47 protein-coding genes (2 of these 47 cut by a window edge) are annotated in these 57,671 nt (G+C 72.7%); 21 read left to right on the forward strand and 26 right to left on the reverse strand.

All coding sequences use genetic code 11. The annotated features are described in order from the left end of the window. Positions 1 to 1,082: the 3' portion of a glycerate kinase gene (locus tag WQO_RS29475; protein WP_010058378.1), read on the forward strand. The gene continues 37 nt to the left of window position 1, outside the view; 1,082 of the gene's 1,119 nt are visible here — the last part of the coding sequence; its start codon lies beyond the left edge, outside the window; it ends in the stop codon at positions 1,080 to 1,082. Positions 1,083 to 1,167: 85 nt separating this feature from the next. On the opposite strand, the gene WQO_RS29480 is transcribed toward WQO_RS29475, so the two are convergent. Next, positions 1,168 to 1,938: a PucR family transcriptional regulator gene (locus WQO_RS29480; RefSeq protein ID WP_010058377.1), complete on the reverse strand. Its 771-nt coding sequence runs from the start codon at positions 1,936 to 1,938 to the stop codon at positions 1,168 to 1,170. 235 nt (positions 1,939 to 2,173) lie between these two features. On the opposite strand from WQO_RS29480, the gene WQO_RS29485 reads away from it, so the two are divergent. From WQO_RS29485 to WQO_RS29505, 5 genes are read left to right on the forward strand one after another with little or no spacing between them, the layout of a single operon-like run. Continuing rightward, positions 2,174 to 2,971 (forward strand): ABC transporter ATP-binding protein, encoded by a 798-nt coding sequence (locus WQO_RS29485; RefSeq protein ID WP_010058376.1) that lies wholly within the window; start codon positions 2,174 to 2,176, stop codon positions 2,969 to 2,971. Then, positions 2,959 to 3,756 (forward strand): ABC transporter ATP-binding protein, encoded by a 798-nt coding sequence (locus WQO_RS29490; protein ID WP_029182083.1) that lies wholly within the window; start codon positions 2,959 to 2,961, stop codon positions 3,754 to 3,756. Before WQO_RS29485 ends, WQO_RS29490 begins: the two co-directional genes overlap by 13 nt. Then, on the forward strand, positions 3,753 to 4,643 hold the full coding sequence (locus WQO_RS29495; RefSeq protein ID WP_010058374.1) for a branched-chain amino acid ABC transporter permease: 891 nt from the start codon (positions 3,753 to 3,755) through the stop codon (positions 4,641 to 4,643). The genes WQO_RS29490 and WQO_RS29495 overlap by 4 nt, the downstream gene beginning before the upstream one ends. Next, positions 4,636 to 5,835 carry a branched-chain amino acid ABC transporter permease gene (locus tag WQO_RS29500; RefSeq protein WP_010058372.1) on the forward strand — a complete coding sequence of 400 codons (1,200 nt, stop codon included), beginning with the start codon at positions 4,636 to 4,638 and terminating at the stop codon, positions 5,833 to 5,835. Before WQO_RS29495 ends, WQO_RS29500 begins: the two co-directional genes overlap by 8 nt. Beyond that, on the forward strand, positions 5,832 to 7,085 hold the full coding sequence (locus WQO_RS29505) for an ABC transporter substrate-binding protein (protein ID WP_029182082.1): 1,254 nt from the start codon (positions 5,832 to 5,834) through the stop codon (positions 7,083 to 7,085). Before WQO_RS29500 ends, WQO_RS29505 begins: the two co-directional genes overlap by 4 nt. Before the next feature lie 56 nt (positions 7,086 to 7,141). On the opposite strand, the gene WQO_RS29510 is transcribed toward WQO_RS29505, so the two are convergent. From WQO_RS29510 to WQO_RS29565, 12 genes are all read right to left on the reverse strand, one after another. Then, on the reverse strand, positions 7,142 to 9,355 hold the full coding sequence (locus tag WQO_RS29510) for a bifunctional serine/threonine-protein kinase/ABC transporter substrate-binding protein (protein ID WP_010058369.1): 2,214 nt from the start codon (positions 9,353 to 9,355) through the stop codon (positions 7,142 to 7,144). A gap of 55 nt (positions 9,356 to 9,410) precedes the next feature. Then, a complete protein-coding gene (locus WQO_RS29515) occupies positions 9,411 to 10,259 on the reverse strand; it encodes a hypothetical protein (protein ID WP_010058366.1) in 849 nt (282 codons plus the stop codon). A gap of 331 nt (positions 10,260 to 10,590) precedes the next feature. Continuing rightward, the gene (gene pssA / locus WQO_RS29520) at positions 10,591 to 11,451 is read right to left on the reverse strand and encodes a CDP-diacylglycerol--serine O-phosphatidyltransferase (protein WP_179890248.1); all 861 of its coding nucleotides are present in this window, start codon (positions 11,449 to 11,451) and stop codon (positions 10,591 to 10,593) included. Continuing rightward, complete coding sequence (locus WQO_RS29525; protein WP_010058364.1) at positions 11,438 to 12,085, reverse strand: phosphatidylserine decarboxylase; 648 nt, start codon at positions 12,083 to 12,085, stop codon at positions 11,438 to 11,440. The genes pssA and WQO_RS29525 overlap by 14 nt, the downstream gene beginning before the upstream one ends. A 180-nt stretch (positions 12,086 to 12,265) precedes the next feature. Beyond that, complete coding sequence (locus WQO_RS29530; RefSeq protein WP_010058363.1) at positions 12,266 to 13,471, reverse strand: acyl-CoA dehydrogenase family protein; 1,206 nt, start codon at positions 13,469 to 13,471, stop codon at positions 12,266 to 12,268. Between the two features lie 49 nt (positions 13,472 to 13,520). Further along, a complete protein-coding gene (locus WQO_RS29535; protein ID WP_010058362.1) occupies positions 13,521 to 14,024 on the reverse strand; it encodes a MaoC family dehydratase in 504 nt (167 codons plus the stop codon). Between the two features lie 2 nt (positions 14,025 to 14,026). Next, positions 14,027 to 15,001, reverse strand: a complete 975-nt coding sequence (locus WQO_RS29540; RefSeq protein ID WP_010058361.1) for an HpcH/HpaI aldolase/citrate lyase family protein — start codon at positions 14,999 to 15,001, stop codon at positions 14,027 to 14,029. Next, positions 14,998 to 17,010 (reverse strand): protein meaA, encoded by a 2,013-nt coding sequence (locus WQO_RS29545; RefSeq protein WP_010058359.1) that lies wholly within the window; start codon positions 17,008 to 17,010, stop codon positions 14,998 to 15,000. The genes WQO_RS29540 and WQO_RS29545 overlap by 4 nt, the downstream gene beginning before the upstream one ends. Before the next feature lie 9 nt (positions 17,011 to 17,019). Then, positions 17,020 to 18,357, reverse strand: a complete 1,338-nt coding sequence (gene ccrA / locus WQO_RS29550; protein ID WP_010058358.1) for a crotonyl-CoA carboxylase/reductase — start codon at positions 18,355 to 18,357, stop codon at positions 17,020 to 17,022. 354 nt (positions 18,358 to 18,711) lie between these two features. Further along, on the reverse strand, positions 18,712 to 19,503 hold the full coding sequence (locus tag WQO_RS29555) for a GNAT family N-acetyltransferase (RefSeq protein ID WP_010058357.1): 792 nt from the start codon (positions 19,501 to 19,503) through the stop codon (positions 18,712 to 18,714). Between the two features lie 76 nt (positions 19,504 to 19,579). Continuing rightward, entirely contained in the window at positions 19,580 to 20,395 is an 816-nt protein-coding gene (locus tag WQO_RS29560) for a TetR family transcriptional regulator (RefSeq protein ID WP_010058356.1), read from the reverse strand. Between the two features lie 91 nt (positions 20,396 to 20,486). Next, complete coding sequence (locus tag WQO_RS29565) at positions 20,487 to 22,268, reverse strand: 3-hydroxyacyl-CoA dehydrogenase family protein (RefSeq protein ID WP_010058355.1); 1,782 nt, start codon at positions 22,266 to 22,268, stop codon at positions 20,487 to 20,489. 360 nt (positions 22,269 to 22,628) lie between these two features. On the opposite strand from WQO_RS29565, the gene WQO_RS29570 reads away from it, so the two are divergent. Further along, positions 22,629 to 23,213: an adenylosuccinate lyase gene (locus WQO_RS29570; RefSeq protein WP_010058354.1), complete on the forward strand. Its 585-nt coding sequence runs from the start codon at positions 22,629 to 22,631 to the stop codon at positions 23,211 to 23,213. On the opposite strand, the gene WQO_RS29575 is transcribed toward WQO_RS29570, so the two are convergent. The 3 genes from WQO_RS29575 to WQO_RS29585 form a co-directional block, all read right to left on the reverse strand. Continuing rightward, on the reverse strand, positions 23,191 to 23,790 hold the full coding sequence (locus WQO_RS29575; RefSeq protein ID WP_010058353.1) for a GNAT family N-acetyltransferase: 600 nt from the start codon (positions 23,788 to 23,790) through the stop codon (positions 23,191 to 23,193). The genes WQO_RS29570 and WQO_RS29575 overlap by 23 nt on opposite strands. A 100-nt stretch (positions 23,791 to 23,890) precedes the next feature. After that, the gene (locus tag WQO_RS29580; RefSeq protein WP_010058351.1) at positions 23,891 to 25,477 is read right to left on the reverse strand and encodes an alpha/beta hydrolase; all 1,587 of its coding nucleotides are present in this window, start codon (positions 25,475 to 25,477) and stop codon (positions 23,891 to 23,893) included. Positions 25,478 to 25,650: 173 nt separating this feature from the next. Beyond that, positions 25,651 to 26,694, reverse strand: a complete 1,044-nt coding sequence (locus WQO_RS29585) for an Rv2578c family radical SAM protein (protein ID WP_010058350.1) — start codon at positions 26,692 to 26,694, stop codon at positions 25,651 to 25,653. Positions 26,695 to 26,816: 122 nt separating this feature from the next. Between WQO_RS29585 and WQO_RS29590 the strand changes: the two genes are divergently transcribed. The 3 genes from WQO_RS29590 to WQO_RS29600 all read left to right on the forward strand — a co-directional run bounded on the left by WQO_RS29590 (position 26,817) and on the right by WQO_RS29600 (position 30,406). Further along, positions 26,817 to 27,209 (forward strand): VOC family protein, encoded by a 393-nt coding sequence (locus tag WQO_RS29590; RefSeq protein WP_010058349.1) that lies wholly within the window; start codon positions 26,817 to 26,819, stop codon positions 27,207 to 27,209. A gap of 87 nt (positions 27,210 to 27,296) precedes the next feature. After that, positions 27,297 to 27,740: an SRPBCC family protein gene (locus tag WQO_RS29595; protein WP_006128721.1), complete on the forward strand. Its 444-nt coding sequence runs from the start codon at positions 27,297 to 27,299 to the stop codon at positions 27,738 to 27,740. A gap of 218 nt (positions 27,741 to 27,958) precedes the next feature. Next, positions 27,959 to 30,406, forward strand: coding sequence for an MFS transporter (locus WQO_RS29600; RefSeq protein ID WP_010058348.1), 2,448 nt, complete (start codon positions 27,959 to 27,961; stop codon positions 30,404 to 30,406). Positions 30,407 to 30,453: 47 nt separating this feature from the next. Here the strand turns inward: WQO_RS29600 and WQO_RS29605 are convergent, their stop codons facing one another. Further along, on the reverse strand, positions 30,454 to 31,374 hold the full coding sequence (locus tag WQO_RS29605; RefSeq protein ID WP_029182080.1) for a LysR family transcriptional regulator: 921 nt from the start codon (positions 31,372 to 31,374) through the stop codon (positions 30,454 to 30,456). 117 nt (positions 31,375 to 31,491) lie between these two features. On the opposite strand from WQO_RS29605, the gene WQO_RS29610 reads away from it, so the two are divergent. Next, complete coding sequence (locus WQO_RS29610) at positions 31,492 to 32,496, forward strand: aldo/keto reductase (RefSeq protein ID WP_010058346.1); 1,005 nt, start codon at positions 31,492 to 31,494, stop codon at positions 32,494 to 32,496. Between the two features lie 37 nt (positions 32,497 to 32,533). Here WQO_RS29610 and WQO_RS29615 read toward each other — a convergent pair whose 3' ends face one another. The 3 genes from WQO_RS29615 to WQO_RS29625 form a co-directional block, all read right to left on the reverse strand. Further along, a complete protein-coding gene (locus tag WQO_RS29615) occupies positions 32,534 to 34,219 on the reverse strand; it encodes a purine-cytosine permease family protein (protein ID WP_058954143.1) in 1,686 nt (561 codons plus the stop codon). 118 nt (positions 34,220 to 34,337) lie between these two features. Continuing rightward, positions 34,338 to 35,813, reverse strand: coding sequence for an alpha/beta hydrolase (locus WQO_RS29620; protein ID WP_010058342.1), 1,476 nt, complete (start codon positions 35,811 to 35,813; stop codon positions 34,338 to 34,340). A 243-nt stretch (positions 35,814 to 36,056) separates the two neighbouring features. After that, positions 36,057 to 37,325, reverse strand: a complete 1,269-nt coding sequence (locus tag WQO_RS29625) for a pyroglutamyl-peptidase I (protein ID WP_029182078.1) — start codon at positions 37,323 to 37,325, stop codon at positions 36,057 to 36,059. A 168-nt stretch (positions 37,326 to 37,493) separates the two neighbouring features. Between WQO_RS29625 and WQO_RS29630 the strand changes: the two genes are divergently transcribed. The 8 genes from WQO_RS29630 (at position 37,494) to WQO_RS29665 (ending at position 48,145) form a co-directional block, all read left to right on the forward strand. After that, positions 37,494 to 38,327 (forward strand): M55 family metallopeptidase, encoded by an 834-nt coding sequence (locus tag WQO_RS29630; RefSeq protein WP_010058338.1) that lies wholly within the window; start codon positions 37,494 to 37,496, stop codon positions 38,325 to 38,327. Further along, on the forward strand, positions 38,320 to 39,663 hold the full coding sequence (locus WQO_RS29635) for a M20/M25/M40 family metallo-hydrolase (RefSeq protein WP_010058337.1): 1,344 nt from the start codon (positions 38,320 to 38,322) through the stop codon (positions 39,661 to 39,663). Before WQO_RS29630 ends, WQO_RS29635 begins: the two co-directional genes overlap by 8 nt. A 29-nt stretch (positions 39,664 to 39,692) precedes the next feature. Continuing rightward, entirely contained in the window at positions 39,693 to 41,714 is a 2,022-nt protein-coding gene (locus WQO_RS29640) for a S9 family peptidase (RefSeq protein WP_010058336.1), read from the forward strand. Continuing rightward, entirely contained in the window at positions 41,711 to 42,673 is a 963-nt protein-coding gene (locus tag WQO_RS29645; protein ID WP_010058335.1) for a S66 peptidase family protein, read from the forward strand. Before WQO_RS29640 ends, WQO_RS29645 begins: the two co-directional genes overlap by 4 nt. Positions 42,674 to 42,893: 220 nt before the next feature. Further along, positions 42,894 to 44,651, forward strand: a complete 1,758-nt coding sequence (locus tag WQO_RS29650) for a CocE/NonD family hydrolase (RefSeq protein ID WP_058954144.1) — start codon at positions 42,894 to 42,896, stop codon at positions 44,649 to 44,651. A gap of 141 nt (positions 44,652 to 44,792) precedes the next feature. Beyond that, entirely contained in the window at positions 44,793 to 45,032 is a 240-nt protein-coding gene (locus WQO_RS29655) for a LapA family protein (protein WP_010058330.1), read from the forward strand. 86 nt (positions 45,033 to 45,118) lie between these two features. Continuing rightward, a complete protein-coding gene (locus WQO_RS29660; RefSeq protein WP_010058328.1) occupies positions 45,119 to 46,015 on the forward strand; it encodes an arginase family protein in 897 nt (298 codons plus the stop codon). Positions 46,016 to 46,159: 144 nt separating this feature from the next. Beyond that, positions 46,160 to 48,145 carry a DUF5107 domain-containing protein gene (locus tag WQO_RS29665; RefSeq protein WP_058954145.1) on the forward strand — a complete coding sequence of 662 codons (1,986 nt, stop codon included), beginning with the start codon at positions 46,160 to 46,162 and terminating at the stop codon, positions 48,143 to 48,145. A 39-nt stretch (positions 48,146 to 48,184) separates the two neighbouring features. Here WQO_RS29665 and WQO_RS29670 read toward each other — a convergent pair whose 3' ends face one another. The 3 genes from WQO_RS29670 to WQO_RS29680 all read right to left on the reverse strand — a co-directional run bounded on the left by WQO_RS29670 (position 48,185) and on the right by WQO_RS29680 (position 51,056). Continuing rightward, entirely contained in the window at positions 48,185 to 48,538 is a 354-nt protein-coding gene (locus tag WQO_RS29670; protein ID WP_003965046.1) for a VOC family protein, read from the reverse strand. 69 nt (positions 48,539 to 48,607) lie between these two features. After that, positions 48,608 to 49,417, reverse strand: a complete 810-nt coding sequence (locus WQO_RS29675) for a methyltransferase domain-containing protein (RefSeq protein ID WP_010058323.1) — start codon at positions 49,415 to 49,417, stop codon at positions 48,608 to 48,610. A gap of 124 nt (positions 49,418 to 49,541) precedes the next feature. Further along, positions 49,542 to 51,056, reverse strand: coding sequence for a bifunctional phosphatase PAP2/diacylglycerol kinase family protein (locus WQO_RS29680; RefSeq protein WP_029182077.1), 1,515 nt, complete (start codon positions 51,054 to 51,056; stop codon positions 49,542 to 49,544). A 293-nt stretch (positions 51,057 to 51,349) separates the two neighbouring features. Here WQO_RS29680 and WQO_RS29685 point away from each other — a divergent pair, with 293 nt between their 5' ends. Next, positions 51,350 to 52,723 carry an aminotransferase class I/II-fold pyridoxal phosphate-dependent enzyme gene (locus WQO_RS29685; RefSeq protein WP_029182076.1) on the forward strand — a complete coding sequence of 458 codons (1,374 nt, stop codon included), beginning with the start codon at positions 51,350 to 51,352 and terminating at the stop codon, positions 52,721 to 52,723. A 77-nt stretch (positions 52,724 to 52,800) separates the two neighbouring features. Here the strand turns inward: WQO_RS29685 and WQO_RS29690 are convergent, their stop codons facing one another. Further along, the gene (locus WQO_RS29690; protein WP_010058318.1) at positions 52,801 to 53,439 is read right to left on the reverse strand and encodes a DedA family protein; all 639 of its coding nucleotides are present in this window, start codon (positions 53,437 to 53,439) and stop codon (positions 52,801 to 52,803) included. Continuing rightward, the gene (locus WQO_RS29695; RefSeq protein ID WP_010058316.1) at positions 53,436 to 54,212 is read right to left on the reverse strand and encodes an MBL fold metallo-hydrolase; all 777 of its coding nucleotides are present in this window, start codon (positions 54,210 to 54,212) and stop codon (positions 53,436 to 53,438) included. The genes WQO_RS29690 and WQO_RS29695 overlap by 4 nt, the downstream gene beginning before the upstream one ends. A gap of 288 nt (positions 54,213 to 54,500) precedes the next feature. Between WQO_RS29695 and WQO_RS29700 the strand changes: the two genes are divergently transcribed. Further along, positions 54,501 to 56,747, forward strand: coding sequence for a phage holin family protein (locus WQO_RS29700; RefSeq protein WP_010058314.1), 2,247 nt, complete (start codon positions 54,501 to 54,503; stop codon positions 56,745 to 56,747). Between the two features lie 57 nt (positions 56,748 to 56,804). Here the strand turns inward: WQO_RS29700 and WQO_RS29705 are convergent, their stop codons facing one another. After that, positions 56,805 to 57,671: the 3' portion of a LacI family DNA-binding transcriptional regulator gene (locus WQO_RS29705; protein ID WP_029182075.1), read on the reverse strand. 186 nt of this gene lie beyond the right edge of the window; the window shows 867 of its 1,053 coding nt (coding positions 187-1,053); the start codon falls outside the window, past its right edge; it ends in the stop codon at positions 56,805 to 56,807.

A 57,671-nucleotide genomic window follows, 5' to 3' on the forward strand; every position in this document is an offset into this window, starting at 1 on the left:
TCAAGGGCTCGCTCACGGCCGTACAGGTCGCGGAGCGGGTGACGGCCGGGCTGCGGCGCGTCGTCCCCGGCCTGGCGGTGGAGACCCTGCCGGTCGCGGACGGCGGCGACGGTACGGTCGCGGCGGCGGTGGCCGCCGGATTCGAGCGCCGCGAGGCGCGGGTGACCGGCCCCATCGGCGACCCGGTGACGGCGGCGTACGCGCTGCGCGGGGACACCGCCGTGGTGGAGATGGCCGAGGCCTCGGGCCTCCAGCACCTGCCCGACGGGGTGTTCGCCCCGCTCACGGCCACCACGTACGGCTCGGGTGAGCTGCTGAAGGCCGCCCTGGAGGCGGGGGCGACGACGATCGTCTTCGGGGTCGGCGGCAGCGCCACCACCGACGGCGGCGCGGGCATGCTCGCCGCCCTGGGCGCCCGGTTCCTGGACGCGGACGGCAAGCCCGTCGGCCCCGGCGGCGGACCGCTCGCGACGCTGGCCGAGGCGGACCTCTCGGGGCTCGACCCGCGCCTGAAGGACGTCGACCTGATCCTGGCCAGCGACGTGGACAACCCGCTGACCGGGCCCAAGGGGGCGCCCGAGGTCTACGGGCGGCAGAAGGGCGCGAGCGAGGAGGACATCGCGGTCCTCGACGCGGCCCTCACGCACTACGCCTCGATCCTGGGGCCGGAGACGGCGGCCCTGCCCGGCGCGGGCGCGGCCGGAGGCATCGGCTACGGGGCGCTCGTCGCCCTCGGCGCCCGCTTCCGCCCCGGCATCGAGGTCATGCTCGACGTGCTCGGCTTCGCGCCCGCGCTCGCCCGCGCCACGCTGGTGATCACGGGCGAGGGCTCGCTCGACGAGCAGACCCTCCACGGCAAGGCCCCGGCCGGTGTCGCCGCGGCAGCCCGCGCGGCCGGAATCGAGGTCGTCGCGGTCTGCGGCCGCCTCGCCCTGCCCCCGGAGGCCCTGGAGAAGGCCGGCATCCGCCGCGCCTACGCCCTGGCCGAACTGGAACCGGACCCGGCGGTGTCCATGGCCCAGGCCGGTCCGCTGCTGGAGCGGGCGGCGGAGTCGATCGCGCGGGACTTCCTGGCGGGCTGACGACTGTACGACCGGGTGGGGGCGGGGCCGCCCGTGGCGGCCTCCCCCTCACGGCGGGGCCGGGGCAACGACCGGCCCCGCCCCCTCAGCCCACGCCCCCGGGCCCCGGCGGGGCCGACGACAGCCGCAGCACGTCCAGCGCCAGCACCAGGTCCACCAGTTCACGCGGCCGGGACAGCGAGCGTGCGGTCAGGCGTTCCAGGCGGCGCAGCCGGTTGAAGACCGTGTTGCGATGACAGCCCAGCCGGGCCGCCGCCCGGCCCACCGAACCCCCGCATTCCAGCCAGGTCTCCAGCGTCTCCACGAGCAGTGACCGCTCCGCCGGTACCAGCGTCAGCAGCGGGCCGAACACCTCCGCCAGCAGCCGGGTGGACAGCTCCGGGCGGCTCACCAGCAGGGCCGCCGGAAGCCGCTCGTCCAGCCGGACGATCTCCCGGCTGCCCGGCTCGCACGTCAGCAGCGCCGTACCCGCCAGCCGGCGTGCGGCGCCCACCTCCGCCAGGGAGCCCACCACCGGGCTCACCCCTCCCGGCCCGGCACCCTGCTCCCTGAGCCGCGCCGCCGCCCGGGCCGGGCCCGCCGGGCCCAGCAGCACCACCGCCACCTCCCGGCCGCCCTCCCGGGCCTCCACCTCGCCCGGCGAACCCTCCGCCGCGCCCCACCACCAGCGCGACCCGTCCGGGTCCGGGCCCTCGACCACCGCCGCTTCCGGCACCGGTGTGCCCAGCACCACCACGGCGTAACGGCCCCGCTCCGGCAGCCCGAGGCCGCGCGCCGCACGGGTCACCAGGGCCGGCGTGGCCCCGCCCGCCAGCAGTGGGCCGAGCAGCGCCCCGTACCGCGTTCCACGCCGCATCCGCCGCTCCGTCCCCGGGTCCGGGCGCTCCTGATGACCGATGAGGATGCCACCGGCCCCGGCACCGGGCGCCCGCCCGTCACGGCGTCTGTGCGCGTGCACAACGAGGCCCTTCGTTCGCTGGTCACCCGCATCGAGTCGGCCCCGCCCCGTGGACGCGCGTCCCGCCCGGTGCTGGTCTGTGGCACCACCCCCACAGACCAGCACGACACACATGGCGGAAGGAGGAGGACGCATGGCAACGCTGGAGATCCGCTCGCTGTCCGTCGGCTACGGCCCGGTCCGGGCCCTGCGCGACATCTCGGTCGACGTACCGGACGGTGGGATCACCGCCGTGCTCGGCGGCAACGGCGCGGGCAAGACCACGCTGCTGCGGGCCGTGTCGCGGACCCTCGGCTTCCACCGCGGAACGGGCACCGGGACCGTCCGGTTCGACGGCCGCCCCCTGGAAGGGCTGCGGCCCGCCCAGGTGGTGGCCGCGGGAGTGGTCCAGGTACCGGAGGGCCGGCAGGTCTTCGCCCGGATGACGGTGGCCGACAACCTGCGGGCGGGCGCCCTCGGGGCACGCGGCGGGCGCAAGGAGACCGGCGCGGCGCTCGCCCGGGTGCACGAACTGTTCCCGGTGCTCGCCGACCGCGCGCACCAGCGAGCCGGGCTGCTGTCCGGCGGCGAGCAGCAGATGCTGGCCATGGGCCGCGCCCTGATGGCGGGACCCCGGCTGCTCCTGCTGGACGAACCCTCGCTCGGCCTCGCCCCGCTGATGGCGGCCAGGATCGCCGAGACCGTGCAGGAGATCAACGCGGGCGGCACCTCCGTCATGCTCGTCGAGCAGAACGCCGCGATCGCCCTGCGCCTCGCCTCCACGGCGTACGTCCTCGACGTCGGCGAGGTCGCCCTGTCCGGGCCCGCCGGTGAACTCGCCGCCTCCGACGAGGTGCGCCGCCGCTATCTCGGCGTCGTCGACGAGGACGCGGCGGCGGACGCCGACCCGGCGGCCCGCACCCGGCGCACCCTGAGCAGGTGGTCCGCGTGACGACCACCGCGCCCAGCACCACGGCCGCCCTCGGCGTCCAGGACGTCACCGTCCGCTTCGCCGGACTCACCGCCCTCGACGCCGTCTCCTTCACCGTCGAACCCGGCAGCGTGCACGCCGTCATCGGGCCCAACGGCGCCGGCAAGTCCACCTGCTTCAACGTCCTGTCCGGCGTCTACCGCGCCTCCTCCGGGCACGTCCGGCTCGGCGACACCGAGCTCACCGGACTCCCGCCGCACGCCATCGCGGACCTCGGGGTCGCCCGCACCTTCCAGAACCTGGCGCTGCCCCCGCACGCCACCGTCGCCGACAGCCTCCTCCTCGGCCGCCACCGGCTGACCCGCTCCGGGTTCCTCGCCACCGGCCTGCGGCTGCCCTCCGCCGTCCGCGAGGAACGACGCCACCGCGAGCGGGTCCACGAGATCGCCGCATTCATCGGGCTGGAGCAGGAGTTGGAGCGGCCCGCCGGATCGCTCCCGTACGGGCAGCAGAAGCTCGTCGAGCTCGGCCGCGCCCTGTGCATGGAGCCGAAGGTCCTGCTGCTCGACGAGCCGATCGCCGGGATGACGGCCGACGAGCGCCGTCGCACCGCCGCCGTCGTGGCCGACGTACGCGACAGCCTCGGCATCTCCATCGTGCTGGTCGAGCACGACATGGGGGTGGTGATGCGGCTCGCGGACGCGGTTACCGTACTCGACTTCGGACGGCGGATCGCCGGGGGCACCCCCGCCGAGGTCCAGAACGATCCGGCCGTCGTCCAGGCCTACTTGGGAGCACCTCAATGACCACGTTCGTCGAACTCCTCCTCGGCGGCCTCTCGATCGGCTCGGTCTACGCACTCATCGCGCTCGGGTTCGTCGTCATCTTCAAGGCCACCGAGGTCGTCAACTTCGCCCACGCGTCGCTGCTGCTGGCGGGCGGCTACGTCACCGCCGTGCTCCACGACGACATCGGGTTCTGGCCCGCCCTGCTCGTCGGGACCGCCGGCGCCGCGGCCGTCGGCGCGGCCATCGAGTTCTTCGTGATGCGCCGCTACCGGGGCAGCGACCACAGTGTCCTCGCCATCGTCACCATCGGCGTCGACATCCTCCTCATCACCGAACTCACCCGCCGCATGGGCACGGACGTCCTCGCCCTCGGCGACCCCTGGGGCAACGAGGTCGTCCAGATCGGCGGCATCACCCTCGCCCAGACCCGTATCGCCGCGTTCCTCGCCGCCGGGCTGCTGATCACGGTGTTCCTGCTCGCCTTCCGCTACACCTCGTGGGGTGTGTCGATGCGGGCCGCCGCCGAGAACCCGCAGACGGCGGCGCTCATGGGCATCAGGCTGGGGCGGGTCTCGCTCGCCGCCTGGGCGGTCGCCGGGGCGCTGGCCGCCGTCGCCGCGCTCTTCCTCACCGTGTTCCCGACCCCGGGCCTGGAACGCGCCACCTCGCTCGCCGCACTCAAGGCGTTCCCCGCCGCCATCCTCGGCGGGCTCGACTCCACCACCGGGGCGCTGGCCGGCGGACTCATCGTCGGCGTCACCGAATCGCTCGCCACCGGCTACCAGAGCGATCTCTCCTTCCTCGGCCGGGGCATCGGCGATCTGGCGCCCTACCTGGTGATGGTGGCCGTCCTGCTGATCCGCCCCGCGGGACTCCTCGGCACGAAGGAGCTGGCCCGTGTCTGACACCACCGCCGAAGCCCCCGCCGCCCCCGCCGTGACCGCTCCCGTACGCGGCGGCGGACCGGAGAGCATCACGGACCGACTGCGCAGCCCCCGTACCTACGCCGTCCTCATCGGCTCCCTCCTGCTCCTCGCCCTCCCCTTCTACCTGGACCGCTTCTGGCTCCAGGCCGGACTGTTCGCGATGGCGGCGGCGATCGGCGCCATCGGGCTCAACATGCTCACCGGCGCCACCGGCCAACTCTCCATGGGACACGCGTTCTTCCTCGCCGTCGGCGCTTACGGCTACTGCGTCCTCGCGGGGGAGAGCAGCACCGAGAACGGACACTCACTGACCGGCCTCGGGCTTCCCACCTGGCTGGCCGCGATCCTCGCGGTGCTGCTCGCCGGGGCGGCGGGCGGCATCTTCAGCCCCATCGCCGGGCGGCTGCGCGGCGCCTACCTCGGTATCGCGACCCTCGCGCTGATCTTCATCGGGCAGCACGTCCTGTTCAACGCGGGCTCGCTGACCGGTGGTTACAACGGCCGATCCGTACCGCCGCTGTCCGTCTTCGGGTTCACCTTCGACGACTCCGAACTCGTCGTCGCCGCCGTCCCGTTCGGCTCCTCGGAGAAGCTCTGGTACGCGGGTCTGCTCGCGCTCCTGCTGAGCGCCCTGTTCGCCCGGGGTGTGCTGCGCGGCCGGCCCGGACGCGCCATGAACGCCATCCGCGACCATCGGATCGCCGCCGGGGTGATGGGCGTGCCGGTGGCCCGCTACCGGGCCGGGGTCTTCGTCCTGTCCTCGATGTACGCGGGTCTCGCGGGCGTCCTGCTCGCCCTGGTCTTCCAGCGGACCGTGCCCGAGTACTTCGGCATGATCCTGTCCCTCGAGTACCTCGCCATGATCGTCATCGGCGGTCTCGGCAGTGTCGCGGGAGCCGTGATCGGCGCCGCCTTCGTCTCCCTGCTCCCGCAGGTGTTCACGCACTACAGCGACTCCCTGCCGCTGGTCTCCGCCCCCGGCACGGGCGGTCTGGCACCCGGTGAGGCGTCCCGCTACCTGTACGGCGCCGCGGTGGTCGCGGTGGTCCTGTTCCTGCCCGGCGGCCTCGCCCGCCTCGGCCTCGCCCGCACGAAGAAGCCGCAGGCTCCGAAGAATCCGGCTGTTCCGAAGCAACCAGCGGCTCCGAAGAATCCAGGGGAGAAGTCATGAAACTGAGAGTGCTCACGGCCGTCGTCGCGGCCCTCGCCGTCACCCTCGTCGGGTGCAGTGGCAAGGCGACCGAAGGAAAGGCGGACGAGGAGGGCAAGGGCGGGGTCAAGACGGGTCCCGGGGTCTCCTCCTCGACGATCTCCCTCGGGGTGCTGACCGACATGACCGGCGTCTACGCCTCGCTGGGCAAGAGCGTCACCCAGGCCCAGCAGCTGTGGGTGAAGCAGACCAACGACGCGGGCGGCATCTGCGACCGGAAGATCGAACTGACGGTCCGCGACCACGGATACGATCCGCAGAAGGCGATCGCCGCGTACACCGAACTGGTGCCGGACGTGGCGGGCTTCGCCCAGTTCATCGGCTCCCCGTTCGTCGCCGCCGTCGAACAGCGCATCGACGGCCAGGACAAGGGCCTGGTGCTGCCGCAGGCCTGGTCGGCGAACCTGCTGGGCTCCCCGTACATCCGGGTCATCGGCGCCACCTACGACGTCGAGACGATCAACCTCATCGACTACCTCCTCGCCGAGAAGCGCATCGCGAAGGGCGACAAGATCGGTCACGTCTACTTCGAGGGCGACTACGGCGAGAACGCGCTCGTCGGCTCGAAGCACGCGGCGAAGGAGGCCGGGCTCACCGTCGTCGAGCAGAAGATCAAGCCGACCGACAACGACATGACGGCCCAGGTCGCCGCCCTCAAGCAGGCCGGGGTCAAGGCCGTGGTCGTCAGCGCAGGACCCCGCCAGGCCGCCTCGCTCGTCGGCGTCGCCGCGGCCACCGGCTTCGACGTCCCGGTCGTCGGCAACAACTCGGCCTTCGCCCCTCAGCTGTTGAAGACCCAGGCGGGCCCGGCCCTGCTGAAGGACTACTACGTCGCCTCCTCCACGCTGCCCATCGGCGATCCGGGCGACGGACCCGCCAAGCTCGCCAAGGAGTACGCCGCCCAGTACCCGAAGGACGTCCTCGACAACGGCGTCGTCGCCGGCTACACGGCGGCCTCCCTCTTCGGCGAGGCCCTGTCCAAGGCCTGCGACGACAAGGACCTCACCCGTGAGGGCATCGACAAGGCGCTCCTCACGATCAAGGGGTACGGGACCGAGTTCGGGGTGACGCACGACTTCTCGGACCCGAAGGCGCCGTCCACCCGGGAGAGCGTCATCATGAAGCCCGACGCCGGTGCCGCCGGCGGGCTGAAGGTGGTCCGGCCGGCCGAGGTCGCCCCGGCGGCCGAGTCCTTCACCATCGGCGACTGAGCCTCGCGACCGGAGGGCTGACCGGAGGCTGACGGAGGTCTGACCGGGCTGCCCGGTCAGACCTCCCGGCCGTCCATCCCGATGTACCGGAAGCGGCCCCGCTCCACCCGGTAGATGAAGACCCCGGTCCCGGTGTACATCCCGTTGGCGGACTCGAAGGCGTAGCTCTTGGACACGCCCTTGTACGAGGTCGTCCGCAGCGCGGGCAGCAGGTCCTGGCGGGTCAGCTTCTCCCGGCCCAGCCCCTGGGCGCAGGAGGCGATCAGCCCCACCGCGTCGTACGCCTCGGCCGCGAACAGCGGCGGCGCGCCGTCGAAGCGCTTGCGGTAGGCGGCGGCGAACGGATGCACCGAGGGTACGGAGGCGGGGTCGGCGGCCGTCGAGACGACCAGCCAGCCCGCCGCGTCCTCGCCCGCCTCCGCCAGGAACCGCGGATCGTGCACGGCCTGGGTGCCGATCTTCGGCCCCAGGAATCCGGCCCTGTTCAGCGCCTTCGCGAACCGTCCGGCGTCCCGCCACCCGCCCCCGTACACCACCGCCCCCGGCCGCTTCGCGGCGATCCGCTCGGCCTCCGCGTCCAGGTCGCGCGTACCTTCGCGGACGGTCTCCGCCAGCACCGTGCGGCCGTTGCCCCGCAGCCCCGCGTCGAGGAAGCGGGTGGTCTGCCGACCGTACTCGGTACCGTCGTCGACCAGCGCGACCTTGTCGATCTCGTACGCCCCGAGGAACTCCGCCACCGGCAGCATCTGCATGTCGTTGCGCGGCCGGGCGCACAGGAAGATCCGGTTCAGATGGCGGATGTCCCCGTCGACCACGCTGAGCAGCGGGAGCGCCGCCTCGTCGTACGCGACCAGCGCCTCCCGGGCCGCGTCCGTGCCGGTCGCCCCGATCGCCGCCACCAGGAGCGGGTCCTCGGCGAACCGGCGGACCGCCGCCTTCGCCCGCTCCTCGTCGCCCCCGTCGTCGACCGTGGTCAGCCGCAGCGTGAACGGCGCGTCGCCCCGCGCGTTGTGCTCGGCCACCGCGAGCCGGGCCGCCCGGTCCTGCCCCTTGCCGACGGCCGCGGAGGGGCCGCTGAGGTCGGCCTGGAGCCCGATGTGCAGCTCGGGGCGGGCCGTCATACCGTCGCCGTCCCCCTCGCCGCCCGGGTCCTTGTCGTCGCCGGAGGAGACCAGCCACGCGGCGGTGCCGCCCGTCGCGGCGAGGGCCGCGCCCCCGGTGACGTACGCGAGGAAGCGACGGCGGCCGGGGGAGGGGGCCACGGCCGTCGTGTCCCGGCCGCCAACCCCGGTCCCGGCCCCGGTGCCCGTGTCAGGGCCGCCGAACGGGCCACCGTCCGCGCCCCTGCCCGGACCGCCGTCCCCGCCCGCGTCCAGGCTCGTCGCGTCGATGTCGGGCAGGGCGAGCATCCGCGCCGAGCGCTCGGCGATCAGATGGGTGACCGGGCCGGGCAGCCAGCTGCCGCCCGACAGGTCCTCGGCGAACGCCTGCCGGATGTCCGCCGCCGTCGGACGGTCCTCGGGCTCCTTCGCGAGGCACGCCTCGACGACCGGGAGCAGCCCGGGCGGCAGCGCGCTCAGGTCCGCCGTGTCGTGCACGGTGCGGAACAGCATCGCCTCCACCGGGCCGGTGCCGAACGGCCGCCCGCCGGTCGCCGCGTACACCAGGACGCAGCCCAGCGAGAACACATCGCTCGCCGGACCGATCCGCCGCCCCTGCGCCTGCTCGGGCGAGAGGAAGCCGGGGGAGCCGACGATCACGTCTGTCGCCGTGAGGACGGTGTCGTCCAGGGCCCGCGCGATTCCGAAGTCGATCAGCCGGGGGCCGTCCAGACCCAGCAGGACGTTCCCGGGCTTGACGTCCCGGTGCACCAGGCCCGCCGCGTGGACGGCCTCCAGCGCCTCCGCGAGCATCGAGCCCAGCGCCCGCACCCCGCGCTCCGGCAGCGGCCCCCCGGTGCCGACCGCCTCGCTCAGGGCGGGCCCCGGCACGAACTCGGTGGCCAGCCACGGGGCCGGCGCCTCGGTGTCGGCGTCGACCACCGGCACCGCCCACCGGTTGCGGACCTGCCGGGCGATCGCCACCTCCCGCCGGAAGCGGGCCCGGAAGCCGGAGTCGTCGGCGTACTCCGCGCGGATCAGCTTGATCGCCACCAGCGCGCCGCCGGGCGACCGGCCCAGCAGCACCACGCCCATGCCCCCGGCGCCGAGGCGGCCGAGGACGCGGTACCCGGCGATCCGTGCCGGGTCGGTGGAACGGAGCGGTTCCATCAGGAGTCAGTGCCTTTCGTCCGGGCGCGCGGTCACTTCGGTTCCAGGCCCGCGGTCACTTCAGTTCCAGCTCGACGCGGTAGAGCACCTTGGCGCCGCCCTCGGCGGCGATCCGCAGCAGGTCGGTGTTGGTGTAGCCCTTGGCGCCCTTGACCGACACGGCCGTCGTCACCGGGCCGATCCGGGACTTGGACCATACGTAGTCCTGGACCCCGCCCGACTCCGGCCCGGTGTACTTCCCCGCCTCGAACAGCGAGGCGTCGGCGTTGCGCACGTCCTTCTGGTCGAACTGGAGGGACATCAGTCCGCTGAGGCGCTGCCCGCCGCCCAGCTCCTGGTTCGGGCACCGGAAGCTCTCCTGGACGGTGTCCTTGATCTCCCGGTCGGCCCCCGCCTCCGTCCGGTGCACGGTCACGGTCACCGCCCCCTGCACCCGGCCCTTACCGCCCTGCGCCGGGATGTCGAGCCGCCGCGTGAAGCTGTCCAGGATGCCCGAGGGCAGCGCGGCCCGGGTCCAGACGCAGGAGTCCGGAAGCACGGGCCAGCTGCCGCCGCTCTCGTACGGGGTGTGCCGGACCATCCCCGCCGTCCAGTCGTTCTCCCCGAGCGCGGCGTCACGGGTCAGCTTCCGCGCCTGGGCCGCGTTCTTCGGGACCCGGTCCGGGTTCGGCGTGAAGTCGTAGGCGCTGGGCAGCGCGCCCGGGAGCGTGGACTGCTTCGGGTCGGGCTTCTTCGACGCTCCGGTCTTCTCCCCGCCGGTCGCCGGGCCGCCCTGCTTCGCCGATCCGCTCGGCTTCGGGTCGGGCCCGTCCTTGTCCTTCGAGGCCGACCCGCCGCATCCGGCCAACAGCACCCCCGCCGCCGCGACCGCCGCCACGCGTGTCCCCACCAGCATCAGCTTCATCTCGGACCCCCCGGTCCCCCGGACCGCCCCCTGGCCGAAATGGCCCGGGTGTCGGTTGCGAGGAGATTCTAGAAGCCCGCTCCGGCGGGGGGACGGGAACCTGGTACTCACCCCGATGCCGAAAATTCTCAGCCACGGCGAGGGCATCGCCTCTGGCGGCCGGACGCGCGCGGTGCTAGGGCCTGTCGCCAAGCTGCCGTCGTCGCCCGGAGCGCGGCAGGCGGCAGTTTGACGACAGGCCCTAGGGGCACCCTGCGCGGCGGAAACGCACGAGGGCCCGGATGCCGGGGAGCATCCGGGCCCTGAGGACCTGCCGTCACATCGCGTACCGCTACGGCAGCTGCGCCGCCCGCGCCTCGCGCCGGTTGTCACGGAACGTGTTCACCCGTCGCGCCGTGGCGAACAGCGGGATCACCGCGCCGAGCACCACCTGGAGCGCGCAGCCCGTCTGGAGCAGCAGCTGACCGCCGGGGGCGTCGAACGCCCAGGCGGCGAGCAGCCCCATCGCGGCCACGATCCAGCCGAGCATCGCCACCGCGAGGACGCCCCGCGGCTTGGGGTACTCCACCCGGCTCACCATGAGCCAGGCCACGCCGACGATCGCGAGGAGCGTCGGCACGAAGGGCAGCTCCAGGAGCACGATCGAGACGACCGTCAGCGCTCCGAAGGGGCTCGGCATGCCCTGGAACATGCCGTCCTTCAGTGTCACGCAGGAGAATCTGGCCAGCCTGAGCACCACCGCCAGCAGCACGACGATCGCCGCCAGTGCCGACACCCGCTGGTGGGCGTCGTCGGCGACCATGCCGTACACGAGCACGAAGTAGGCCGGTGCGAGCCCGAAGCTGATGAGGTCCGAGAGGTTGTCCAGCTCGGCGCCCATCGGCGAGGACCGCAGCTTGCGCGCCACGAGTCCGTCGAACAGGTCGAAGATCGCGGCCATCAGCATGAGGATCACGGCGGTGGCGGCCGAGTGCCGGGCCATGCCCGTCTCGTCGCTGCCCGTGAGGTGCGGGATCAGAATGCCCGTGGTGGTGAAGTACACCGCCATGAACCCGCACGTCGCGTTACCGAGCGTGAGCGTGTCCGCTATCGACAGGCGCATCGACAGCGGCATGTCGTCGCCGTCGACGTCGTTCTCGCTGTCGGCCTCCGGAACCCAGTCGGCCTTACTGTCAGGATCAATCACGGTCAATTCGAGTCACCCCCGCGGTAGTGGCCTGACCGACCTCGACCGCGACATCGATCCCTTCCGGGAGGTAGATGTCCACGCGCGAGCCGAAGCGGATCAGGCCGATGCGCTCGCCCTGCTCCACCTTCGTGCCCTCGGGGAGGTACGGCACGATCCGACGGGCGACCGCTCCCGCGATCTGCACCATCTCGATGTCGCCGAGCTCGGTGTCGAAGTGCCACACAACGCGCTCGTTGTTCTCGCTCTCCTTGTTGAACGCCGGAACGAACCCGCCCGGGATGTGCTCGACCGACGTCACGGTGCCCGCCAGCGGCGCGCGGTTGACGTGGACGTTGAGCGGGCTCATGAAGATCGCGACGCGGGTGCGCCCGTCCTTCCACGGCATGATGCTCTGCACCACGCCGTCGGCCGGGGAGATGACCCGGCCTTCGGTGATCTCGCGCTCGGGGTCACGGAAGAACCACAGCATGCCCGCCGCGAGCGCGGTGGTGGGCACGGCCGCTGCTGCCCAGCGCCCCGACTTGCGGGCGCGGGCCAGGCTGAGGGCTGCGGTGGCGACGGTCGGCAGGAGCCACGGCGATGCTCCGCGGGCGATGCGGACCCCGCCGCGGGATGCGGTGGAAGTGCTGTCGGGCATGAATGACCTTCGTAGCGGATGATGCCGCGCTGGCAACGGGGGACGGCGGCTTTCCGAAGATGCTATCGGTTGCCGGGCGCAACTGGGCAAGCCAGCAGCCGAGTCGGACTGTCGAACGCCGCCCGTCGAGGGTGACCCGGTGTGATGTTCTTCGCCACCAAATCACCCTGAAACGGACAATCAGCCCTGGAATCGGTACTCCTCCAGGAGTCGCCGGCCAATGATCATTTTCTGGATCTCGGCGGTACCTTCACCGATCAGCAGCATCGGCGCCTCACGGTAGAGGCGCTCGATCTCGTACTCCTTGGAGAAGCCGTAGCCGCCGTGGATGCGGAAGGCGTCCTCGACGACTTCCTTGCAGTACTCGGAGGCGAGGTACTTCGCCATCCCTGCCTCCAGGTCGTTACGCTCCCCGGAGTCCTTTTTGCGTGCTGCATTGACCATCATCGCATGAGCGGCTTCGACCTTGGTGGCCATTTCGGCCAGTTTGAACTGGATCGCCTGGTGCTGGGCGATCGGTTTGCCGAAGGTGTGACGCTGCTGGGCGTACGAAACGCCCAGTTCGAACGCACGCTGCGCGACGCCGCAGCCACGCGCGGCGACATTCACCCGGCCGACCTCGACGCCGTCCATCATTTGGTAAAACCCTCGGCCGGTCGTGCCCCCGAGAACACGATTGGCCGGAATGCGCAGGTCGTCCATGATGAGCTCGGTCGTGTCGACGCCCTTATAGCCCATCTTGTCGATCTTCCCGGGGATGGTCAGACCGGGCCGGACCTCTCCGAAGCCGGGCTCCTTCTCCACCAGGAAGGTCGTCATCGACTTGTGCGGCGCGGTGCCCTCGGGGTGGCCTTCGTCACTCCGGGCCAGAACAGCCACCAAAGTAGACGTTCCGCCATTCGTCAGCCACATCTTCTGGCCGTTGAGAACGTATTCGTCGCCGTCCTTCACGCCCTTGGACGAGATCGCCGAGACGTCCGAGCCGAGCGCCGGCTCGGACATCGAGAAGGCCCCGCGCACCTCGCCGAGCGCCATCCGCGGCAGGAACGTGTCCTTCTGCTCCTGCGTACCGTGCTGCTTGAGCATGTAGGCCACGATGAAATGCGTGTTGATGATGCCCGACACGCTCATCCAGCCGCGTGCGATCTCCTCCACGCACAGTGCGTAGGTGAGCAGCGACTCACCCAGCCCCCCGTACTCCTCGGGGATCATCAGCCCGAACAGGCCGAGTTCCTTGAGCCCCTCGACGATTTCCGTGGGGTACTCGTCGCGGTGCTCCAGCTGGGTCGCGACCGGAATGATCTCCTTGTCGACGAAATCCCGGACCGTGGAAAGGATTTCCCGCTGGATGTCGTTCAGACCGGCGGTCTGGGCGAGTCGCGTCATGGCTGCTTCTCCTGTGGCTTCACGCGGATGGCCTTAAGGCTTCACGCAGTTACTTGGCGGGCGTCGGGCGGCCGGGCTGCTCGCCGCCCCGCTCCTTGATGTACGTCTCGGTGGGAACCATCACCTTGCGCCGGAACACGCACACGACCGTGCCGTCCTGCTTGTAGCCCTTGGTCTCCACGTACACGATGCCGCGGTCGTTCTTGGACTTCGACGGGGTCTTGTCCAGCACGGTCGTCTCGCCGTAGATCGTGTCGCCGTGGAAGGTCGGGGCGATGTGCTTGAGCGATTCGACCTCCAGATTGGCGATGGCCTTTCCGGAGACGTCCGGCACCGACATGCCGAGCAGCAGCGAGTAGATGTAGTTGCCGACGACCACGTTCTTACCGAAGTCGGTCGTCTTCTCCGCGTAGTTGCTGTCCATGTGCAACGGGTGGTGATTCATGGTCAGCAGACAGAAGAGGTGGTCGTCGTACTCCGTGACCGTCTTTCCGGGCCAGTGCTTGTAGACGGCACCGACCTCGAACTCCTCAAAAGTGCGTCCGAACTGCATGATCAGGCCTCCGGGGCTTCGAACTTGGACGTGCGCTGCATTCCGGCGGCCCGGCCCTTGCCCGCGATGACCAGGGCCATCTTGCGGCTGGCCTCGTCGATCATCTCGTCGCCGAGCATCGCGGAGCCCTTCTTGCCGCCCTCCTCGGAGGTGCACCAGTCGTAGGCGTCGAGGATCAGCTCGGCGTGGTCGTAGTCCTCCTGCGAGGGCGAGAACACCTCGTTCGCCGCGTCGACCTGGCCCGGGTGCAGCACCCACTTGCCGTCGAAGCCGAGGGCGGCGGCGCGGCCGGCCACCTCGCGGTAGGCGTCCACGTCACGGATCTGGAGGAACGGGCCGTCGATCGCCTGGAGGTCGTGCGTACGGGCCGCCATCAGGATGCGCATCAGGATGTAGTGGTAGGCGTCCGCCGGGTAGCCGGGCGGCTGCTGGCCGACGACCAGGGTCTTCATGTTGATCGACGCCATGAAGTCGGCCGGGCCGAAGATCAGCGTCTCCAGGCGCGGCGAGGCGGCGGCGATCTCGTCGATGTTCACCAGACCCTTGGCGTTCTCGATCTGCGCCTCGATGCCGATCTTCCCGACCTCGAAGCCCATCGTCTTCTCGATCTGGGTCAGCAGCAGGTCCAGCGCCACGACCTGCTGGGCGTCCTGGACCTTCGGCAGCATGATGCAGTCGAGGTTGGGGCCCGCGCCCTCGACGACCGTGATGACGTCCCGGTACGTCCAGTGCGTCGTCCAGTCGTTGACCCGCACGACCCGGGTCTTGCCGCTCCAGTCACCGTTGTTGAGCGCGTCCACGATGGTGTGGCGGGCGCCCTCCTTGGCGAGCGGCGCGCAGGCGTCCTCCAGGTCCAGGAAGACCTGGTCGGCCGGGAGGCCCTGGGCCTTCTCCAGGAAGCGCGGGTTCGAGCCCGGCACGGCCAGACACGAGCGGCGCGGGCGCAGACGGTTGACCGAGGGGGTGGGCGTGGTCATGCGGGGACCTCCAGAGGGTCGAGCTTGTTCGCTTTCCGGATCTCGTCGACGATACGGCCGATGATCTCCGTGATGCCGAAGTCCTTCGGGGTGAAGACGGCGGCCACTCCGGCTTCGATGAGTGCGGCGGCGTCGGCCGGCGGGATGATGCCACCCGCGATCACCGGGATGTCCGGCGCCCCGGCCTCACGCAGTCGGTGCAGCACGTCGGGGACCAGCTCCGCGTGCGAGCCGGACAGGATGGACAGGCCCACACAGTGCACGTCCTCGGCCAGCGCCGCGTCGGTGATCTGCTCGGGGGTCAGCCGGATCCCCTGGTAGACCACCTCGAACCCGGCGTCCCTGGCCCGTACGGCGATCTGCTCGGCCCCGTTGGAGTGCCCGTCCAGGCCCGGCTTGCCGACGAGCAGACGCAGTCGCCCGACACCCAGGTCGGCGGCGGTCCGGGTGACCTTCTCGCGGACCAGGGCGAGCGTGCTCCCCGGCTCCGCGGTGACCGCGACCGGGGCGGAGGAGACCCCGGTGGGGGCGCGGAACTCGCCGAAGACGTCCCGCAGCGCCCAGGACCACTCGCCGGTGGTGACGCCCGCGCGGGCGCACTCGACGGTGGCTTCCATCATGTTCTCGGTGCCCGCGGCGGCCTTCTTCAGCGCGGCCAGCGCCTCCGACGCCCGCGCCTCGTCGCGGTTGTCCCGCCACTCGTGCAGGGCCGCGACGACCCGGGCCTCGTTCTCCGGGTCGACGGTCATGATCGCGCCGTCGAGGTCGGAGGTGAGCGGGTTGGGCTCGGTGGACTCGTAGATGTTGACGCCGACGATCTTCTCGTCGCCCGCCTCGATCCGGGCCCGCCGGGCCGCGTGCGAGGAGACCAGCTCGGACTTGAGATAGCCGGACTCGACGGCCGCCATCGCGCCGCCCATCTGCTGGATCCGGTCGATCTCCGCCAGCGACTCCTCGACCAGGGCGTCCACCTTGGCCTCGATGACGTGCGAACCGGCGAAGATGTCCTCGTACTCCAGCAGATCGCTCTCGTGCGCCAGCACCTGCTGGATCCGCAGCGACCACTGCTGGTCCCAGGGCCGGGGCAGCCCCAGCGCCTCGTTCCAGGCCGGCAGCTGCACCGCGCGCGCCCGGGCGTCCTTGGAGAGGGTGACGGCCAGCATCTCCAGGACGATGCGCTGGACGTTGTTCTCCGGCTGCGCCTCGGTCAGGCCGAGGGAGTTGACCTGGACGCCGTAGCGGAAGCGGCGCTGCTTGGCGTCGGCGATGCCGTACCGCTCGCGGGTGACGCGGTCCCAGATGCGGCCGAAGGCGCGCATCTTGCACATCTCCTCGACGAAGCGGACGCCCGCGTTCACGAAGAACGAGATGCGGGCGACCACGTCACCGAACTTCTCCTCGGGCACCTGGCCCGAGTCGCGGACCGCGTCGAGCACCGCGATGGCGGTCGACATGGCGTACGCGATCTCCTGGACCGGGGTGGCCCCCGCCTCCTGGAGGTGGTAGCTGCAGATGTTGATCGGGTTCCACTTGGGGATGCGGTTGACCGTGTACGTGATCATGTCCGTGGTCAGCCGCAGCGAGGGCACCGGCGGGAAGACGTGCGTCCCGCGCGAGAGGTACTCCTTCACGATGTCGTTCTGCGTCGTCCCCTGGAGCTTGGCCGTGTCGGCCCCCTGCTCCTCCGCGACCACCTGGTAGAGCGCCAGCAGCCACATGGCGGTCGCGTTGATCGTCATCGAGGTGTTCATCTGCTCCAGGGGGATGTCCTGGAACAGCCGCCGCATGTCACCGAGGTGCGACACGGGAACACCGACACGGCCCACCTCGCCGCGGGCGAGAATGTGGTCCGGGTCGTATCCGGTCTGCGTCGGCAGATCGAAGGCGACCGAGAGACCTGTCTGGCCCTTGGCGAGGTTGCGGCGGTACAGCTCGTTGGACGCCTCGGCGGTCGAGTGACCGGCGTACGTCCGCATGAGCCAGGGCCGGTCCTTCTGACGTTCGTTCATCGGAGAACCTCAGACGTTGCGGAAGCGGTTGATGGCGTCGATGTGCTGCTCGCGCATTTCCTGGTCGCGGACGCCCAGACCCTCGCGGGGGGCGAGGGCGAGGACGCCGACCTTGCCCTGGTGGAGGTTGCGGTGGACGTCGTACGCCGCCTGGCCGGTGTCCTCCAGGGAGTACGTCTTGGAGAGCGTCGGGTGGATCTTCCCCTTGGCGATGAGGCGGTTGGCTTCCCAGGCCTCGCGGTAGTTGGCGAAGTGGGAGCCGATGATGCGCTTCAGCGACATCCACAGGTAGCGGTTGTCGTACTCGTGCATGTAGCCCGAGGTGGAGGCGCAGGTGGTGATCGTGCCGCCCTTGCGGGTGACGTAGACGGAGGCGCCGAAGGTCTCGCGGCCGGGGTGCTCGAAGACGATGTCGATGTCCTCGCCACCGGTGAACTCGCGGATGCGCTTGCCGAAGCGCTTCCACTCCTTCGGGTCCTGGGTGCGCTCGTCCTTCCAGAACCGGTAGCCCTCGGCGCTGCGGTCGATGACCGCCTCGGCACCCATGGCCCGGCAGATCTCGGCCTTCTCGGGGGAGGAGACGACACAGATCGGGTTGGCGCCGCCGGCCAGCGCGAACTGGGTGGCGTAGGAGCCGAGGCCGCCGCTGGCGCCCCAGATCAGGACGTTGTCGCCCTGCTTCATGCCCGCGCCGTTGCGCGAGACGAGCTGGCGGTAGGCGGTGGAGTTGACCAGGCCCGGGGCGGCGGCCTCCTCCCAGCTGAGGTGCTTCGGCTTCGGCATCAGCTGGTTGGACTTCACCAGGGCGATCTCCGCCAGGCCGCCGAAGTTCGTCTCGAAGCCCCAGATCCGCTGCTCGGGGTCGAGCATCGTGTCGTTGTGGCCGTCGGAGGACTCCAGCTCGACCGACAGGCAGTGCGCGACGACCTCGTCGCCCGGGTTCCAGGCGTTCACGCCGGGGCCGGTGCGCAGGACGACGCCCGCCAGGTCGGAGCCGATGACGTGGTACGGCAGGTCATGACGCTTGGTGAGCTCGCTCAACTTCCCGTAGCGCTCCAGGAAGCTGAACGTCGAGACCGGCTCGAAGATCGACGTCCACACGGAGTTGTAGTTCACCGAACTGGCCATCACGGCGACGAGGGCCTCGCCGGGGCCGAGTTCGGGGACCGGGACGTCGTCGAGGTGGATCGACTTGCGGGGGTCCTTGTCGCGGGTCTCGAGACCGGCGAACATCTCCGCCTCGTCCTTGTGCACGGTGATCGCGCGGTAGGACTCGGGGAGGGACAGGGCCGCGAAGTCCGCGGCCGTGCTGTCCTGCGACTGAATGGCGTCCAGGATTTCCTTCACGGTGTTGCCTCCGGTGATGCGGCGTCGAGGGAACGCTTGAGGGGCCCTGCTGGCAGGGGGAGCGGTGCGGTGTGGAGGTGTTGCCGTCGGTTCGGCAGGTGGAGCTGGCTTTGCTCGGTGGAGCAGAAGGTGCCTGTGACGCAGGCGTCCGGGCGCGCAGCACGGTGGTTGCGGGGACAGCCGGCGTACGTGTGAGTTCGCAGCACGCCGGCCGCCCGGACACCTTCAACGTATGGCACTCCGTGACACCTGACAAGGCACCCAGTGCCAACAATTTCTCTCACTTGTCATCTCGTGGGCACGCATGAGCAACACGATGGGCGTTACGAGACGTTCTGTCCTGCTGGCAGGCGGTTACCGCCCCGCCCGATACACATACGGCGTCGTCGTCCCGAGCGCCGTGAAGCCGAGCCGGGCCAGGATCGGGGCGGACATGGCGCTCGCGTCGGCCTGGAGGTAGCGGTAGCCGCGGTCGGCCGCGATCCGTGCCCGGTACGCCACCAGGGCCCGGTAGATGCCCCTGCCGCGCCACTCGGCGACCGTCCCGCCGCCCCAGAGCCCTGCGAAGTCCGTCCCCGGGTACAGCTCCATACGGGCCGAGCTGACCGGCTCCCCGTCCGCCAGGACGACGAGCGCCACGACGTCCTCGGGGGCCTCCGCCAGCCGCTTCACGACCTGGTGCAGCAGCCGGGTCCCGTCCGTGCCGAACGCCCGCTCATGGGCCAGCGCCATCAGCTCCGCCCCCGCCGCGTCCGTCACCGGGCGCAGCGTGACGCCCTCGGGCAGGGCGAAAGGCCCGGTGAACAGCTCCGCCGGGGCCACCAGCAGGGTTTCCGGCGGCTCCGGGACGAACCCGGCCGCCCGCAGCCGGTCGCCCAGGTCGGCCGGCCGGTCGTGCCCGTAGAGCTTCCACTCGAACTCCGGGAGGCCGAGCGCCGCGCAGTGCGCGATCTGGGCCGCGATCGCCGCGTCGGCCCCCTCCGCGTCCAGGTCCGGGGACGACCAGACGACCCCGTTCCAGTCGTCGGGGCCGCCCACCTGGCGCACGAGGGGCCCGTCCCGCTCGACCCGGACACCGGGGCCGTCGGGACGGGCCTGCTCGCGCATCGTGCGGTCGTACAGGGCGCGTACGTCGTCGGTTCGCATGGCGGAACCCCACCACGGGACCGTGATGGCCGCGAACGGTTTACGGCCCCGTGCGCCGCGGGTCCCCCGCCCGGTCTCAGCGGTCCTTCAGTGCCTGCTGGATCGTCCGCATGACCTCGTCCAGCGGGGCGTCCGTACGCGCCACCGCGACGAGCACCTCGCCGTCCGTGGTCACCGAGGCGGCCGGGGCGCGCTCGGGCTCGGCCTGGGCGGTCCGCCCGGCCCCGATGCCCGTGCCGAAGGTGTCGCGCACGATGGCGAAGGCCCGGTCGAGCTGGGCCTCCACATCGCCCTGTCCGCCCGCCCGCAGCCAGCGGCGCAGAACATGGTTGTGCGCGGTGACGACGGCGGACGCGGCGACCTCCGCGAGCAGCGGGTCGTCGTTGCCCACATGGTGGTCGCGCTCGTCGAAGTGGCCCAGGAGATAGCGGGTGAACAGCCGCTCGTAGCGGGCCACCGACGCGATCTCGGCCTCCCTCAGGGTGGGCACCTCGCGGGTCAGTTTGTAACGGGCCACGGAGACGGCGGGCTTGGCCGCGTACATCTTCATGACTTCCTTGATGCCGCGGCAGACGGTGTCGAGCGGGTGCTCGTGCGCGGGGGCGGCGTTCAGGACGGCCTCGGCCCTGACGAGGGTGTCGTCGTGGTCCGGGAAGATGGCCTCTTCCTTGGAGCGGAAGTGGCGGAAGAAGGTCCGGCGGGCCACGCCCGCGGCGCCCGCGATCTCGTCGACGGTCGTCGCCTCGTAGCCCTTCGTGGCGAAGAGTTCCATCGCGGCGGCGGCCAGTTCGCGGCGCATCTTGAGCCGTTGGGCGGCCGCGCGCGATCCCGCGGTGGTCTCCGGGGCGTCGGTCGCGGCGGTGGCACGGGGTGACTTGGCGGGCTGGGACATGGCATGAACGTAACGCATCGGTGCAGGAGAGCGCGCCTGCGGGGGCGGGCCGCCGGAGGGTCCCAGCAGCCCGCCCCACCCGGCTCCCGGGTCAGCGACGGGCATATTCGCGGAAGCCGCGCCCCGTCTTGCGGCCGAGGCAGCCCGCGGCGACCAGGTGCTCCAGCAGCGGCGCGGGCGCCAGGCCCGGGTCGCGGAACTCCTTGTGCAGCACCTTCTCGATGGCCAGCGAGACGTCCAGGCCGACCACGTCGAGCAGTTCGAACGGGCCCATCGGATAGCCGCCGCCCAGCTTCATCGCCGCGTCGATGTCGTCCAGCGAGGCGTAGTGCTGCTCGACCATCTTGATCGCGTTGTTGAGGTACGGGAACAGCAGCGCGTTCACGATGAACCCGGCCCGGTCCCCGCAGTCCACCGGGTGCTTGCGGATCTTCCCGCAGACCGCGCGGACCGTGGCGTGCACCTCGTCGGCGGTCAGGACCGTACGGACCACCTCGACCAGCTTCATCGCGGGCGCCGGGTTGAAGAAGTGCATCCCGATGACGTCCTCGGGGCGCGCGGTCGCCCGGGCGACCGCGACGACCGGCAGCGAGGAGGTGGTGGTGGCGAGCACCGCGCCGGGACGGCAGACCTTGTCCAGGGCGGCGAACAGCTGCTGCTTGACCTCCAGGTCCTCGGCGACCGCCTCGACCGTGAGGTCGACCTCGGCGAACGCGTCCAGCGAACCCGCCGCCGTGATCCGCGCCAGCGTCTCGTCCCGGGCCTCGGCGCTCAGCCGCCCCTTGGACACCGAGCGCTCCAGGGACTTCGCGATCCGCCCCTTGGCGAGGTCCGCCTTCTCCTGGGTCCTGGCCGCCAGCACGACGCCGTAACCGGCCTTCGCGAAGACCTCGGCGATCCCGGACGCCATGGTGCCGGAGCCCGCGACGCCCACCGACGCCACCGCGCGCCCCGCGCCCGCCTCGGCGCCGGCCGCCGGGGTCAGCGCGTCGGGCACCACGTCCTGGCCGCCCGGGGCGTCGTACGTGTAGAAGCCGCGCCCGGCCTTCCGGCCGGTCAGGCCCGCGCTGCTGAGCTGCCCGAGGATCGGGGCCGGGGCGTGCAGCCGGTCGTGGGACTCGGCGTACATGGCCTCCAGGACCGTACGCGCGGTGTCGATGCCGATCAGGTCCAGCAGGGCGAGCGGGCCCATCGGCAGCCCGCAGCCCAGCTTCATCGCCGCGTCGATGTCCTCGCGGGACGCGTAGTTCGCCTCGTACATCGCGGCGGCCTGGTTGAGGTAGCCGAAGAGCAGCCCGTCCGCGACGAACCCCGGCCGGTCGCCGACCGCGACGGGCTCCTTGCCCAGTTCCCGGGCCAGCGCGGTGACGGCCTCGACGGCGGGCGGCGCGGTCAGCACCGAGGAGACCACCTCGACCAGCTTCATCGCGGGCGCCGGGTTGAAGAAGTGCAGGCCGAGCACGCGCTCGGGGCGCTGCGACTCGGCGGCCAGCCGGGTCACCGACAGGGCGTTGGTGCCGGTCGCCAGGATCGCGGTGGGCGAGACGACCGCGTCCAGCTCCCGGAACACCTGCTGCTTGATCTCGTACGACTCCGGCACCACCTCGATGACCAGCTCGGCATCGGCGGCGGCCTGGAGCGCGTCCGCGGTACGGAACCGGGCGAGCGCGGCGGCCCGCTCCTCCTCGGTGATCCGCCCGCGGCCCACGGCCCGTGCGGTGGACGCTTCGAGGGAGGCGACGGCCCCGAGGGCGGCCGCCTCGCTGATGTCGATGCCGATGACCTCACGGCCCGCCAGGGCCAGGACCTCGGCGATGCCGGTGCCCATGGTGCCGAGGCCGACGACGGCGATGGTGGAGAGAGGGGTGTCCATCACGGGACTCCAGGGTGAGTGACGACTGTGGGAGCACAGCGCGCGCGGCGATGAGGGAGCGGCGCGCGGCGTACGGAAGCTGCGTGTCGTGGAGCACGGGGCCGAGGCGCGAGGAGCGCGCGCCCGGCCGTGAGGGGTGACGGACTCTGTCCCGGAGTCGCGTCGCACGTAGAGCCGAACCGACAAGCACTCCGGGTGGCTGCGTCACCAGGCCACCGGAGCCTGCGGGGAGTGTGCCCCGCTCAGATGAGATTAACCGGCGGGTAACGAGCGCGCCACCCCTGCATCCGTGTGCCCTGGGCCACACGGGCTCGGCCGTCCCGCGCCGTACGGAGTGTGTCCGTCGATACGCTGAGCGTCATGGATGACGTCATGGACGAGGAGTTCCGTTCGCTCATGGACCGGCTGGAGCCAGAGGCGGCCGGATCGCCGCGGTACGCCCGGCTCGTCGCCGCCGAGGACCCCGAGGAGCTGGCCCGGGTCCTGGTGGAGCCGCACCAGCCGCTGTGGGCCCGGGAGATGGCCGCCTTCCGGCTCGGCTGCGCGGGCGACCGGCGGGCCTTCGAGGCGCTGGTGCTCCTGCTCAACCACCGCGACCCCGAACGCTGCGTCTCCGCCGCGCATGCCCTGGCCCGTCTGAACGACCCCCGAACGCCCCGGGCCGCCGCCGCGCTCGCCACCAACGCCCTGCGCACCGCCTACGCCCTGCACCCGGTGCGCCTGCTGACCGACCTGCGGGCCCCCGAGTCGGTGCCCGCCCTGGTCGCCACCCTGCAACGCCTGCTGGCCCCGGGCGAACCCCACTGGCGCGTCGCCCTGGCCTGCGTCGAGGGCCTCGGCCGGCTCGCCGACGAACAGGCCCGCCCGGTCCTCACGGCGGCCCTCCCGCACCCGCGACTGGCCGCGGCCGCCGCGGCGGCGCTCAGTCGGCTGCCGGAGGAGTGAGCGGGCGGACGGCCGGGGGAGTGAGCGGGCGAACGTAGCGCACCTCGGTCACCAGGGTCCCGCCCGCCAGGAACGTGTCCTCGCCCCCGTCCGGCCGGAACCCGGCCCGCTCGTAGAACCGGCGCGCCGGGCCGTTGCCCCGGAGCACCCACAGCGCCATGTCCGCGTGACCCGCGTCGGTGGCCCGGTCCGTCAGCTCGGCCAGCAGAGCGCGCCCGGTCCCGGTCCCGATCTGCTCGGGCAGGACGTAGATCGCGTAGAGCTCGCAGCCGGGGAGCCCGTGGTCCTCGGCGCGGTGCGGGCCGACGCAGGCCCAGCCGGTGACGGTCCCGTCGGGCCGTTCGGCGACCACGTTCACGGTCTCGCCGCGCTCCTCGAAGTACCGGCGCCGCTGCCCGGTCTCCTCGGCGATGTCCATCCGGTCCAGATACGGCTGCGGCAGCAGGCCCCGGTAGGCGTGCTGCCAGCCGCGCACCCGGATCGTGGCGACCGCCTCGCAGTCGTCGATCCGCATGTCGCGGATCAAGGTGCCGGGCGAGGACGGGGACGGGTCCGGGGGAGTCGTGGAGTGCCTCATGCGCATCCATCCTCGCGTGCTCCCTCGCACCGCGCGCCCTTGTTTTCGCCGGGCCGCCCGCGCACCCCTTGTCGCGGAGTGCGCGGGCGGCCCGTCCGGCTCAGCGGCGGAAGCCCAGCAGCCCGTGCAGACGGCTGCCCTTGCTGTTGTCCACCGACTGGGCCGCCGCCTTCTCGGCGGGCAGCGGCTTCGGCTCCGGCAGAGCGGCGCAGACCGCGTCCGCCTCGCCCCGGCCGCGCGGGACCGTGCCGTCGGTCAGATAGGCCGTCAGATGCTTGTCCAGGCAGTCGTTGCCGCTCAGCGTGATGCCGTGGTTGCCGCCGCCCTCCTCCACGACGAGGCTGGAGCCCTTGAGCTTGCGGTGCATGCTGACCGCGCCGCCGTACGGGGTCGCCGCGTCGTCGGTGGCCTGGAGGATGAGCGCCGGGGGCAGCTGCCGGTTGTTCACCGGGAGGGGCCGCAGCGGAGGCACCGGCCAGTTCGCGCACGGCGCGTTGTACCAGGTGTTGTTCCAGGTCATGAACGGCGCCTTCTTGTGGATCCGGCGGCTGTCGTTGCGCCAGGTGCTCCAGTGCTCGGGCCAGCCGGCGTCACGGCACTGGACGGCCGTGTAGACCGAGTAGCCGTTGTCGCCGCTCGCGTCGACCGCGCCGAAGTTCTCGTACACCTCGACCAGCGCCTCGGCGTCCCGGTTCTTCACGTACGCGGCGAACGCCTCGGCGAGGTAGGGCCAGTAGCCGTTGTAGTACCCGCCGGGCAGGAAGGTGTCCTCCAGCTCGCTCGCGCCGACCGTGCCGCCCGCGGGCTTGCGTGCCACGTCCGCCCGCATCCGGTACCAGGCGGCCTCGACCCGTGCGGGGTCGGTGCCCAGGCCGTAGGTGGCGTCGTTCTTCGCGACCCAGGCGGCGAAGGCCTTGTGCCGGTCGTCGAACGCGTGGTCCTGGCCGAGGTTGCCCTCGTACCAGACGTCGTCCGGGTCGACGACCGAGTCCAGCACCAGCCGGCGCACGCGCTCCGGGTACAGCTTGGCGTAGACCGCGCCCAGGTAGGTGCCGTAGGAGTAGCCGAAGTAGTTGAGCTGCCGCGAGCCCAGCGCCCGGCGGATCACGTCGAGGTCCTCGGCCGCGCTGACCGTGTCCATGTACGGCAGCACGTCGCCGTGCTTCTCGCCGCAGGCCCGGGCGAAGGACTCGGCCCGGTCGCGGTTGACCCGCTCGGCCCGGTAGGACGTGGGCACCGAGTCCGGGCGCACCGGATCGAAGTGTCCGGGCAGGCAGTTCAGGGCGGGCGTGCTCTTGCCGACGCCGCGTGGGTCGAAGCCGATCACGTCGTACTGCGCGGCCACCTTCTTCGGCAGCGAGGACGCCACGAACCCGGCCATCGACAGACCGCTGCCGCCCGGACCGCCCGGGTTGACCAGCAGAGGGCCCTGGAAGGTCTTCGCGGTGTGGGGGACGCGGGACAGGGCGAGCGTGACCTGACGGCCCGACGGGCGGCGGTGGTCCAGCGGGGCGCGGACCTTCGCGCACTGGAGCGTCGGGTAGCTCTCGGTCGGACAGTCGGTCCACTTCAGCTTCGGGGCGGGCGGCGTGCTCGCCGAGGTGGCGGCGGCCGGACCGGGCGCGGCGGTCAGCAGACCGGCGACGGTCGCGCCGACGGCGACCAGAATTCCTGCACGTTTCGTCATGGGGCCTCCCGGAGTGGCGGGACGCGGCGCCGGATCACCGGTCCCCGCCGCATGCTCCCCGAATTCCCTCGCGGAAGGGCCCGTTCCGCGCGGAGTCGACCTGTACGGTCACGCCATCGGCCCCACGAGTCCCACCGGTGACCTTCAGGCCCCGCCGGCCCCACCGGCGGCCTTCAGAGCAGGGTCAGCTGGGTCGGTCCGGGCTCCGTGATGGCTGCCGGGGCGGGCGGGGCCGCCGGGGCGATCCGGCGGGCCTCGCCCCGGTGCGCCGGGCCGATCCCGAACTCGTCCGCCAGCTCGTGCACCTGACGGGTGATCCGGCGCTGGTACCAGGTGGGGGCGTACGCCCCGCCCCCGTACATCCGCTCGTACCGCTCCACCAGGTGCGGGTGGTGCAGGCCCAGCCAGCGCAGATACCACTCGCGGGCGCCGGGGCGCAGATGCAGGACGAGCGGGGTCACCGAGACGGCCCCGGCCGCCGCGATCGCGGAGACCGTGGCGCGCAGCTGCTCCGGGCTGTCGCCGAGGAAGGGGATGACGGGCGCCATCAGGACCGAGCAGCCGATCCCGGCCTGCGTCAGCGTGTGGACGGCGTCGAGGCGGCGGCCGGGGGAGGGGGTGCCCGGCTCGACCGTCCGCCACAGCTCCCGGTCGGTGAAGCCCACGGAGACCGAGACGCCGATCTCGGTGACCTCGGCGGCCTGCCGCAGCAGCTCCAGGTCCCGCAGGATGAGCGTGCCCTTGGTCAGGATGGAGAACGGGTTGGCCCGGTCCCGCAGGGCGGTGATGATGCCGGGCATGAGCCGGTACCGGCCCTCGGCCCGCTGGTAGCAGTCCACGTTCGTGCCCATGGCGATGTGCTCGCCCCGCCAGTGCCGGGAGGCCAGCTCCCGCTGGAGCAGCTCTGCGGCGTTGATCTTGACGACGATCTGCGAGTCGAAGCCGATGCCGGTGTCCAGGTCCAGATAGCCGTGGGTCTTGCGGGCGAAGCAGTACACACAGGCGTGCGAGCAGCCCCGGTACGGGTTCACCGTCCATTCGAACGGCATCCGCGAGGCCCCGGGCACCCGGTTCAGGATCGAACGGGCCCGGATCTCGTGGAACGTGATGCCCCGGAACTCCGGGGTGTCGAACGTGCGCGTGGTCACCGCGTCCGCGGCGAAGAGCGCGCTGTCCCTGGTCGTCGAGTCGTTCTCGACCAAATTGTCCCAGCGCATGGACGCCTCCTCGGTAGCACTCCTCGCAGAATAGAACACTTGTTCCCTTGATCGTGCGAGGCGGCCCCAGGGCTAGCCTGTGGCGCACCGAGAAGCCCCTACCGGACCGGGAGGTCCCGACCATGGCCGGCAAGTTCACCGAGCTCGCGATCGACTGCGCCGACCCCGTGGCCCTGGCCCGCTTCTGGTGCTCGGTCCTCGACTACGAGGTGCAGGGAGTGGAGGAGGGGGAGGAGGTCGTCACCATCGGCCCGCCCTCGGTGCCCGAGGGGAAGAACCGGCCCGGCCCGGTGCCGCCGGCGCTGACCTTCGCGCGCGTCCCCGAGGGCAAGACCGTCAAGAACCGGCTCCACATCGACGTCAACCCCACCGACCGGGAGCAGCACGAGGAGGTCGAACGGCTGCTCGCGCTCGGCGCCCGGCGCGCCGACGTCGGACAGGGCGGGGCGAGCTGGGTCGTCCTCACCGACCCGGAGGGCAACGAGTTCTGCGTCCTCGCGACCCGCTGTCCCTGACCCCGTCCGGCCCCGATTTTGAGCGGCCGTACCCGAGGTGGTTGGCTCAGCACACCCCCCGAACCACGGATTGCTGGAGGAACAGCCATGGCGCAGGTCGAGGCGACGACGGAGCGGATCATCGCGGCGGACGCAGAGGCGGTGTTCGACGCGCTGGCCGACTACAAGGACGTCCGCGGCAAGGTGCTGACCGGGCACTTCAGCGAGTACGAGGTCCGGGAGGGCGGCGACGGCGAGGGCACCCTCGTGCACTGGAAGCTCCAGGCGACCAGCAAGCGCGTCCGCGACTGCCTGCTGGAGGTCAGCGAGCCGACCGACGGGCAGCTCGTCGAGAAGGACCGCAACTCCTCCATGGTCACCACCTGGACCGTCACCCCGGCCGGTGAGGGGAAGTCCAAGGCCGTCGTGGTCACGGTCTGGGACGGCGCGGGCGGCATCGGCGGGTTCTTCGAGCGGACCTTCGCCCCCAAGGGCCTCGCCCGTATCTACGACGAGCTGCTCCAGAACCTCGCCACCGAGGTCGAGAAGTAGGGCCGACCGGCGATCGGGGGCCGGCCCGTCCGGCCCCCGCACGACGACCGGCCTCACCGGAACGAGTGGTTTTCCGGAACGACCGGTTGTGCGCCGTAGTGGCTCCCACCGGCGCATAAGCCCTCCGTGCGCGCCGCGTACGCCCCTCGTCACGTTTGCCCCGCCTTGCCGCGCGATGCGACAAATGGGCGGCGCAGGTGCGACGAGGGGAGCGTTACGTGGTGGGCGGAATCACGCTGGTGAAGGACGAGCCGGACGGCACCGGACCCGACGGCCCGGATCCGGACGGCACGACGGCGGCCGTCGAAACCGCCGCACCGCCCCTGCCACCCCCTCCGGCCGGACCCGGACCCGGGCAGGCGGCCGTGGAGATCAGCCCCCGCAAGGTCCGCATGGTCTTCCTCGGGCTGATGCTCACCCTGCTGCTCGCGGCGCTCGACCAGATGATCGTCGCCACCGCGCTGCCCAGGATCGTCGGTGAGCTGCACGGCCTGGAGAAGATGTCCTGGGCGGTCACCGCCTATCTCCTCGCCTCCACCATCGTCCTGCCGCTCTACGGCAAGCTCGGCGACCTCTTCGGCCGCAAGGGCGTCTTCCAGTTCGCCATCGTCGTCTTCATCATCGGCTCCGCCCTCGCGGGCTGGTCGCGCACCATGGACGAACTGATCGCCTTCCGCGCCCTCCAGGGCATCGGCGGCGGCGGTCTCATGATCGGCGTCCAGGCGATCATCGCGGACATCGTCCCCGCCCGGGAGCGCGGCCGCTACATGGGCCTCATCGGCGCGGTCTTCGGCCTCGCCTCGGTCGCCGGACCCCTGCTCGGCGGCTTCTTCACCGACCACGCCTCCTGGCGCTGGTGCTTCTACATCAACGTCCCCTTCGGCCTGGTCACCCTGGCCGTCATCGCGGTCGTCCTCAAGCTGCCCCGGCCCGCCGTACGCCCCCGGCTCGACGTCCTGGGAGCGGCGCTCCTCGCCGCCGCCTCCACCTGCCTGGTGCTGGTGACCAGTTGGGGCGGCACCGAGTACGCCTGGGGCTCGCGCACCATCCTGGGCCTGACGGCGGGCGCGGTCGTCACGACGGTGCTCTTCGTCGCCGTGGAACACCGGGCCGCAGAACCGATCATTCCGCTACGGCTGTTCCGTGACTCCGTCTTCAACGTCACCGGCCTGGTCGGCGCGGTCGTCGGCATCGCGCTCTTCGGGGCCGCCAGCTACCTCCCGACCTATCTCCAGATGGTCGACGGGGTCAGCGCCACCGAATCCGGGCTGCTGATGCTCCCGATGATGATGGGCATCGTCGGCGGCTCCATCGTCTCGGGCCAGCTCGTCACCCGCACCGGCCGCTACCGGATCTACCCGATCGTCGGCAGCGCCGTCTCGGTGGTCGGCATGGGTCTGCTGTCCCTGCTGGAGGCGGACACCTCCCCGCTGGTGTACAGCCTCTACCAGGCCGTCCTCGGCCTCGGCATCGGACTGGTCATGTCCGTCCTCGTGCTCGCCGTGCAGAACTCCGTACGCCCCTCGGACCTCGGCACCGCCACCAGCGCCAACAACTACTTCCGGCAGATCGGCGGCAGCGTCGGCGCGGCGATCTTCGGCACGCTGCTCGCCGGGCGGCTCTCCGACGCGCTCGGCGTCCGGCTGCCCACCGGCGCGGAGCTGCCCGACCCCGAGTCGATCACCCCGCAGATCGTCCACACGATGGAACCCGCGCTGCGCGACGCCTACATCCAGGCGTACGTCGACGCGATGCCGCGCATCTTCCTCTACCTCGTGCCGGTCCTCGTGCTCGGCCTGATCCTCGCCTTCTTCCTCAAGGAGAAACCGCTGGTGTCCCACCACAGCCCCGAAGCCGCCGAGACCACCACGCAGATCCCCGCCGCCCGCGCCGACTCCGGCCACCTCGCCGGGGTCCCGGTGCACGGCAGTGTCCAGCACCCCGACGGCACGACCGTCCCCCGGGCCGCCCTCACCCTCATCGACGTCCAGGGGCAGCAGATCGGGCGCGGGGCCAGCGGCGAGGACGGGCGGTACGCGCTCAGCGTCCCGGGCGCCGGCTCCTACGTCCTGATCGCCGCGGCGGGCGGCCACCAGCCCCAGGCCGTCAGCGTCACCGTGGGCGAACGCCCCGTCGAGCTGGACGTGGTGCTCGGCGGCGCCGGACGCCTCGCCGGATCCGTCCTCACCCCCGACGGCGCCCCCGTACGCGACGCGGCCGTCACCCTCACCGACGTACGGGGCGAGGTCGTCGCCTCGACCCGTACCGGCCGCGAGGGCGGCTATGTCATCGGCGAGCTGATCGCGGGCGAGTACACCCTCGCCGCCAGCGCCCCCGCCTTCCGCCCCGCCGCCCTCCCGGTCAGCGTGCAGGCCGCCCGCGAGACCCGGCAGGACATCGAGCTGGCGGGCGGGGCCGTGCTGCGCGGCGTGGTCCGGGCCACCGGCGGACGGCCCGTCGAGGACGCCCGGGTCACCCTGCTCGACGCGGCGGGCAATGTGGTGGACACCCTCACCACCGGGTCCGACGGGTCGTTCCGGTTCGTCGACCTGTCGTCCGGCGAGTACACCGTGATCGCCGCCGGGTACCCGCCGGTCGCCACCGTCCTCCAGGTCGCGGGCGGCGGCCGCACCGAGCGCGACCTCCAGCTGGGCCACGAGGACTGAGGCGTACGGGGCGGGGGCCGGCGGGGCTTCAGGGCTCAGCCCCGGAGTTACGCCCGCCCCGCTTCGGCCCCGTCCCGCTCCCGTACCGGGTCCTCACGCACCAGCCGCATCAGCGACCGCGCCCCCGGGCTCAGGCTCCGCGCCCCCGGCAGCACCACCACGCTCTCGTACACCGGCCGGTGCGGGCCCGCCAGCTCCACCGCGACCAGTAGCGCCGCCTCCGGCTTACGCGAGAAGTGGTGCGGGACCACCGCGATCCCCAGCCCCTCCTGCACCAGCTCCAGCAGGCTGTGCACATCGTTGACCTCCAGGCCCACCGTCCGCCGCACCCCCGCCGCCGCGAACGCCTCGTCGGCGGCCCGGCGCGGCCCCCAGTCCGGGTGGAAGTCGATGAACGACGCCCCGGGCAGCTCCTCCCACGCCACCTCGGCCCGCCCGGCGAACGGGTGCCCCCCCGCACACAGCAGCACCATCGGCTCCCGGGCCAGCGGCACCAGCTCCCCGCGCCACTCCGCCGGGCTGACCGTCGCCGCGAACGCCAGGTCGAGCCGCCCGCCCGCCACCCCGTCCAGCAGGCTGCTGGTGCCCTCCTGCCGCAGCCTCAGCTCCATCTGCGGATGCTCCCGGTGGAACGCCGCCAGCAGCCGCGCCGGACTCACCCCCGCCACGCACTGCTCGACCCCCACCGTCAGCGTCCCGCGCAGCAGCCCCCGTACGGCGTCGACCGCGTCCCGCGCCGCCCGCGCCCCGGCCAGCGTGCGCTCCGCCTCCACCAGCAGCGCCCGCCCTGCCTCGGTGAGCCGGACCGTGCGCGTGGTGCGGCTGAACAACGGGGTCCGCAGCTCCTGCTCCAGGGCCCGTACGGAGGCGGAGAGCCCGGACTGCGAGACGGCGAGGCGCTCGGCGGCGCGGGTGAAGTGCTGCTCCTCCGCCACGGCGACGAAGTGCTCCAGCTGACGCAATTCCATGATTGAGCAATGTAGGCGATGAATCTGAGCGGAATCTCCTGTTGGACTGCTGGATCGATCTGCGGAAGCCTGGAGCCGTTCCCCTCAGTCCCCGGATCTCTCCAGCGGAGCCTGCCCATGTACCTGCCGTCCCCCGACCGCTACACCGCCATGCCCTACCGGCGCACCGGCCGCAGCGGTCTGCTGCTGCCCGCGCTCTCCCTCGGCCTCTGGCACAACTTCGGGGGAGACAGGACGCCCGAGACGCAGGGCGCCATCCTGCGCCGCGCCTTCGACCTCGGGATCACCCACTTCGACCTGGCCAACAACTACGGCCCGCCGCCCGGCTCCGCCGAAGAGACCCTGGGCCGCGCCCTGGCGACCGACTTCGCCCGGCTGCGCGACGAACTCGTCATCTCCACCAAGGCCGGCTACCACATGTGGGAGGGGCCGTACGGGGAGTGGGGCTCGCGGAAGTACCTGCGCTCCTCGCTCGACCAGAGCCTCAAGCGCCTCGGTGTCGAGTACGTCGACATCTTCTACTCCCACCGCCCCGACCCGGACACCCCGCTCGAAGAGACCATGGGCGCGCTCGACTCCGCCGTCCGGCAGGGCAAGACCCTCTACGTCGGCCTCTCCAACTACTCCGCCGCGCAGACCCGTGAGGCCGCGGCGATCCTGAAGGACCTCGGCACCCCGCTCCTCATCCACCAGCCCCGCTACTCGATGCTCGACCGCCGCATCGAGGACGACGGGCTGCCGGACGTCCTGGACGAGCTGGGCGCCGGGTCCATCGCCTACTCCCCGCTGGAGCAGGGCATCCTCACCGACCGCTATCTGAACGGCATTCCGGCCGGGTCCCGGGCGGCAGGGGACAGCCCCTTCCTGTCCGCCGACGCCGTCACCCCGCAGCTGGTGGAGCGGCTGCGCGCGCTGGACGCGCTGGCGAAGGAGCGTGGCCAGTCGCTCGCGCAGCTGGCCCTGGCGTGGGTGCTGCGCGGCGGCCGGCTCACCTCCGCCGTCGTCGGCGCGAGCAGCGTCGCGCAACTGGAGAACAGCGTCGAGGCCGCCCGGAACCTGGACTTCACCGAGGACGAGCTGTCCCGGATCGAGGAGCTGCTGCGGGACGCGAAGACGGGCTGACTCCGGTCGCGTACGGACAGCGGGTACGGACAGCAGGTCAGGCGCCGGAGAGCGGGACGGGCGGTGCGGCCGGCAGCACATGGTCGCCCGCCTTGTCCGTGCTCAGGCACAGCGAGCAGACCATGGCGTCATGGGCCGGGCAGGCGGCCAGATCCGGGCGCTCGAAGGTCTGCCGGCACACATGGCAGTCGTACGTGACCGGGCTCGGGTTGCCCTCGTCGTCCAGCAGCGGCACCGGGATGCCGTCGTCGCCGCGCCGCAGGTAGTACCGGCCCCGGGTGACGACCGCCATGACCGGGGTGAGGACGAAGGCGATCACCACGGCGGCCACGGGGGAGTAGGGCTGGACCGTGTCGCCGAAGGCGTGGAAGTACATCGCGATGGACAGCCCGGAGGCGGCGGTGAACGCGGTCACGCCGACCGGGTTGACCGCGTGGAGCATGCCCCGGCGGAACTCCGGCGCGTGCGGGGAGAGCTTCAGCAGGTACTTGTTGACCCCGATGTCGGTGGCGACGGTGACCACCCAGGCGATGGCGCAGTTGGAGTAGAAGCCCAGGATGCTGTTGAGGAAGCTGAACATGTCGGCCTCCATCAGGATCAGCGCGAAGGCCAGGTTGACCAGGACGAAGATCATGCGGCCGGGGTAGTGCTTGGTGACCCGGGTGAAGGAGTTCGTCCACGCCAGCGAGCCGGAGTAGGCGTTGGTCACGTTGATCTTGATCTGGCTGATCACGACCAGCACCACGGCCAGCGGCACCACCAGCCAGGACGGCATCATCGCCTCGAACGCCCCGCGGAACTGCTGGATCGGCTCGGTCGCCGCGGCCGGTCCCACCTCGGAGAGGATGTAGACGGCGAGGAAGACCCCGATGGCCTGCTTGATCGCCCCGAGCACCACCCAGCCGGGCCCGGCCATGACCATCGCCGTCCACCAACTGCGCCGGTTCGCCTCGGTCTTCGGCGGCATGAAGCGCAGATAGTCGATCTGCTCACCGATCTGTGCGATGAGCGAGAGGCAGACGCCCGCGCCGAGCAGCACGGAGGCCGTGTTCAGGCTGCCCTCGCCGTCGGTGCCCGCGTAGGCGAGGAAGCTGTCGACCGTGCCGGGGTCGGTGGCGACCAGATAGACCAGCGGGCCGACCATCAGCAGCAGCCATATGGGGGTGGTCCACACCTGGAGCTTGCTGAGCGCCTTCATCCCGTAGATGACGAGGGGGATGACCATCAGGGTGGAGACGGCGTAGCCGAGCCACAGCGGCAGCCCGAAGCCGAGCTTGAGGCCCTGGGCCATGATCGCGCCTTCGAGGGCGAAGAAGATGACGGTGAAGCTGGCGAAGATGACACCGGTGAGGACCGATCCGTAGTAGCCGAAGCCGGAGCCGCGGGTGATCAGGTCCAGGTCGATGTTGTAGCGGGCCGCGTAGTAGGCGAGCGGGAAACCGGTGATGAAGATGAGGGCCGCCGCGACGGTGATCGCGACCAGGGCGTTGCCGGTGCCGTGGGCCATGGCGATCCCGGCGCCGATGGAGAAGTCGGCCATGTAGGCGATGCCGCCGAGCGCGGTGGTCGCGACGACCATCGGGGTCCAGCGGCGGTAACTGCGCGGCGCGAAGCGGAGGGTGTAGTCCTCCAGCGTCTCCCGCACCGCCTGGGGTTCGTCGGGGACGGCGGGCGGTGCGGGGTCCGGCGGGGACGGTTCGGCGAGTTGCGTGCGGGTATCCATGGCGGGGGACGCTAGGCAGCCGCCGTTTCCCGCGCGTACGGCCGGTGTGAAGGCGGCGTTACGGTATACCAACGGGACGTCAGGGGGTGCGGGAGGGCAGGGGTTTCCTCCCCGCGCCTCAGGGAGCGATGCCCACCCCGTCGATCCGGCTCCAGGCCCGCTCCTGACCGGCGGTCATGGCGGGCCAGCCGAGCCCGCCCGGCCGGGGCAGCACCCGGGAGGCGTACGACGAGGGCCGGAACCCCGGGTCGTAGAAGCACCCGGTGCCGTACGTCCGGTCGAAGGCGGCACACGAGGCGGCCAGCGAACGCGCGGTGGGCTTGCGGCCGCTGCGGACCCAACGGTCAAGAGCGGCAACGGAGTTGGAGTACTCCGCGCTGCTCAGCCCGCTGTGCTCGCTCTCCCGGGTGAAGGACTGCACGAGCCGGTGCTCCCGGCCCGCGCCCCGCAGCGTGGCCCGGTAGGCGGCCTCGTGCTCCACGAACGCCGTGGGGTCGTCGATCGCGTGCAGGGTCAGGACGGGCAGGGACACCCGCCCGGTCAGGTCGCTGTCCCACGAGAGGTCCCGGCGCGCGGCCGGATCCGCCGAGAACCGCTCCACGCCCGCGTTCAGCGCCCGGTCGTCGTGCGAGCCGGTATACCGCACGCCCCGGTTGGAGAAGGGGTTACGTCCCTCCAGCCGGGTCGAGACGATGTCGCGGAAGGTGAACGTCGCGAACCGCAGATGCGACTCCAGGGACCGCTCCGGGATCCCGGTGACGGCCAGGATGTCGTCCAGGTTGCGCTGCTGGAGCGCGGTCCGGGCGGCAGGGTCGGCGTCGAACCCCGTGCACTCCCGCAGCCGGGCGCTCAGCCCGGCGGACGTCATCGTGGAGCCCGGACGCAGCCCCTGCCACAGCGGGTACTGCGGCTCGGTGGGGCGCGGGTGGTTGCCGCAGTAGTACTGGTAGACCACGCGCAGGTCCACCCGGTAGTCGTAGCCGCGCGAACCGCCGCCCAGGACGCCGTTGGTCAGCAGCACCCCGTCGTAGGCCCCGGGCTTCCTGCCGTACGTCTCCGCGACCTTGGCGGCGACGTTCCCGCCCCAGGACTGGCCGTGCAGATAGGTCCGCCCCGGCTTCCCGAACCGGTCGACGAAGACCCGGCGCACGCTCTCGGTGTCGGCCGCCGCCATCCGCGTCCCGTAGCCGCCGCGCCGGTACGAGGAGCCCGCCCAGGCGTACCCCTCCTCCACCATGACGGACCAGCGCTCCAGGTCCTCGGTCGAACGGGCCGGGTCCGACGCGTCGCCCAGGTCGGGCCCGCCGTGGGCGTGCACCACCAGGGAGCCGTTCCAGCGGATCGGGACGGCGAGCGCGTAGTGCGCCCCGTTCCCGTCCTGGCCGGTGTAACACCGCGCCTTTCCGGCCAGCGCCTCCGGGCAGTCGGCCGCGGCCGGGGCGGGGGCCGGGCTTCCGGCCGGGGCGGGCGCCGCCGGGGCCCGGCCCGCCGACCCGAGGAGCAGGGCCGCGACCGTGGCGGCCAGCGCGGCGGAGCGCAGCCGGTGGCGGCGGTACAGCGGCAGGGCGCGGACGGGGACATGGGGGGAGTTCACGGGGGCGGCTCCTGGCGGTTCTGCACAGGTGGCAGCGCCCGCGGGCGCTGCCACCGGAACGGTCTGTGCGGCTGCCCCGGCACGGGGTGTGCCGGGATGCCGGGATGCTAGGAAGCGCCGCACCCGGCGGAGAAGCCCCGCGCGCATTGCGTTCATAGTGTTCGCCCCGGCGGGCCGCAGCACACGCCCGCGGCCCGCCGCGTTGCGCGCCGCCAGGCCGCCGCCTCGCTCAGCCGGCGCTGCTCAGCCGGCGGCCGTCACCGCCGTCCTCACCAGCTCCATCACCTGGCCCACGATGTCCGCGCGGTTGCGCTCGAAGTCCGGGTCGGTGACCGTGCCCGTCTGCGGGTTCGTGTTCGCCGCACCGAACTGGAGGACCGGGGTGTGCAGATGGCCGCCCGGCAGGTCCGGCAGGCGGAGCCGGTCGCGCAGCAGGGTGACCCGGTAGGCGATCTCGTTGGAGAGGTAGTCGCCACCGCCCCCGGCCCGTGCCGCCGAGCCCGGGGTGGGGCCGTCGGGCCTGGTCACGGGCTGGGTGCCGCCCGCCGGGATCTCGGTGACCTCGGTGTTGTCGTACACCGGGAAGCGGCCCGTGTCCGCCTCGGTGAGCTGCCGGTACGGGAGGGTCGTGGACGTCCACTGCGGCTGCGTGGCCGGGTCGGTGACAGGGACGAGCCCGGTGCTGGAGGCGTTCTCGTTGTCGGCGAAGCCGCCGCGCCAGGCCCCGTTGGTGCGTTCCACGTCGAAGCGGCCCTGGCGGCCCTGGCTGACCGTGGTGAACAGGTCCAGGTGCGGCAGCTGCCGGGCGAGGGCCCGCTCGACGACGCCGTCGGCGAAGTCCGCCCAGCGCACCGGGAAGACGACGGTCTCGATCCGGGCCGGCCCGTCCGGCGTCTGCACCAGGGTGCCGTCCAGGGCGAGCGCGCTCGCGCCCGAGGGGTTGCCGATCCGGACGTCCCGGTCCAGCGTGAACGGGTCGAAGCCGGTGACCAGGACCCGCTTCGTGCGGTGGCCCGGGTAGCGGATGTCGCTCTGGCCGCGTGACGCGGTCTCCAGGGCGGAGTGCAGGGCTTCGCGTCGTCGGTCGTCGAGATCGAACCGGGGTGTCCAGGCGCGCAGTTCGCGGCTGAGCGCGAGCCGGGCCCAGTACAGCGGGCGGTCGTCGCCCCGGCTCAGGTCGCCCGTGGCGGGTCCTCGCCCCTGGGCGCGGTCCACGGCGCGCTGCCACAGCGCCGAGGCGTGGCGGGTCACGGTGCGCTCGGCCTGCGCATAACTCTTCGCGTGCTTCAGGGCTCGCTCGAAGCGCGGGGCGAAGGTGTCGAATCCGCTGCGCCGCAAGATCTCCTGCGGGGCGGCCCGGTCGAGGCGCTGCTCCTCGACGGTCGCCTCCGCGGGGGTGCGGGAGGTGTCCGCGGGGGAGGCGGTGGCGGGCAGGGCCGAACCCGCCAGGGTGAGCAGGAGCGCCATACCGCCCAGACCGATCCGGGCCGTTGCGGGGAGTTGGTGGGTCACACGGGTCCCTTTCGTTTCACCGGGTGGGGCCCCGCAGTATCGCGGCACGACCGGCGGCGATGCCATAGGGCACTGCGGCGCAGGGGCTCGTCAGGCGTCACCGGACAGGCCCTGGCGCGCCCGCCCCTCCCTGGCCCGCGTCGCTCACGGGGCGTACGGTGTGGCTGCATGAAGATCCTCATCAGCGCCGACATGGAAGGCGCCACCGGAGTCACCTGGCCGGCCGACGTGCTGCCGGGGACCCCGCAGTGGGAGCGCTGCCGGTCGATGTTCACCTCGGACGTGAACGCCGCCGCGCTCGGCTTCTACGACGGCGGCGCCGACGAGGTCCTGGTGAACGAGGCCCACTGGTCGATGCGCAATCTGCTGCTGGAGCACATGGACGAACGGGTCCAGATGCTGACCGGCAAGCACAAGTCGCTGTCCATGGTGGAGGGCATCCAGCACGGCGACGTGGACGCGGTGGCCTTCGTCGGCTACCACACGGGGGCCGGTACGGAGGGCGTCCTCGCCCACACCTACCTCGCCAACTCCATCACCGGCGTCTGGCTCGACGGCGTACGGGCCAGTGAGGGCCTGCTCAACGCGCACGTCGCCGCCGAGTACGGGGTGCCCGTCGTCCTCGTCACCGGCGACGACCTGACCTGCGTGGACGCCGAAGGGTATGCCCCCGGCGCCCGGAAGGTCGCCGTGAAGGACTACGTCTCCCGGTACGCGGCCGTCTGCCGTACCCCGGCCCGTACCGCCGCCGACATCAGGGCGGCGGCGAATGCGGCCACCGCGCTCGCGGGGCGTCGGGACCCCGTCGCCGGGAAGACGTTCACCGTCGAGCTGGAGTTCGACGCCGAGCATCTGGCGGCGGCGGCGACCGTCGTCCCCGGCGTGGCGCCGAGCGGCGAGAGGCGCGTCGCGTACACCAGCGCGACGATGTACGAAGGAATTCGCACGTTCAAGGCGGTGACGACGATCGTGTCGGCCGCTGTGGAGGAACAGTATGGCTGAGGCCCCCGACCTGCTCGGACCCGTGGACCGGCAGGCCCTCGACGAAGTGGTGGCGTTCACCTCCGGGCTGATCCGGATCGACACCACCAACCGGGGCGGCGGCGACTGCCGTGAGCGCCCGGCCGCCGAGTACGTCGCCGAGCGGCTCGCCGACGCCGGGATCGAGCCGACGCTGCTGGAGCGCACCCCCGGTCGGACCAACGTGGTCGCCCGGATCCCCGGCACCGACCCCTCGGCCGACGCGCTGCTCGTCCACGGTCACCTGGACGTGGTGCCCGCCGAACCCGCCGACTGGACCGTGCACCCGTTCTCCGGCGAGGTGCGCGACGGGGTCGTCTGGGGGAGGGGCGCCGTCGACATGAAGAACATGGACGCGATGGTCCTCTCCGTCGTACGGAACTGGGCCCGCGAGGGCTTCCGCCCGGCGCGCGACATCGTCATCGCCTACACCGCCGACGAGGAGGACAGCGCCGCCGACGGCTCCGGCTTCCTCACCGAGCAGCACGCCGACCTGTTCGAGGGCTGTACGGAGGGGATCAGCGAGTCCGGGGCCTTCACCTTCCACGCGGGCGACGGCCTCTCGCTGTACCCGATCGCGGCGGGCGAGCGCGGCACCGGCTGGCTGAAGCTGACCGCCGAGGGCCGGGCCGGGCACGGCTCCAAGGTCAACCGGGAGAACGCGGTGAGCGCGCTGGCCGCCGCCGTCGCCCGGATCGGCGAGCACGAGTGGCCCATCCGCCTCACCCCGACCGTCCGGGCCGCGATCACCGAGATCGCCGCCCTGCACGGCATCACCGCCGACCTCGACGACCCCGGCTTCGACGTCGCCCAGCTCCTCGGCAAGCTCGGCCCGGCCGCTTCCCTCGTCGAGAACACCGTCCGCAACAGCAGCAACCCGACGATGCTGGAAGCCGGTTACAAGGTCAACGTCATCCCCGGTCACGCCTCCGCCTTCATCGACGGCCGGACGGTCCCGGGCGGCGACGAGGAGTTCCACGCCACCCTGGACCGGCTCACCGGCCCGCTCGTCGACTGGGAGTTCTACCACCGCGAGGAGGCTCTGACGGCCCCGGTCGACTCACCGACGTACGCCAAGCTGCGGGCCGCCGTCGAGCGGTTCGACCCGGGCGCGCACACCGTCCCGTACTGCATGTCGGGCGGCACCGACGCCAAGCAGTTCTCCCGGCTCGGCATCACCGGCTACGGTTTCACCCCGCTGAAGCTGCCCGCCGGCTTCGACTACCAGCGGCTCTTCCACGGCGTCGACGAGCGTGTCCCCGTCGACGCCCTCCACTTCGGCGTCCGCGTCCTCGACCACTACCTGCGCACGGCCTGACCGACCTGTCCCCGGGGGGAACGACCTACGTGAACACCGTGCCCGCAGCAGCAGCGCCGTACGGCACCTGGCCGTCGCCGATCGACGCGGCGCTCGCCGCCTCGCACGACGGCCGGCCCGACCACCTCGGCACCGTCGGCGACGAGCTCTGGTGGACCGAGCCGCGCCCCGCCGAGGGCGGCCGCCGCGCGCTGATCCGCCGCCGCGCGGACGGCACCACCGCACCCGCGCTGCCAGCCCCCTGGAACGCCCGCAGCCGGGTGATCGAGTACGGCGGACAGCCCTGGGCCGGAACGGTCCGAGCGGACGGCGAACTCCTCGTGGTGTTCGTGCACTTCACGGACCAGCGGCTCTACGCCTACGCCCCCGACGGGCCGGAGGATCCCTGGCCGCTCACCCCCCTCTCCGAGGTCGGCGGCGGGCTGCGCTGGGTGGACCCGCAGGTGCGCCCGGAGCAGGGCGCTGCGGGCGAAGTCTGGTGCGTGCTGGAGGAGTTCACCGGACCCGCCCCCACCGATGTGCGACGGGTCGTCGCCGCCGTACCGCTGGACGGCTCGGCGGCCGACGACCGCACGGCGGTCCGTGAACTCTCCGACGACCGGCACCGGTTCGTCACCGGACCCAAGGTCTCCCACCACGGGCGGCGGGCCGCCTGGATCGCCTGGGACCACCCGGCGATGCCCTGGGACGGCACGGTGGTCATGCTGGCCGACATCACCGAAGCGGGCGAATTCACCGGGGTCCGGCCGCTCGTCGGGGACCTCGACGAATCGGTCTGCCAGGTGGAGTGGGACCGCGACGGCAGCCTCCTGTTCGTCTCCGACCTCTCCGGCTGGTGGGAGCTGCAGCGCATCCGCCCCGACGCCGTCGCGGGCGGCGTGGTCCCCAGCAGCCGCCTCCTGCCGCCCAGGGGCGAGGAGTTCGGCGGACCGCTCTGGAAGATCGGGCTGCGCTGGTTCCACCCGCTGGACAACGGGCTGATCGCCGTCCTGCACGGCAAGGGCGACCACCGCCTCGGCGTCCTCGACCCGGAGACCGGCGAACTCGCCGACGCCCCGGGCCCCTGGACCGCCTGGTCCGACACGCTCACCGTGCACGGCAGCCGGGTCGTCGGCGTCGCGGCGAGCCCCCGCAGCGCGCCCGAGGTCGTCGAGCTGGACACCACGACCGGACGCAGCCGCGCCATCGGCGCACCCCACCGGGACGCGGTGGACCCCGCGTACTACCCGGCGCCCGAGCAGCGGACCTTCACCGGTCCCGACGGCCGCGAGATCCACGCCCACATCCACCCGCCGCACCACCCAGAACACACAGGACCCAAGGGCGAGAAGCCCCCGTACGTCGTCTGGGCGCACGGCGGTCCCACCGGCCACTCCCCGCTCGTCCTCGACCTGGAGATCGCCTACTTCACCTCGCGCGGCATCGGCGTCGCCGAGGTGAACTACGGCGGCTCCACCGGCTACGGACGCGCTTACCGCGAACGGCTCCGCGGCGCCTGGGGCCTGGTCGACGTGGCGGACTGCGCGGCCGTCGCCTCGGCCCTGGTCGAGGAGGGCGCCGCCGATCCGGACCGGCTCGCGATCCGGGGCGGCAGCGCGGGCGGCTGGACCACCGCCGCCTCCCTGACCAGCACCGACCTCTACGCCTGCGGGACGATCCTCTACCCGATCCTGGACCTCGAAGGGTGGGCCACCGACGAGACCCACGACTTCGAATCGCGGTATCTGGAGTCGCTCGTCGGCCCGTTCGCCGAGGTGCCCGAGCGCTACCGGGAACGTTCCCCGATGAACCGCACCGACCGGCTGAACACCCCGTTCCTGCTGCTCCAGGGCCTCGACGACGTGATCTGCCCGCCCGCCCAGAGCGAGCGGTTCCTCGCCGCCGTGGCCGGTCGGGGCATCGCCCACGCCTACGTCGCCTTCGCCGGGGAGAGCCACGGATTCCGGCGTGTGGAGACGCTGATCCGCGCACTGGAGGCCGAACTCTCCCTCTACGCACAGACATTCGGCATCGACCGGCCCGACGTACCGCCCCTGGAGCTGACCACATGACCCGCCAGGACCCCGGCCCGGCCACCCCGCTCGCCCGGCCGGCCCGGCTGCGTCCCGGCTCCCGGGTCGCCGTCGTCGCGCCCAGCGGACCGGTCCCCGCCGACCGGCTGGAGGAAGGCCTCGCCGTCCTGCGCGACTGGGGCCTCGAACCCGTCGTCGGGCCGCATGTCCGCTCCACGCACCCGGAGTTGGAATACCTCGCGGGGACGGACGCGGACCGGGCGGCGGACCTTCAGGCCGCGTGGTGCGACCCGTCCGTGGAGGCCGTGCTCTGCGCCCGGGGCGGCTTCGGCGCACACCGGATGGTCGACCTCGTCGACTGGGCGGCGATCCGGGCCTCCGGGCCCAAGGTGTTCGTCGGCTACAGCGACATCACCGTGCTGCACGAGGCGTTCGCCCTGCGGGCCGGGTTCGCCACCCTGCACGGACCGATGGTCGCCACCGAGACGTTCCTCAAGGACGCGCCGACCCGCGAGCACCTGCGCGCCACCCTCTTCGAGCCGGAGACCGTACGCACCCTCGGCCTCACATCGGCCGGGGCCCTGGTCCCCGGCGGGGCCGAAGGCGTCCTCTACGGCGGATGCGTCAGCCTCCTGGCCGCCGACACCGGCACTCCGGGCGGCCGGTCCCACGCCCGGGGTAATCTGCTGGTGATCGAGGACACCGGGGAGGAGCCCTACCGGCTCGACGGCATCCTCACCCGGCTCCTGCGCTCCGGCGCCCTGACCGGGGTCGCCGGAGTGGCCTGCGGCTCCTGGCAGGAGTGCGGCCCGTACGAGAAGATCCGCGCCGTGCTCGCCGACCGGTTCGGCCCGCTGGGCATACCCGTGGTCGAGGAGCTGGGGTTCGGCCACGGGGCGACCGCGCTGACGATTCCCCTGGGTCTGCCCGCGGTGCTCGACGCACCGGCGGACGGCGGGCGTTGCACGCTCACCGTCCAGGTGCCCGCCCTCCTCTGAGCCTCCTCGGCCTCTCCTCCCCGATCCGCGCCCGCACCGCCTCCGGTGCCCGGGCGCGAGCCTGTGTGTTTCGCGCGGGGAACGTGAACATCCGTCAAGAACCGCTGTCCGATGCGTTGACACGGCTATGAGCTGTGTCACAGCATGAGCGCGACCAATACTTACCGGTCGGTAAGGTGTCCTCGGTGTGGAGGTCTTCGTGTCAGGTGCTGTTTCCAGAGTGCGCGGCCCGCTCGTCGCGGTCGCCGGGGCGGCCCTCGTCGCCCCCCTCGTCCTCGCCGGCCCGGCCCGGGCCGACGCCGCCCCGTACACCGTCACCCCGCTGACGTTCACCGTCGAGGCGGGCGACCGTACCTGCACGGTGGACGCCGATCTCTACCGGCCCGCCGGGGCCGACGCCGACAACCCGGCCCCCGCCGTCCTCGCCACCAACGGCTTCGGCGGCAGCAAGTCCGACGGCTCCACCGACGCCATCGGCAAGGCCTTCGCCGAACGCGGCTATGTCGGCCTCGTCTACTCCGGCCTCGGCTTCGGCAAGTCCGGCTGTCTGATCAGCCTCGACGACCCCGCCGTCGACGGGCAGGCGGCGAGCGAACTCCTCGACTTCCTCGGGGGAGTTCGCGCAGCCGACGACGGGACGAAGGCCGACTACGTCACCCGGGACGCCGACGGCGACCCGCGCGTCGGCATGATCGGCGGCTCCTACGGCGGCGCGATCCAGCTGGCTACCGCCGCCGTCGACCCCCGCGTCGACGCCCTCGTCCCCCTGATCACCTGGAACGACCTCGGCTACGCCCTCGCCCCCAACAACACCGGGGCGCGCACCGGTGTCACCTCCGACACCCCCGGCGTCTTCAAGTGGCAGTGGGCCAACGGCTTCTATCTGATCGGCGAAGGGCAGCCGCTTCTCAATCCGAGCCTGGACCCCTCCCGGATCAACCGTCTCGACTGCCTGCACTTCGCCACCCGCGCCTGCGATACGATCCGGCTGCTCAACTCCGGCCGCTACCCGGCCGACAAGGCGCAGGAGATGCTCGCGTACGCGCGCAGCGTCTCGCCCGTCTCCTACCTCGACCGGGTCAAGGCCCCCACCCTCATCGTCCAGGGCCAGGCCGACAGCCTCTTCAACCTCAACGAGGCCACCGCCACCTACCGGACGCTCAAGGCGCAGGGCACCGAGACCAAGATGATCTGGCAGTCCTGGGGGCACAGCGGCGGCCAGGTCCCCGGCGAACTCGACCTGAGCCAGGGCAACCTGGAGACCAGCCACGTCGGACAGCGGGTGCTGGCCTGGTTCGACCGCTACCTCCACAAGAACACGGGCGCCGACACCGGACCCGCTTTCTCCTACTACCGCGACTGGCAGAGCGGCTACGGCACCGCCGCCGGCGTCCCCGCCCTCTCGCAGTCCCTCTACCTCTCCGGCGACGGCAAACTCGTCGACAACCGCTCCAAGGTCGCGCGCGGCAGCCGCCAATACACCAACTGGCTCGTGCCCACCAGCCACTCCGAGAGCTCCATCGCCCCGCTGATCGGACTGCCCGACCCGAAGCCGTACGACACGAAGGGCACCTACCTCGGCTGGCGCAGCGAACCCCTCACCGCACCCCTCGACGTCGTCGGCGCGCCGAAGGCCACCCTCAAGGTCGTCTCGCCGAAGGCGGAGCGGGTCCAGAACAGCGGCGACGCCTCCGACAAGCTCGTCCTGTTCGCCAAGGTCTACGACGTCGCCCCCGACGGCAGCCGGAAGCTGGTGAACCGGCTCGTCTCCCCGGTGCGGGTCCCCGACGTCACCCGGCCCTTCACGGTCGAGCTGCCCGGCATCGTCCACCGGTACGAGAAGGGGCACCGCCTGGAGTTCGCGATCGCCGCCAGCGACACCGCGTACTTCGGCAACCGGGGCATCAAGCCCGTCACCGTCCTGCACGCCCCCGAGGACACCGGCGTACTGGAGCTCCCGGTGGTCCCGGCGGGCTGAGGCCCCCACCCGCCCGTTCACCCGAACGGCGCAACAGCACCGCCCCCCGGGCCCGGCAACCGCTCATGCTGGAACCCCGGGGGGCGGCCGCGTGCACGACGGCGGGCCGGACGGGTGAGCAACGAGCGGAAGGGCCGGACCATGAGCCCCAAGGACGTATCGAGCGACAGCGGGCGTGCCCAGGGGTGGCTCACTCCGGGGCGCATCGCGGTCGGCGTGGTAGTCGTGCTCGTCATCGTGTTCATCTGCGTGAACACCGACGACGTCACCATCCGGGTGCTGATCCCTGAGGTGACGATGCCGCTGTGGTCCGCGCTGGCCGCCATGTTCCTGATCGGGCTCGGCTGCGGCGGCTACCTCTTCCGCCGCCGGGGGAAGTGACGACGGGCTCACGACCGTTCCAGACTCCGCACGCTGTCGGCGACACCGCTTGAGGGGTGTGCGCCACCGCGGCGAGGATGATCCGCATGCGTACGATCGTGGTCCTCGACGCCCCGTCCAACCTCGGCCTGCGGCCTCCGGCTCCCGGGACCGTACCGGGCTGCTACAAGCTGGCCGGCGCGCTGCGCGAGCAACGGATCGTGGCCCGCCTCGGCGCACTCGAAGGCGGCGTCGTGGTGCCGCCGCGCTACGACCTCGGCCACTGGCAGGAGGGCGACGGGGTGTTCAACGCCGCCGCCATCGCCCGCTACACCCACACCCTCGCCGACCGCATCGAAGGGCACGTACGGGCCGGTGAGTTCGCCCTCGTCCTCGGCGGCGACTGCTCCATCCAGCTCGGCGCGGCCCTCGCCCTGCGCCGCATCGGCCGGTACGGTCTCGCCGCCGTCGACGGATCCGCCGACTTCCGGCACACCGGCAACAGCGACCGGATCGGCGCGGCGGGCGGCGAGGAGCTGGCCTTCGCCACCGGCCGGGGACAGGCGGACCTCAGTGACATCGAGGGGCTCGGCCCCTACCTCAAGGACGAGGATGTCCGCCTCTTCGGCATGCGCGACGAGGACGAGGACCAGGCCGAACTGGCCGCGCTGGAGATCCCCAACGCCACCGTCGGCCAGATCCGCGAGCGGGGAGCGGTCGAACTCGCGCGGGCCACCGTGGAGAGCCTGGAGACGCCCGCCCTCGACGGCTTCTGGGTCCACCTGGACGCCGATGTCCTGGACCCGAGCGTCATGCCCGCCGTCGACAGCCCGGACGACGGCGGCCTCCTCCCGGACGAACTCGCCCCGCTGCTGCGGACGCTGGTCTCCTCCCCGCGCTGCGTCGGGCTCAACGTCACCATCTACGACCCCGATCTCGACCCGGACGGCACGGCGGGCGCGCTGCTCGCCGACCTCGTCGTCGGCGCGCTGAAGGAGGCGTGAGAAGCCGGTCACCGGATGCGGGCGGCCTCCGAGTGTGCGCAAGTCTGACCGACGGGACTCTGGCCCACCCGGCCACCTGCGTGTTCCATGGTCACCGGGGGCGCCCGGACCTGCGGCGGCCCGTCGCGAGGGAACGAGGGTGCTTTGGCCACGACCGTACGACGTACCGTGCTGAACCTGCCCGCAGCGCCGCTCGGGCCGGAGAATCCGCTCCCGCCCCTGCGGACGCCCGCCCCGCCACCCGTGCTCGACCCCCGTGAACGCGCGGGCCTGCCCCGCGACATGGCCCGGCAACTGGGCCACCGGCCGCTGCGCACCCTCCTGCCCACCCGGCTGCTCGACGGCTACGGGCGCGAGCGCATCCCCGCCGATCTCGACGCCGTCGTCATCGAGAACGACCGGCTGCGCATCACCGTACTCCCCGGACTCGGCGGCCGGATCCACTCCCTGCACCACAAGCCCACCGGCCGCGAACTGCTCCACCGCAACCCGGTCCTCCAGCCCGCCGCCTTCGCCCTCAACGGGGCCTGGTTCTCCGGCGGGATCGAGTGGAACATCGGCGCCACCGGCCACACCACCCTGACCTGCGCACCTCTGCACGCCGCGCTGGTGCCCGCCCCCGACGGCGGGACGATGGTGCGGCTCTGGGAGTGGGAGCGGCTGCGCGACCTGCCCTTCCAGGTGGACCTCTGGCTCCCCGACGACTCCGACTTCCTGCACGTCGGCGTACGGATACGCAACCCGCACGAACAGAGCGCACCCGTCTACTGGTGGTCCAACATCGCCGTCCCCGAGACGCCGGACACCCGGGCCCTGGTCCCGGCCGACGAGGCCTGGCACTTCGGCTACGACCACACCCTCACCCGGGTCGCCGTCCCGGAGTCGGGCGGCCTCGACCACACCTATCCGCTGCGCTCCGAGTACCCCGCCGACCACTTCTACGAGCTGCCCGACGGCGCCCGGCGCTGGATCGCCGCGCTGGACGCGGACGGCCACGGGCTCGCCCAGACCTCCACGGACCTGCTGCGCGGCCGCAAGCTGTTCCGCTGGGGCCACGGGAAGGGCGGCCGCCGCTGGCAGGAGTGGCTGAACGGCCCCGAGGGAGGCGGCTACGCGGAGATCCAGGCCGGTCTCGCCCGCACCCAACTGGAACACGTCCCCCTCGAACCGGGCGCCGCGTTCAGCTGGCTGGAGTCCTACGGTCCGCTCTCCGCCGACCCGGCCGCCGTGCACGGCGGCGACTGGGCGGCCGCCACGGGGGAGGCCGCCGCACGGCTGGAGGAGGCCCTGCCGCGCGCGGCGGTGGAGGAGGCGTACGCGGCCTGGCTGCCGTACGCCGACACCGAACCGGGAGAGGTGCTCGCGACCGGGTCCGGCTGGGGCGCGCTGGAGGTGCTGAGGGGCGGACTCCGGCTGCCCGGAACCCCGTTCCCCACCGCCACCCTCGGTGAACAGCAGAAGCCCTGGCGGGAGTTGCTGGAGCACGGCATCCTGCCGAAGCCGGACCCGGAGGAACCGCCCTGCCCGACCCCGGTCTCACGGCCCTGGCGCGACATGCTGGAGACCGCCGACGCCGACCCGCACACCGAGTACCACCTCGGCATCGCGCAGTGGCACGCCGACGACCGGGCCCAGGCGGTCCGCAGCTGGGAACGCGGGCTGGAGAAGGGTCCCGTACCGAGCTGGCCCCTGCTGCGCTGCCTCGCCGTCGCCGCCGAGGAGAGCGGCAGGCCGGACCACGCCGCCGAGCTGTACGCCGAGGCCTTCGCGGACCTCGGTGCCCCGGGTACGAGGGACCTCGCCGCGTCGGAAGCGGGCGGGGCGCTCCTCGTCGCCCTGGCCCGCGAGACCGTCGAGGCGCACCTGTCCGCAGGCCGGCCCGGGGAGGCCCGGGCGCTGCTCGCGGGGCTGCCCGAGGCGGTACGGGAGCGCGGACGCTTCCGGCTGCTCCTGGCCCGGGCCCTGGTCGCCGAGGGCGACACGGGGGCGGCCCGCGCGATCTTCGACGCCGGATTCGAGGTCGCCGACCTGCGCGAAGGGGCCGGCATCCTCGGCGAGCTGTGGGCGCTGGTCAGTGACGAACCGCTGCCGGACGCCTACGACTTCCGCATGAGCCCGCCGGGGGCGTGAACAACGCGCCCGGGCGGCCGGTCGGCCGGTTCCGGTGATTCAGACGGTGACGTTGCGGTCCACGTACTCGAAGACCGAGCCGTCCGGGTGCAGCGCGATGAGGTTGCGGCCCGCCGGGGTCGGCACCGGCCCCGCGATGACCCGCGCGCCCGCCCGGGTCAGCGCCTCATTCGCCTCGTCGACGTCCTTGACGGCGATGGTCGCCCCCACCTTCCGCAGCACCTCCAGCTCCGACTCCGGCCCGCTCATCAGCAGGAAGCAGCCGATCGCGGCCACCGACACCCCACCGCGCTCGAAGCGCAGGGCCGACGTGCCGGTCAGCCCCTCGTAGAAGGCCACCGCGGCCTCCAGGTCGTCGACGCAGATACGCAGCGTGGTTCCGAGGATCTCCATGCGTACGAGGGTAGTTGGCCGCCGGGACCGGTGTGATCGATTCCGGGCCGGCCGGAGCCCCGCTTCACCTCACACCCGGCACAGCACCTCACCATGCGGGACCATGAACCAGCCGTCGCCCTCCACGCCCCAGGAGCGCCACGCCCCGGAGATCTCCGTGAGCTGCCCGGCGCTCGCATGGCCGCCCGCCACCGCCAGCTCGGCGTAGACCGAGTCCGTCGTACGGTCCGCCCACAGGCCGCTCCACCAGGCGCGGCTCTCCGGAGTGGCGAAACACCAGGCGGCGGCGGTCGGGGTGATGTCGGTGAACCCGGCCTGCCGCGCCCAGGAGAGGAGGCGGCGGCCGGCGTCGGGCTCGCCGCCGTTGCCACGCGCCACCCGCCCGTACACGTCCAGCCAGGTGTCGAGGCCGGGTGTCTCCGGATACCAGGTCATCGCCGCGTAGTCGCTGTCCCTGGCCGCGACCACACCGCCGGGCCGGCAGACCCGCCGCATCTCGCGCAGCGCCTGGACCGGGTCGCCCACGTGCTGGAGCACCTGGTGGGCGTGGACCACGTCGAAGGAGTCGTCGGGGAACTCCAGGGCGTGCACGTCGGCCACGGCGAACTCGACGTTCTCCAGGCCCCGTTCGTCCGCCACCGCGGCGGCCTGGCCCAGGATGTCGGTGGCGGCGTCCACCGCGGTCACCCGGCCCGGCGCGACCAGTGCGGCCAGATCGGCGGTGATGGTCCCGGGGCCGCAGCCGACGTCCAACACGGCCAGGCCGGGACGGAGTTCGTCGAGGAGATAGGCGGCCGAGTTGGCGGCGGTCCGCCAGCGGTGCGAGCGCAGGACGGACTCGTGATGGCCGTGCGTGTACACGGCGGTGTCCTTCGGCATGGCGTGACGCCCTCTCCCTTTCCCGGAAACCCGCGCCGAGGAGCGCGGCGACGGAACCACCGTACGCCGCAATGTCGGATCGTGAGATAGGCGTCTCGCTATACGGACTGGAGTCCTTGGCGTGTCAGACCGGCATCGGGCAGTAGACCGTCAGCGCCTCCGGCAGCTTGTCGATCATCAGTTCCGTTCCGGAGTGGGCCACTTCGCCGTCGTACGCGTACGAAGTCCCCGGCGCCAGTCCACCGATCCGGACCCGGCGCCGCCGCACCGCGGCGTGGACGGGGGAACGGGTCAGCGGACCCGCCACCGCCGCCGCCAGCAACCGCAGCGCCGGCCCGCGGCCGCCGTGGATGACCCGGACGTCCAGCAGCCCGTCGGCCAGGTTGTGGCGACGGCCCGGGTTGGGACCCACGCGCCGGAAGAGCCCGTTGCCGACGAAGACCAGCCACAACGGACGCCTGCGGCCCTGGAACTCGGCCTCCAGCGGGCGCTGGCCGCGCAGCACCTGGAACGCGGCGAGCACGCCCGCGGGCCAGCCGCCGATCCGCGGCGACCAGTGTTCCCGGGTGTTCACCAGTTCCGGGTACACCCCCAGCGAGAAGGCGTTGAGGAAGTAGCCGTCGGCTCCGTCCGGGCCCTTGGGTCCCGGCCGGAAGCGGCCGAGGTCCACCCGGATGGCATCGCCCGCCGTGAGCGCGGTGGCGGTGTCGTGGACGGTCTCGATGCCCAGGTCGTAGGCGAAGTGGTTGAGCGTGCCACCGGGGAAGACCGCCAGGGGCATCCCGTGCGTCGCGGCCACGGAGGCCGCCAGGTTCACCGTGCCGTCGCCCCCGCAGACGCCCAGGGCCCGGCCCTGGTCCGCCGCGTCGGCGAAGGCGGCCGGCAGATCGGCGGGTGCGACCTCCATGACGGTGGCCATCGGCAGCATGTCGCGCACCAGCGAGGCGGTCGCGGTGGCCGTGCCCGACTCCCGGTTCACGACGACGACGAGGCCCTGGCCCGCGGGCAGCGCGGGGGCCTCGCCGGGCGGGCGGCCGGGAGCGGGCAGCTGGCCCCGGGTGGGGACGACCCCGCGCAGGGCGAACGCGGCTCCTATGCCCAGCGCCGCGCCCGCGAGTACATCGCTCGGATAGTGCACCCCGGTGTAGACGCGGGAGGCCGCCACGGCCGCCGCGACCGGGGCCACGACCGCGCCCCAGCCCTTGGACTCCAGGGCCACCCCGGTGGCGAAGGCGGCCGCCGACGCCGCGTGGCCGGAGGGGAAGGAGGTGGTGACCGGCTGCCGCTTGAGCTGCCGCATCACCGGCACCGCGTCCAGGATCGGCCGGTCACGGCGCACCGCGCCCTTGCCGACCGTGTTGATCGCCGCCGAGGCCACGGCGAGGGACGCCACCCCGCGCAGCGCGGCCCGGCGCGACCGCGCGCTGCTGCCGAGGACGGCGATCCCGGCCGCCGTCCCGAACCAGAGCAGCCCGTGGTTGGCGCTCCGGCTCAGCCGGGGCAGCAGCGGATCGGCCCCCGGCCAGTGCCGGTCCGCGACGCTCCGGAAGACGGCCAGGTCGCGCCCCTGCAGCCAGCCGCGCATCCGGGCGACGGCGGGGGCGGAGGAAGCGGTGGGTGAGGTTCGCGGTGTTGCCATGGGTCAGCGAATACCCGCCGGGGCCACGCTGAACCAGCAGGCGCGCTGAGACTCCGGCCACGCGCCACCACCGACCGGCGGAACGGCCGACGCGGTGACGCCCCCGGCGCGGGCGCGCGATTGGGCGGGCGGGCCGTCCGGAACCTCCGTATAAAGAAGCCAAGGAAGCCAAGGAAGCCGAAGAAGCCGAAGAAGCCGAAGAAGCCGAAGAAGCCGAAGAAGCCGGAGACCGTCTGCCCGGGCACCCGGACCCCGGGCACGGGGCGAGTCGGCGAGCGGCGAAGGAGGCCCGGATGCAGGGGACCGAGGACGCCGGCCCGGCGGGGGAGCGGGCCGCTGCGCCGGACGCGGCTCGGGGGCCTGAGGGCGTTGCGCCCGGGCAGGATCCGGCCGGCGGGCAGGACGCAGCCCGCGCCCCGGGTGACCTGGCCCACCGGCCCGGTCACCCGGCCGCCGCCCGCCCGCACGAGGATCACGGCCCCGTCCGGTACGGGCCGCCCGCCCCCGACCCTGGGCTGCCCGTCCTTCCCGAGCTGGCCGCCGTGCTCGCCGCCGCCTCGGCCCGGACCCGGCCCGAGCCTCCCGGCGGCGGGCCGGTCCTGCGGGAGGCGGCCCGGCGCTACTGGGACCGGCGGGGGCTGCACGGCACGGCGGGCGGGATCGCCGCCGCCCCCGGGGCCCAGCCGCTCCTGCTGGCCCTCATCGGCGCACACGGCGGCGACGTCCTCATGCCGCGCCCCTGCCCCGCCGCCTGGATGCCGCAGGCCCGGCTGCTGGGCCGCCCCGCCTACCACGTGCCCACCCCGGCCGAATGCGGCGGCATCCCCGACCCGTACGCCCTGCTGGAGACCGTCCGCCGGGTCCGTGCGGAGGGCGGGCGGCCGAAACTGCTGCTGCTGTCCGTCGTGGACGACCCCACCGCCACCGTCGCCCCGCCCGAGCTGGTACGTGAGGCGTGCGAGGCGGCCGTCGACGAGGGACTGCACATCATCAGCGACGAGACCTGGCGCGACACCGTGCACCGCCCGCGCGACACCGTCCTGCTCAGCCCGGCCGAGATGTGCCCGGACGATGTCACGGTGATCGCCGACCTGTCCGGAGCCCTCGCACCCGCCGCCTGGCCGGTCGCCGTCGCCCGCTTCCCCGACACCCCCCGCGCCGCCGTCCGGCACGCCCGCACCCTGGACATCCTCACCGCACTCGGCGCCCTCGTCGCCGGTCCGGTCGCCCACGCCGCCGCGCACGCCCTGGGCGAGCCCGACTCCGTACGCGACCGGATCCTGCGGGCCGCCGCGCTCCAGACCGAGGTCGCCGCAGCCGCCCACCGCGCGGTCCTCGGCTCCGGCGCGCTGGCCCGCCCCCCGCAGGCGGGCCGCCACCTCTACGCCGACCTCGGCCCGCTCCGCTCCCGGCTGGCGGGCCTGGGCGTCACGGACTCCATGGAGCTGGAGGAGTACCTCACCGACCGGCTCGGCGCACCGGCCCCGGGCGGACACCGCTTCGGGGACGAGCTCGGCGCCCTGCGCGTACGCCTGGGCACGGGTCCCCTGCTGGGGGCCACGCCGCAGCAGCAGACGGAGTCCCTCGCCGCGGCGAAGCCTCTGGAGCTCCCGCACGTTGCACAGGCCCTGGACGGCTTCGCGGCGGTCTTCGCCGAACTGCGCTGACTACGGCTGCGCTGCGTACGGCTGCGCTGCGTACGGCCGCGCCGAGTACGGCTATGGGTCACGGCCGCCGAGGACGGCTACGAGGACGCGGGCCCGAACCGCGCCCGCAGCCTCCGCCACACCGCCGGTGCCCCGCTGATCAGCAGCGTCAGGGCGACCGCCGCGACCACCCCCTGCCACGGCTCCGGGAACAGCGAACCGCCCAGGATCCCGATCAGCTGGTACGTCGCCGCCCACGCCAGGCACGCCGGAACATCGCCCCGGGCGAACTGCCGCAGAGGCATCCGGCCCAGCAGACACGCCAGCATCACCGGGATCCGCCCGGCCGGCACCAGCCGGGACAGCACCAGCACGGTTCCGCCGTGCTCCGCCAGCTTCTCCTGCGCCTGGGCCAGCCGCTCCGGCGCGGCCCGGCGGGTTATCGCCGCCAGCCACTTCGAGCCGTGATTCGACCGCACCCCGCGCTGCCCCAGCCAGTACAGGCAGATGTCCCCGAGGAACGCGGCGGACGACGCCACCAGGAACACGAAGAGCAGCGCGAGCGGTGACGTCTGGTGGAAGGCCACCACCGCAGCCGAACTCACCAGAGCCCCCGTCGGCACCACGGGCACCAGAGACCCCAGCGACACCAGGGCGAACAGCGTCGGATAGCCGACCGCCTGCTGGGTCGACTCGGTGGGCAGCTCCCGCACCACCTGTTGGATCTCCTGGATCACCGGCCGGCCTCCGGTCTGACCCGCTCGCCGTGCCCCAGCAGATGCACGGCCACCTCCGGCGCCTGCTTCGCCGCATGCCGGACGAACTCGTCGCCCGGTGCGTGGAACTCGTGCGGCCGCACCGCGTCCAGGCCGATCGGCCAGTACGTCCCGTAGTGCACCGGCACCGCCGACCGGGGCGCGAGCCGGGTCAGCGCCTCGGCGGCCCGGACCGGGTCCAGATGGCTGTGCCCCAGATAGGGCCCCCACCCGCCGACCGGCAGCAGCGCCACGTCCACGGGACCCACCTCGTCGGCCATCGCGTCGAAGAGCCCGGTGTCCCCGGCGAAGTACGTCCGGGCCTCGCCCTCGACGACATAGCCGAGCGCGGGCGACCGGTGCGGTCCGACCGGCAGCCGCCGCCCGTCGTGCAGCGCGGGGACCGCCCGTACCCGCACCTCGCCGATCCGCACCGTGTCACCCGGCCGCACCTCGGTGATGCGCAGCTGCCGCACCCGCCGCAACATCCGCAGCCCCGGTACGGCCGCCACCGCGCCGCTCGGCACGATCAGCCGGCTGCCGGGGGCGAGGCGGGCCAGCGACGGCAGATGGAGATGGTCCGAGTGCAGATGGGATACCAGCACCACCTCGGCGACCGCGGCCTCCGGCGGCGGCACCTCGCCCCGGCGGCGGCGCAGATGCGCGAAGCGCCGTACGAACAGGGGGTCGGTCAGCACCCGCACCCCCGAGTCCTCGATCGTGCAGGTGGCATGACCCCACCAGGTGACCTCCACCGGCCCGTCCGCCTCCTCGCTCGATCCCCGTCCGGTTCCTGCCCGGCTCCGGTCGGTCCTCATCCTGCCCCCGTCCGGTCCTCGTCCGATCCCCGCGCCCCGGTGTACCGCCCGCGTGGCCCGTGACCGGGTGCGCTGCCGGTACGAGCCTATGCGCCCCCCGTACCGTCGCGCCGGGCCCTGGTCCTGTCGCCGAAGCCGCTGACCGGGAGCGACCCTGTGAAAAGCTGAAGGGCGGGCCCCGGACGCACCGGGCCCGGGGGCGGAGAGGGCGTGAGGTGGACCGGCGTGGGTGACGGGAAGTGGCGTACGGCGGGCAGGACCCTGATGCGCGTGATCGCGGTCTGGGCCGTGTCGACCGTCACCCTGCTCGTGCTGGCCGGCGCCCTGCCCGACTTCCAGCTCCAGTCCGACGACGGCGACACGATCACCAGGACGGCGTTCACCGCGGCCTGGGGCGCGGGCGCGTTCGGCCTGCTCTCCGCCCTGGTGTGGCCCGTCCTCGTCCGGGCCCTGCTCATCGTGCCCGCCTTGGTCCTCGGCGCACTGGTCTTCTTCCTCAACGGTTCGCTGCTGCTGATAGCGCTGCGCCTGATCCCGGACGGGCGCGGTGACGCCGCGCCGGAGACCGCGGTCGTCGTCGCCGCCGTGATGTCCGCCGTCGCCTCCGCCACCTCCACCGCCCTCGCCGTCCGCGACGACGAGGCCTACCGCCGCCGGCTGTCCCGGCTCGCCGACCGGCGGCGCAGACGCGGCAGATCGCCGGATCCGGCCGAGCCCGGCCGCGACGGGCCGCCCGGCACGGTCTTCCTCCAGCTCGACGGCGTCGGCCACGACGTCCTGGTCAAGGCGGCGGCCGCCGGTCTCATGCCGACCGTCGCCCGATGGCTCGCCGACTCCTCCGGACACCGCCTCACCCCGTGGCGTACCGACTGGTCCAGCCAGACCGGCGCCAGCCAGCTCGCCATCCTGCACGGCAGCAACCACGACGTGCCCGCGTTCCGCTGGTACGAGAAGGAGACCCGCACCGTCATGGTCTCCAGCCGCCCCGCGAGCGCCCTCGAAATGCAGCGGCGGGCCGTCCGGCGCACCCACGACGGCGGGCTCCTCACCGTCGACGGGGCGAGCCGCGGCAACCTCTTCAGCGGCGGCGCGGGCCAGCTCGCCCTGGTGCTCTCCATGGCCGCCCGGCGCGGCAAGGGCCGCCGCTCGCGCGCCGGATACTTCGCCTACTTCTCCGACCCGGCCAACGCCACCCGTACCGCCCTCTCCTTCGTCGCCGAGGTCCTCCGCGAGATCGGCCAGTCGACCCGGGCCCGCGCCCGGAAGGTCACCCCCCGGATCAAGCGTGGCGGGCTCTACCCCTTCATCCGCGCCTTCGCCACCGTCGTGGAGCGCGACGTGGTCGTCGCCGCCGTCCTCGGCGACATGTTCGCCGGACGCACCGCCGTCTACGCCGACCTCGTCGCCTACGACGAGGTCGCCCACCACTCAGGACCCCACAGCCGCGATGCCGAGAAGGTCCTCGTACGGCTCGACCGCTCCCTCGCCCTGATCGCCAAGATCGCCGACCACACCCCGCGCGCCTACCGGATCGTGCTCCTCTCCGACCACGGCCAGAGCCCCGGGGAGACCTTCGCGGGGAAGTACGGGCTCACGCTCAAGGACCTCGTCCGGGCGGGCTGCGGGCTGCCCGTGCCCCGCCGGGCCCAGCGCACCCGCAGCGCCTCCGAGGCCCGCGACGCGGTGCGCATCGCGCTGCACCGGCCCGTCGAGGGGCAGCAGGACGAGCACCCGGCCAAGCTCTCCGACCCGATCGTGCTGGCCTCCGGCAACCTCGGTCTCATCTCCTTCCCCGACATCGAGGGCCGCGCCTCCCGCGAACACATCGAGCGCCGCCACCCGGCGCTGCTCTCCACGCTCGCCAACCACCCGGGGATCGGCTTCCTCCTCGTCGGCGGGGAGGACGGCTCCGTGGTCCTCGGGCACGGCGGCGCCGAGGTCCCGGTCGCCGAACTGACGGACGGCGAGGGTCCGCTCGCGGGCTTCGACATCGGGGCGGCCGACGCCGTACGCCGTACGGACACCTTCCCGCACGTCGCCGACGTCATGGTCAACTCCATGTACGACCCCGGCACCGGGACCGTGCACGCCTTCGAGGAGCAGATCGGCTCGCACGGAGGCCTCGGCGGCGAACAGTCCCGGCCCTTCCTGCTCTGGCCGCGCGGACTCACGGACCCCCTCGACATCGTGGCCGCCGAGACCGCGGAAGGCGCGCCTCCGCCGCCGGGCGGCGGTCTGGTGGGCGCCGAAACGGTCCACCGGGTGCTCACCCGCTGGCTTCAGGAGTCCTCGGGCCCCCAGGTCCCGGTGCGCGCGGAGGGCTTCGCAGGGGCGGACCGGGCGGACGAGCCGTTCCCGGCGGACACTCCGGTCCCGGAGAAGAACTCGACGCCGCCGGGGACTCCCGCGCCGACGGGGACTCCCGCGACGACGGAGGCTCCTGTGCCGGACAGGCCGGATACGAGGGCCTGACCGAGCGCTCGCGCCTCCGCCCCGCCGGCCGCTCGCCCCTCCGGGAGGCCTCGCGGTTCAGGCCGACTGCCGCCGTACCAGCGCCGCCGGGAAGAGCACCGAGGGCGACGGGCCGCCCGGCTCGCCGATCTGCTTCAGCAGCAACCGGGCCATCTCCGCCGCCATCTCCTCCACCGGCTGCCGGACCGTCGTCAGCGGCGGGTCGCAGGCCGCGGCGGCGCTGCTGTCGTCGAAGCCGACCACCGCGACGTCGGACGGCACGTCGCGGCCGGCCCGGAGCAGCACCGGCAGGGCCCCCAGCGCCATCAGGTCGGAGGCGATGAACACCCCGTCCAGATCCGGGCGGTCCGCCAGCAGCCGGCGCATCGCCGCAGCCCCGCCCAGATGCGTGAAGTCCCCCTCGGCGCAGGCCACGTCCTCGATGCCGTGGGCGGCGCAGGCCTCCAGGAACCCGGTGAGCCGGACCTGGCCTGCGGGCATGTCCTGCGGTCCGGTGATCGTGCCGATGCGCCGCCGCCCCTGCGCGGCCAGGTGATCGGCCGCCAGCCGCGCTCCGGCGTGCTGGTCCACCTCCACATAGGCCAGCGGCGACGGCTTGTGCGGACGGCCCGCGAGGACGGCGGGCATCCGGGTCTCCTGGAGCAGCCCGGGCAGCGGGTCGTCGGCGTGCGTCGTGATCAGCACGACCCCGTCGACATGGCCGTGCCGCAGATAGGAGAGCAACTGGCCGCGGGACGCCTCGTCGTCGGCCAGCATCACGACCATCTGGATCCCCGCCGGGCGCAGCACCTCCAGCAGCCCGCTGACGACCCGCCCGAAGTACGGGTCGGAGAACATCCGGCCGACGAACGGCTCGGACATCGGCCGCCGTTCCCGCTCGGAGACCACCAGGGCCACCGAGTCGGTCCGCCGCGTCACCAGCGA

This window comes from Streptomyces globisporus C-1027, from assembly GCF_000261345.2.
Lineage (GTDB): Bacteria > Actinomycetota > Actinomycetes > Streptomycetales > Streptomycetaceae > Streptomyces > Streptomyces pakalii.

Coding starts and splice junctions, on each gene's coding strand:
- WQO_RS29545 (WP_010058359.1), bottom strand. CDS start 17,010: ATGAACGAACGTCAGAAGGACCGGCCCTGGCTCATGCGGACGTACGCC.
- WQO_RS29660 (WP_010058328.1), top strand. CDS start 45,119: ATGCGTACGATCGTGGTCCTCGACGCCCCGTCCAACCTCGGCCTGCGG.
- WQO_RS29675 (WP_010058323.1), bottom strand. CDS start 49,417: ATGCCGAAGGACACCGCCGTGTACACGCACGGCCATCACGAGTCCGTC.
- WQO_RS29635 (WP_010058337.1), top strand. CDS start 38,320: ATGGCTGAGGCCCCCGACCTGCTCGGACCCGTGGACCGGCAGGCCCTC.
- WQO_RS29555 (WP_010058357.1), bottom strand. CDS start 19,503: ATGCGAACCGACGACGTACGCGCCCTGTACGACCGCACGATGCGCGAG.
- WQO_RS29570 (WP_010058354.1), top strand. CDS start 22,629: ATGGATGACGTCATGGACGAGGAGTTCCGTTCGCTCATGGACCGGCTG.
- WQO_RS29535 (WP_010058362.1), bottom strand. CDS start 14,024: ATGCAGTTCGGACGCACTTTTGAGGAGTTCGAGGTCGGTGCCGTCTAC.
- WQO_RS29670 (WP_003965046.1), bottom strand. CDS start 48,538: ATGGAGATCCTCGGAACCACGCTGCGTATCTGCGTCGACGACCTGGAG.
- WQO_RS29485 (WP_010058376.1), top strand. CDS start 2,174: ATGGCAACGCTGGAGATCCGCTCGCTGTCCGTCGGCTACGGCCCGGTC.
- WQO_RS29585 (WP_010058350.1), bottom strand. CDS start 26,694: ATGCGCTGGGACAATTTGGTCGAGAACGACTCGACGACCAGGGACAGC.
- WQO_RS29605 (WP_029182080.1), bottom strand. CDS start 31,374: ATGGAATTGCGTCAGCTGGAGCACTTCGTCGCCGTGGCGGAGGAGCAG.
- WQO_RS29510 (WP_010058369.1), bottom strand. CDS start 9,355: ATGGAACCGCTCCGTTCCACCGACCCGGCACGGATCGCCGGGTACCGC.
- WQO_RS29615 (WP_058954143.1), bottom strand. CDS start 34,219: ATGGATACCCGCACGCAACTCGCCGAACCGTCCCCGCCGGACCCCGCA.
- WQO_RS29645 (WP_010058335.1), top strand. CDS start 41,711: ATGACCCGCCAGGACCCCGGCCCGGCCACCCCGCTCGCCCGGCCGGCC.
- WQO_RS29590 (WP_010058349.1), top strand. CDS start 26,817: ATGGCCGGCAAGTTCACCGAGCTCGCGATCGACTGCGCCGACCCCGTG.
- WQO_RS29580 (WP_010058351.1), bottom strand. CDS start 25,477: ATGACGAAACGTGCAGGAATTCTGGTCGCCGTCGGCGCGACCGTCGCC.
- WQO_RS29610 (WP_010058346.1), top strand. CDS start 31,492: ATGTACCTGCCGTCCCCCGACCGCTACACCGCCATGCCCTACCGGCGC.
- WQO_RS29540 (WP_010058361.1), bottom strand. CDS start 15,001: ATGACCACGCCCACCCCCTCGGTCAACCGTCTGCGCCCGCGCCGCTCG.
- WQO_RS29480 (WP_010058377.1), bottom strand. CDS start 1,938: ATGCGGCGTGGAACGCGGTACGGGGCGCTGCTCGGCCCACTGCTGGCG.
- WQO_RS29595 (WP_006128721.1), top strand. CDS start 27,297: ATGGCGCAGGTCGAGGCGACGACGGAGCGGATCATCGCGGCGGACGCA.
- WQO_RS29655 (WP_010058330.1), top strand. CDS start 44,793: ATGAGCCCCAAGGACGTATCGAGCGACAGCGGGCGTGCCCAGGGGTGG.
- WQO_RS29565 (WP_010058355.1), bottom strand. CDS start 22,268: ATGGACACCCCTCTCTCCACCATCGCCGTCGTCGGCCTCGGCACCATG.
- WQO_RS29560 (WP_010058356.1), bottom strand. CDS start 20,395: ATGTCCCAGCCCGCCAAGTCACCCCGTGCCACCGCCGCGACCGACGCC.
- WQO_RS29575 (WP_010058353.1), bottom strand. CDS start 23,790: ATGAGGCACTCCACGACTCCCCCGGACCCGTCCCCGTCCTCGCCCGGC.
- WQO_RS29495 (WP_010058374.1), top strand. CDS start 3,753: ATGACCACGTTCGTCGAACTCCTCCTCGGCGGCCTCTCGATCGGCTCG.
- WQO_RS29525 (WP_010058364.1), bottom strand. CDS start 12,085: ATGCCCGACAGCACTTCCACCGCATCCCGCGGCGGGGTCCGCATCGCC.
- WQO_RS29630 (WP_010058338.1), top strand. CDS start 37,494: ATGAAGATCCTCATCAGCGCCGACATGGAAGGCGCCACCGGAGTCACC.
- WQO_RS29685 (WP_029182076.1), top strand. CDS start 51,350: ATGCAGGGGACCGAGGACGCCGGCCCGGCGGGGGAGCGGGCCGCTGCG.
- WQO_RS29515 (WP_010058366.1), bottom strand. CDS start 10,259: ATGAAGCTGATGCTGGTGGGGACACGCGTGGCGGCGGTCGCGGCGGCG.
- WQO_RS29505 (WP_029182082.1), top strand. CDS start 5,832: ATGAAACTGAGAGTGCTCACGGCCGTCGTCGCGGCCCTCGCCGTCACC.
- WQO_RS29680 (WP_029182077.1), bottom strand. CDS start 51,056: ATGGCAACACCGCGAACCTCACCCACCGCTTCCTCCGCCCCCGCCGTC.
- WQO_RS29530 (WP_010058363.1), bottom strand. CDS start 13,471: ATGACGCGACTCGCCCAGACCGCCGGTCTGAACGACATCCAGCGGGAA.